We start from the raw sequence: 57671 nt of genomic DNA on the forward strand, positions 1-57671 counted from the left end.
TTCGATCGGGTTGCGGCAGCGGCGGCCTCGCGCGGTCATGGCCACGCATTGCTGCACATCCACCACACCGCCGGCACCGAGCAGGCGTCCATCGGCCACGATTACCGTGGCGGGCTTGGACTGTGACGTCGACGGGCTGTGGGCTTCGTTGTTCCGGTCACGGGCGGCGCGAGAGTATTTGACGCCCTGTTTTGCCATCCGAGCGCGGATTCGGGCCTTCCTATTCGACTTACGCGTCTTCTCGATCCGATTCCGGGCAGAGTCCCGCGGCGTCCACGTTCTCGTCGAGGTGTGGATATCGACACGATCCTCCTGCAGGGGCGGACCTTGTCCTCACCGCCGCTGAAGCACGCGGGGCTGTATCGGCTCGGAGTCGGGCCGGGTGCCTACCGATACACGAGAACTAGCACCAGGGATCGCTTCGACGAATCCGCAGCGGCCGCGCTGAATTGCGCCACGGACGGACGGTAGCCCCTCGGTCGACGGGGAGGAGATCGGACCGCCTGTTTCGGCGCAGTGGGCGACGCGGGGGCAGGCAGCGGCGTAAACTGCCGTGTGGCACGGCTACGCGTGCCCGCTCCGAGTCGTGATGGCCCACGTCCGCCACGGCAGCGAAGACAAGGTTCCCACCCGAATCGCGTAGCAGCCGTTCGCCAGGTCGTTCATGTACCCATGGCGGGACTGGACGTGGGACTTCCCGCGAGACGGAGCACATGATGACTCGCAACCGCCGCCGCAAGGCCGCGATCCGCTCCCATCGAACCGAGGCCGGTATCCCTTACATGGTTGCCCGCCGACAACTCGGCGAGCCCAATCCTCCCGTCGCGGCCAACACCGACAAGGTTCCCGCCGGAGTAGAGATCCTTCCCCCTTTCGCCAGCTGGGCCCGTCCGCATTCTTGCCAGTGGTGGGCGGAAACGACAACCCAGCACGGACCATTGATCGCGTTGACCATCAGCCGCGGCCCCGGGTGGTGGAAGTTGGACGATCTGGCCCGCGAGGTCGCTGGAGCGCTGCAGGACCGCCCCACGGAGCAACGAGGTCTGTGGATCTGGATCGACGGTGGCCGGTACGTCGTGACCAAGCGCGAACACCTGGCCGGTATCGCCGCTGCCCTCGACGCCGCCGGCGCGCTGTCGCGGTTGACGGTGCGCGCGGCGCCCGACGGGGCCCACTGCGAACACGCCAGTTGCCGCCGACGCCGGGGCGAACCCCCGATCAAAAGAACGGCAACTCCCGCGACGCCTGCGGCGCGACCCTTAGTGATGTTCGGGCCGATGCTCAGCTTGGCTGAGGTGATGGAGCAGCACCCGCAGCTCGGCTCTTTCGGGATCGGTGTCTACAAGCAGCCCGGGCAGACACCCGCGCAGCGGCAAGCCGAACTCACCGACGAGCGCAAAACGCTTGCTGAGCAGGAGGTCTGGGTGGTCGAAATCGCGACCTGGCTGCGGGCGAACCTCACACCGATCAAGACGCCAACCGTCGGCAGCTACGACATGAAACACATGGTGGAAAAGGCGATCGGCACATACGTGACCAACGGCGAACTCATCGCCGCGGCCCTCATCGCTGGCTACCCCCACCGGTACACAGACGGCCCGAACCTCCAACTCGGAATGCGCTCGCGGGACATGAAACGGATCAGGACAAAGTCGTCACCGAGTCCGGGCCGCGATGTCCTCAAAAACAGCGTGTCGCGCAACCCACAGGGCCGGTAGCCGAGGGCATTTCTGCGCACCTCGCCAGCGCCAGCGCAGACAAGAAGTCCTTCGATCATGGCCCGGGCGACCGCATCCGGCCACGATTCGCTCCACACCACGCGACAGTCCTGCCGCTTCCCCGATTCAGGCGCGTGCAGCTGCTGCACTCGCCAGAGCGGCCGGGATTCGCTGCGGCGGCGACTCGCGGTTGAATCAGAGGATGGTGGATTCTGCGGTCGTAGCCGTTCTCGCACCGTTCCAGCGTTCTGGGCGGATCGACTTCGCGGCGTTGACCGACTACTTGGAATTGCTCGCTTCCGCAGGGGTCGGAACGATCTTGGTGAACGGGACGAGTGGGGAGTTCGCCGGCCTCACCGCCGGTGAGCGGCGTTCGGTCGTCGAGCACTGCCGCGGCGAGTGGGCGGGCACGGTGATCGCGCATGCCGGGGCCGCGGTGGTAGAGGATGTTCGCGCGGCGGCGCGGCATGCCCAGGAGCACGCCGACGCGGGGCGGCCGGTCGCCAACTGTGGCTGTCGAACCCACTGCTGGGGCGTCCGATGATCCGGCGGCCCGAAGGGTAGTTGGCGCCGATGCCGCCACCGGTTGCAGGGTGATTGCCCGCTACGGACCCGCGGCAGCGCCCCACAGCCGAGGCGGTGTATAGATCGCCGGACACGTCCGGGCAGAACCACTCGACTGAGGTTGGTGTGGCGTAGTGTTCCGCGCGACTACCGAGCATCCCAGGAGTTGCATGCGATGGCAGACCGCCACTTGATCGATGTCCATGTCTTGCTTGTCGAGGACAATCGCTTACTGCTGACGCAGCGTGCCGGCAGTGACGTGTTCGCGGGCCGTTGGCATTTGCCGTCGGGCAAGCTCGACGGGGGAGAGCCGATCACGGCGGCTGCAGCGCGTGAGGCCTTCGAAGAAGTCGGTGTGACGATCGACCCGGCGGATCTATGTCCGGTTCACATTGTGCATGTGGCTGGTTCGGGCCCGGAGCCGAGGTTGGGTGTGTTCTTGCGCGCGGAGCGGTGGTCGGGGCAGCCGGTGAACCGGGAGCCGGAGAAGTGTTCGGCGGTGGCCTGGTTCCGGCTCGATGACCTGCCTGATGACATCATCGAGTACCCCGAGATCGGGATTCGGGCATTTCTCGACGGTGCGAGGGCGTCGTTCAGTGAGCACGGGTGGCCAGTCCTGACCACCGTGTAGCTCATCAGTGGGTGCGTGTGTATTGTGCGCGGCTGAGTTCGGTGAGTTTGTCACGCACGTAATCGATCGGTGCTTCCGATAGCTGGATTCCGACGGAGAAGTTGAACTCGTCGCGCCCGTACATGGTTTCGTCGACGCCGCCCGCGGTGAGGTCGACGGGGGTGTAGTCGAGGAGTTGCTCAGGGGCGTAGCGGCCGGTCGCCATGAGCCGGGACCATTCCGGGGTGCCGGGGTAGGGCCGGAACTCGAACACACTGGCTCGAAACGATCCGGGTAGCTGGTCGGTGGCGTTCCACAATTGGTGGATCAGGGCTTCGGTGTCGTTGATCTCCTGTGTCGTCTCGCCGGGGAAGCCGAGGATGAAGTAGCCCTTGACGTTGATGCCGCGCTCGAGCAGCCGCCGCACGACGCGGGAGGCCATGGCGGGTGTGATGCGTTTGTCGATGTAGTTCAGCACGCGTTCGTTGCCGCTTTCGATGCCGAGCGCGACTTCTCGTAGCCCGTTGGCCGCCAACACGTCGAGCATCGCGTCGGTGGTGTGGTCGAGGACGTTGATGCGGCCGGTGGCGTCCCAGCATGCCCAGTCCCCGACCCGTTCGCGGGTGAAGGCGTCCATCATTGTTTTGATGACCTTTTTCCAGCCGAGGAACAGGTCGTCGACGAACCGGAACGCCCGCACGTCGAGCTGGTCACGCAGCAGGGTCATTTCCTCGATGATGTCGTGGGGTTGGCGGACTCGGATGGTGGTGTCGGGGTTGGCGCTGACCGCGGCGCCGCAGAACGAGCAGTTGTAGGGGCAGCCGCGGGCGCCGACCATGTTGGCCTCCCAGCGCCCGGTCTCGAAGTGCGGGTCCTGGCACAGGTAGGTTCGGTCGACGAACGGCAGCGTGTCGATATCCGGCGCGAGGTGGTGGTGCTCGCCCGGGATGCCGCCGGTGACCGGTGTTTTCAGGATCGGGTCCAGCCACATCACCCCGGGCAGCCGTGCTCGGTTGCGGTGATCGTCGAGCAGTTCGACTACGCGCGTTTCGGCTTCCCCGATCACCAGGGCGGCGCAGCGGCGCATCCGGGGGTCGGTGAGTATCGGTGTCGGCATCGCCTTGGCTTGGTGACCGCCGAGCATGAGAAGTATGTCGGGATCCAGGCCTGCGGCGATGGTCGCGGAGATCGTGTAGGTCGGCGCGAGCAAGTTGAAGCCGGCCCAGCGCGGTCGTGCGGTGTTGACTAGCGCGATCGTGTTCTCGATGCCGAGGCCGTGGGCTTCGGCATCGAGAACTCCGACGTTGTAGCCGTGCTGGGCGGCGTAGGTGGCGATGTAGCCCATGCCGAGCACGGGCAGGGTGAAGTCGTTGACTCGGGGCCGCATCGCGTAGTCGCGCAGGGGCGCGTTCACCAGCAGCAGATCGATCCGGTGTCGCGGGTCGTAGCCGGCGATCAGGTCAGCAGACGCCTGCGCGTTGGAGTGTTTTTCCATTGTTGATCCCCCATGCCAGTGTGAGAAGAGTCCACGCGGACAGCTGATCTCCGGCCAGCTCCTCCCACGCGGCCTTGAAGGCCCGCGCCCCTTGTGGCCATTGCCGGTCGGGATTGAGCCGCCGGGCGGCGGGCTGAACGGCGATGTCGGAGTAGTCGTAGAAGGAGAAGTCGTTGGTGTAGTCCGCGACCGCGGTCCGCGCAGTCCATCCACCGACGCGGTCTATGGTTTGCAGCGTGGTGACCAGCTCAGCGGGCGGCAGCTTCTCCCACCGCGATCCCTGGGCCAGAAACGCGCGGGCGGCCGCGCGCAGAGCACACTTGGGGAACGCGGCGCCGACCTGCCGGAATTGTTCATCGGACAGGTCGAGGATGCGCTCGGGTGAGGGGAACAGCGACGCTGTGAGTCCGTCCCGGCTGACTGGCTCGCCGTAGGCGGTGCAGAACCGTATGTACCGTGTGCGGGCATGACCGGCTTGGATCACCTGCCGCATGAGCGCCGCTGACAGCGCGTCCCACAGCGACGGATTGGCCACCCGCGCCACGGGGCCAGCGGCTTTGAGCGGCTCGACGAGGTCGGCGGGCCCGGCCAAGCACAGGGAAGGAACGACAGTGTCCATGCGGTATTCCCCGCCGCCCATACTGATCATGTAGTCGCCGGTGTCATCGCAGGCGACAGTGATCAACGCAGCCGATCCTCGGGCGGCGAGGGCCCGGTAGGCGATCCCGTCGTCGGTTCGCAGCCATCCGGGATGGTCGGTCATGATCATGCAGTTGTCCCTTCGTTCGTCTGCTCGTCCAGCAGGGCCACGACCAGGTCGGCGACGATAGCCGCGATCTGGTGCGGCCTGAGGTCGGTGCAGTCGATGACATGCACCGGCCATCCACGTGCGCGTAAGTTCCGCGCGAGGTCATCGAACATCTTCACCTGCTCGGCGGTGCTGCGCACTGGATCGCGTTCGAACCGGTCGTGCGCGCCGCGCGCAGTCAGACGGCTGGAGATGGTAGCGGGGTCGGCGCGCAGGAACACCGCCACATCCGGCACCCGCACACCTTCATTGAGCTGCCACACCTTTTCAGCGGGCACACCGTCGAGGACTTGCAGCACCAGACTCGAGGGCAGATGCCGGTCGCACACCACGACCTTGCCCGCTGCTAGTTGAGGGTCGATCTCTGTGGCCTGTTGGTGATGCCGGTCCGCGGCGACCAGGCAGGCGAGCGTCATTCCGGTGTAGGTGTCGGCGTGAGCGCGAACGTAGGAGCCGAGCGCGGTGGTGCTCGGCTGGCGCGCGGAGTAGACCGAGATACCCGAGCTTTGCAGGTGATCGACGGTGGCGTTGGCCGTGGTGGACTTGCCGACTCCGCCGGCTCCGTCGAAGGTCACCAACCGTCCCGCCATCCGCTGCTCCTTCATCGCCGCACCGCACCCGGGCGCTGGCGCGGATATGGCTTGCCTCCGGCGTTCCCCGGGTGCTCGGGCAAGTCGTTCACCTTCGCCGGGACTGCGTCATTCCGCCCGGGAACGCGGCATCGGAACCGGCGAAGGGGAGTAGTTGTTCGTAACCTGCTGTCAGGGAGGGCCTGTCCACCGGTCATGGCCGCGACCTTTCACGTGGAATGGGCAAGCGCGCCAACTGCTTTCCCAACCACAGATCTACGTCGTTCACTTGCATTGTGATCCATCGCCGATGGCCGTTGGCGGGATCGATGTTGATCTGCCCGGAATCGTTGACGACCACCTGTCGTCGCGTGAACTCGGCTGACGGCATCAGTAATCCTGCGGCGGTCGTCGCGACCGGCAGTGCGGAGCAGACCGGGTTGGCAGGCCAGCGGTCGAGATACGCTTCGAGTTCCGAGGCGACCGGTGCGCAGCAGGCGGCCGCCCAAAGCTTCTGGTGCACGGTGATCGTCGCGTCGGTTACCGTCTCCGAGCGCACCAGCAGCAGATCCTCCACGGTCTCGATGACCTTCGCGGCGCCGACAGGGTCGCGAGCAAATCCGTTGTCGGACTGCGTGACAGCGAGACGTTCGCGGACCTGCATGTCTTCGTTCAGCACGTGAGCGAGCGTGGTGGGGCAGCCTGTGCCGATCCAGCGAACAGCGGCAGATGTGCTCGCGCACATCTTTCGAACCGCGGCGAGCACATCAGCGCTCGGGCCCTCGATGGGCGGGGCTGGCCTGCCGTCATTATCGAACGCGCGGTGTAGTTTTCGTCGCTGGGCCTGCGCGACGACGGGCACGTCGTCGCGCCCGGCCAGGTCCAGGACGTAGCGGGCGTATCGCGTGGCGTGGTCGTCGGCGTCGTTGGTCACGACCAGTGCCAAATCATCCGAAGCAGCGGCGCACAGCAGCGCGAGCAAGTGGCCGGGGTCACTGGCGAACGGCGTCTCGAGGATGACCGGGGTCTTCGCGAGTGTGCGCGGCGGGGGTCCGGCAGCGCGTAGCTTCGCGGCGATCCCATCCCAACGATAGGTCTCGGCGCGGTCGAGCTGTTCGCGGTACTGCGCGTCGGTCTCGTCGCAATCGTCATCGTCGATCTCACCCACCGTCGAGGTCCTTCACATCCGGCCGGCGCGAAGGGGGCGTCGGTGCGGTGCTGGGTCACCGACCGCCGCCACGGTGTTTGGGGCTCCGGCGATGGACCACAGTCCTGTCTCCAACGGGGGCGATGGGGGGAAGGTGACCGGCAGTGCGGCCAGGGCCCGGTGAAACGGGCCGGTTCGCCAGCGCAGTTCGTTGGCAGCGACAGCCAGTCGCATCTCGGGCAGTGCGTCAAGCAGCTGATCGATGCTGTGCTGTACGACGAGATACGCCACGGACTTCGCGGGGCAGATGTGTGGTCCAGCGCCCCACGCCAGATGGGAGCGATTGCCGGTGCGGTCACCGCCGCGTGTCGCCAGGTCGTCGTTGCAGCCGGCGAGGCTGATGATGACCGGTTGGTGGGCGGGCAGCCACGTGCCATCGAGCATCATCGGCTGCAGCGGGTACCGGATGGCGAAGTTGGCCATCGGCGGGTCGGCGAACAAGACCTCGTCCAAGGCGTCTCGTGTCGACAAGCTCCCGTCGTGGAGGCCGCCATGGAACCGCTCGTCGGTGAGCGCCAGCAGCACGGTGTTCGCGATCAGGTTTCGTTGCGGTTCGAATCCGGCGCCGTAGAGGCTCATCAGCTGGGCGAACATCTCCTCGTCGTCGAGCCCGGCTGGGTGGCTGGCCAGCCGTGAGGTGATGTCATCGCCCGGGGCGGCGCGCTTGAGCCGGATCAGCGTCATCAGCGCTTCGCGCAGCATCGCCATGCCGCGGGCGGCGTCGCCGCCGGAATCGAAGCGCAGCGCCATCCCGGTCGCGACACAGTCACCGATGTGTGGTGGGCAGCCGATCAGCTGGTTGAGGGCCTCGAGCACAAGCTTGGAGGCGTACTGCTCGAGCAGGTCAGCGTGGCCGTGCTCGCAGAAGGAGTTGATCAGCGGAACAGCGATCTGTTCGACAGAAGCGGGAATGTCGAACAGATCGATCCCGGCAAGAACGTCGGCTGAGGCCTTCCGAAGGCGCTTGTGGGCGTCTGCGTCGTTGAACCTGGCGGCGTCCTGATACCGCATCATGGCCAGCACCGGCGAGTCCGCGGGCACGCTCTGCTGCCAGATGCTCGGATTGGATCCGAAGTGGGCAGTGTCATGAAGGATCGAAACCCCGGTCTCGTGGCGTAGGACGAGCGTGGCGGGAACCCCTGCAGCCAGCTCGACCGGCGCCAGCGCCCCGAACCTCTCGCGCAGGTCGCGATAGAAGCGGTGCGGATCGGCTGCGTAGTCCGGGCCGTACAGCGGAATGCGCGGGTCACTGGTAGGGAAAGGGGATCCGTGCGAGACCGGGCACATCCCCGTGGTCGTGGAAGGCGAGCTCGCTGGTGTGGGTGGGGTGGTCATCGTTGCGACTCCGAATGAGAGGTTGAGCAGGACAAGCAGGTCCGATAGAGGCGGGTCGGACACGGGCGTGCGGCGAAGCAGGGTGACGATTTCGGTAGTGCCGAGCGCTCGAATCAGGTCCGAGGGCCGCGAAACGGCTCGCCTAGAGTTCGGTGCACCGGCACCGCGCACTTTGGGTGGTCGGGATCAGGTCAAGACAGTGCCGAGCTGGTTGAGTAGTGCGTCGTGCTCGATGTGTAGGCATCGCGTGTCGACATGGCGGTCGGAGCGCAGCAGGCACAGGGAGTTGCGGCCGCGGACACCGTAGACCTCGTGGAAGTCTGTTGATTCGGCCATGAGGGCGTTGACTGGTGCGAGAGTGTGGACGCCCGGCGGAGTGACCAGCGTGAACCGCACCCGTTGTCCGAAACGGCTTTCGACCTTGCGCGCGAGCGTTGTCCACGCCGCGGCCGAGTCGGGTTCGTTCTGGACACCGAGCAAGGTGTAGTAGTGGTCTGTCTGATCATGCACGCGCTGATTGCGTGTGATGGCTATGTTGGGGGCGCGGTCACCGGCGGCCAGGCCGTCCAGTGCCGTGAGCCCGGGGATCCGCCCCGCGGTGCCTCGATAGTTGAGGCGATGTCCTGAGATCAGCCCCACTGCGTCGTCGTTCAGTTCGGCTGCTGTGGCGACCCGCTGCTCGAGCGGTGTGCGAGGGTCCATGATCACGCCATGGATGCGGCGGGCGATGTCGCCGGCCTGGACCGCGGCCTGGCGGCGTTCCGGCTCGTAGGAATGAAGGAGCGAGGGATTGGCGAGTCCTTGCACGACCATTGCCAGTTTCGCTGCGAGGTTGATCGCGTCCTGGAGGGCCAGATTCAATCCCATCCCGCCAGCGATGGTTTGGGTATGAGCAGAATCACCGCACAGGATGACGTGGCCGCCAGGATGGACGAAACGAGTTGCCAGGCGCTGCCCGAGTGTGAATTGTGTTGGCGTCGACTTCGGTTCGCCGACGATGACCGCACCGCCGAAGTGCACGTCGAGTGCCGTCTGAAACAGCGCATGCGGGTTATTGGTTCGGGGACCGCCGCTGCCGAGCTCGCCAACGATGACGCGGAAGAGCGGAGCCTTCGGATCACTGGGCAGGGCGGCGAGGAATATCAGACGTTGATCGCAGATCAAGTAGTGCAGACGGTCGCGGGGGAGGGGAAGCCCCCAAACCACGGTGTCGGTCATGCACAGATCGTTGTCGTAGGACGTGCCGACGAACTCGATGCCCAATTGGCTGCGCACGGTGCTGTATACGCCATCGCAGCCCACCAGCCACTCAGGACGGATTACCTCCACCTCACCGCAAGGCTTGACCAACGTCGCGGTTACGCGGCCGTATTCATCGCAGGTGAGTTTCCGCAGTTCGGTTCCCCAGAGAATCTCGCAGCCGAGTGATTCGAGGCGCTCGCGAAGGATGCGTTCGGTTTCGCGCTGGGGGATGTTGAGGATTTCGGAGTAGTTGGTCGGGTATGTGGGTGGTTTCAACCGCGTGAAGTCCAGCCGCGGACCGGCTTGCCCGCCATCGACAGCCTTCGCCTGCTTGAAGTGGTAGTCCATCGAGTAGCTGGGGATGCCGGCCGCATCGACGTCACTGGCAAGCCCGACCGCTTCGAGGTCTTCACGTGTAGAGGAATGCAGCGTGATGGCAGCCGAATTCGATGCCGGGCCGCGCCGCTTGTCGATCACCAGACAAGGGACGCCCCACCGCCACAGCTCCAAGGCGGTCATCAATCCGGCAGCGCCAGCGCCCACAACGACAACTCGATGGTCCGACGCAGAAATGACAGACATGAATAACTCCTGATCCAGCCTTAACGACCACCGAATAGGCCTCGATTCGGCGTAGTCCAGCAACAGCACGAATAGGCACATGACTGCGCAACTCCGGTGCGCAACAGAAACTCTGGGGTAGGCGCCCAGCAGTGCGGGGTAAGGTGTCAGCGCCTGAACCGCCGGATGAGCTGGCGGTCTGACACCCTACTTTCCGGACCGCATCAACGACCGCGAGCAAAGTATCCGGCGCGTCTCTTTTCGTAGCGTTCGCTCACGGTCACAGCTGTGGTTCGAATGACTCGACTCGACCATAATGGTGATCACGCCTTTCTATAACTATTCGCACGCTATCTACGACGCTCGCGAAAGTCTTGAAGTCTTTGGCGGTCGTCCATCGCTCTACGGTTTGCGCGCTACTGCGCCGTAAGCGGAGATCGGCCGGACCTCACCGACCTCGGTGTCGCCTGCACGCCACTGCGTGATCGACACGAAACCCGGTTCCACCATCTGCAGGCCGTCGAAGGCGCTGCGGAGCTGAGCCTGGGGCCTGGGGAAGTAGGGCACACCGCCGGTGCCGGTGTAGTTCTCGCACAGGGTGACATAGGACTTGCTGTCGTCGGTGCCGTCCCACATCACCAGGTAGCTGCCCGACGGCACCGCATCCAGCACTGTGTGCACGATGCGCAGCAGATCGTCGTAGGTCTTGGCATGGCCGAGCACGCCCATGAACATCACGGCGACGGGCTCGTTGAAGTTGAGGACGTTCTTGGCGTCGGCGATGATCCGCTCGGGGTCGTGGTAGTCGGCGTCGATGTAGGTGGTGACGCCTTCGGGTGTGGTGGAGGTGTGCAGCGCCCGCGCGTGCGTGAGCACAAGGGGGTCGTTGTCCACGTAGACGATCCGGGACTCGGGCGCGACGGTCTGGGCGACCTCGTGGGTGTTCTGCATGGTGGGCAGGCCGGTGCCGATATCGAGGAACTGGCGGATGCCCACCTCGCCGGCGAGGTAACGCACGGCGCGGATGAGGAACTGGCGCGACTGCACCGCCATGGTGGTGATGTCCGGATCGACCTCGATGCCGGCGTCGCCTGCGATGCGGTCGATCTCGTAGTAGTCCTTACCGCCCATCCAGTAGTTCCAGATCCGCGCGGAGTGGGGGATGTCGGTCCGGATGAGGGGGCTGTGGTCTTCGGGCATAGAGGTGGGCTCCTGAACAGACGTTGTGGTAAGGGGATCCCGCTGGCGGCAGTGCCTCGTAGCAGGGGAGTCAGCGACGTAGAAGGTGTGTCACGTTGCCGTTTCGGAAAGGCTTGCGGCCGACGCCGCCAAGCAGTAGACGTTCCTCGGTCAGCCGCGGGCGTATCGCGGGGCCCATCGGCCACCAGTCGTCGAGTTCGACCAAGCCGGGCTCGATCAGTTCCAGATCACCGAAGTACGAGGCGATCTGCCCGCGGGTGCGGTACCAGCCGGAGCCCAGACCCATTTCGATGAAACGCCGTTCCAGCTCACGCGCCATCTCGTGTGCTTCATCGCAGTCATCGGGGTCGTAGAAGTGTGTAATGGCGACGTAGGAGCCTGCGGGCAGCGCGTCGATGTACTGACGCATGATCCCGGCCGGATCGAGATCGTCGTCGACGTGATGCAGGATGCCGCACAGGATCAGCGCCAGCGGCCTGGTGAGATCGAGATGCTGGACGATCTCGTCGTGCGACAGCAAGGTCTTCGGCATGGTGAGATCCGCGGGGCACGAAGCGGGTGTGTTCATTACGCTCGAGCAGTACACGGCCGTGGACGTGACACACCGGGTCGTTGTCGACGTAAACGACGCGCGCGGTGGGATTCTGCTGTTGGGCGATCTCATGGGTATTGCCGACGGTCGGCAGCCCCGCGCCGATGTCGAGGAACTGGTCGATGCCGGCGGTCCCGGCCAGATAGCGCACCACGCGGTGCAGCCAGCGGCGATTCATGCGGGCCACATCGCTCTGCCGCGGCGCGACTTCGGCGACTTTGTCGCGCACGTAGCGGTCGACTTCGTAGTTGTCCTTGCCACCGAGGGTGGCGTCGTAGACGCGGGCGATGCTCGCGCGTGTCGTGTCCACGCCTACCGGCACGCGCACACCGGTTTGAGGAGGCGAATCGATCGTCAAAGCTGCTCCTGAACGGGGATCGCGAGCAGTGCGACGGCTAATCGGCGGCATCGCGAAATGAGTGGGACGACAACGTGCCGAGTGGGCGCGTCTCGCGGTGCGCCGCACGGCCTCGCGTAGTGGGGGTAGGGCTCTCGGCGAGCCGGTGGCTGCGTGGGGTGACGAGCGAGTTCGGTAGATGTGCGAGGCTGTTGTGGCGTAGCACCGTGCCTTGCCATCTCTGCAATCCGGGCTTGGAGTCGCTGTGTGGTGTCAGCATCCACTCGGTAATGCCGGTGTTTGCAGTCCGCCGTGTCTGTGCAATGGAAGGCGAGTCGCCGTAGTAGAGCTGGAAGCTCGCCGAGATTGTGTCCTCGTCGCAGACGACAAGCACAGTGTCGCCGACGTGTCGGCCCAGGATGTCGCCGAGTTCGCGGCCCACGGTGGCGGTCAGCGTCGTCCACGAGTCCGCTCCTGGGGCAAGGGGGCGGTCGGGCGTCTGTTCGAGGGGTGGATCGAATGCCGCGAGAACGTCGTCGACCAGAGCACCGTCGGCAGCTCCATAGTTGCGGCATCGGAGGGCGGGCGTTGTCGGTGGCCGCCCGAGGCGCGCCGACACTATGTTGGCTGTGTCTTCGGCTCGAGCGACATCGGTGTGGTAGATCGCCGCAGGAATGAGCTGCTCGTGTGCGAGTCGGTCACCGAGCAATCGGGTCTGCTGATGGCCCGTACTGTCGAGACCGCGGCATCGCTGAGGGCCCATGTACTCGTTGCGGTCGTCGGCAGGTGAATGGCCGGCGCGAACGAGGAGCATTCGCACGGTGAGCGTGCGTGTGCCGTTGGGTGCCAACGTGACTCACTTCCTTCTACCTGTCGCGGTTCTGGGTGTCTCGACGGTATGGGGCGTGGGTGAGCGGCCACCATGAAAGTGCCAGAAAGTGCCAGACTGGTTGACCTGCAACTTGTTGGGCTGCAACGATTCGACCGTTCCCACACTCAACTGCAAAGGTGGTGTACTGCATGAAAGTACGGTTTATCGGTGGCGAGTCCGGTGGCGACGGCTCGCCTCGGCTGTATGCCAGCGACCGGGAAACCCTGGTGGTGCAAGGATGGAGGACCGACAGCGATGATCGAATCGAGATCCCTCATCGCCTGCTCGCCTACAGCGAGCCAGGCACCTGTCTGGTCGGACTGACCGACACTGGGCATGGAACCTTCATCCTGTCCGGCGAGCCGGTCGTCGACCCCGAGGCATTGGAGCAGATGAAAATTCCCGCTCACGAGACCGCAGTAGAGATTCCCATCGGACAGGAGGTGCGCCCGGATGCGGCTACTGCTGGGTGCTGAACCATTCCGCGCGGTCCTGGCGACGGCAAAGCAACGCGCGTTCCATCTGGAAACCAGGGACGACTACCTGACAGAGAACGAGGAACCGTCCCTGGCGGCGTTCCGTGAAGACGAGACGACCGACCCGGGCGGCGAGTGGTTCACCGGATGGCAAGAGCAGGTCACCGCCGCGGTCGCACGTGGTGTGGTGATGCAACGAGCCCGAATCGTGTCCGAACCACACACCCTTTACACGAGGTATCTGCTGGCGCTGACGCGCCACAATGTCGCGGCAGGCGAAGACGTACGGTACTTGCCGCGGCGCGACGCAGATCCTGCCGACGCCGCGGCCGACGACTTCTGGCTCATCGATGACGACCTCGTCGCCTACAGCCTGTTCGACGAACGCGGCTACTGGGTTGGTGCCGCCTCGACCGACGATCCCGTCATCGTCTCCTACGCCGCCGAGGTTCGAGACCGCGTGTGGTCGGCCTCCACTCCCTACGCTGAGTACCTGCAACGCCGGTGAACGACGTCGCCCGTGGCAGGCAGGCGCTCGGAGCGCGACTGCGTGAGCTTCGCAAGGACGCAGGCCTGAACGGGCGGCAACTCAGCGCGGCCGCGGGTTGGCACTGGTCGAAGGTCTCTCGGTACGAGACAGGTGAACGGACTCCCAGCGAGTCCGACCTCGCGGACTGGTGCCGGATCTGCGGCGCAGAATATGCACTCCCAGACCTCGTGGCGTCACTGCGCAATCTTCGGGCGCAGTGGTTGGAATGGAAGCGCGTGACCGCCGGCGGACATGCCCGTCGACAACGTCGCGGCGTGAAACTGGACACTGATGCGCATGCGGTGCGCATCTATTCCGCGGTGCTGGTGTCGGGTTTACTGCAGACCGAGGCATACGCACGCGCGGTTCTATCCACTTGTATCGGGTTTCTGGGCACGTTCGACGATCTGGAGGCGGCCGTCGCCGCACGGATGGAGCGAGGCAGAGCACTGCGCCGGGGTCGCACGAAGTTCTCGGTCTTGCTTCACGAACCGGTTCTCTACACCCAAGTTGGTGACGAGGAGACCCGCGACGGGCAACTGCGGCACCTGCTCGAGATCGGATTCGGCAACCCGCGCCTCGTGGTTGGCGTCGTTCCCACCGATTACCGATTCGTCTACACCACGACAAGTTTCGCGCTATACGATGCTCGATTGGCGCTTGTGGAGACATTGAGCGCCGAGCTTTCGGTGACTACCCCCTCTGAGCTCGTATTGTACGAGAAGGCTTGGGACGGTCTTCGCCACCAAGCCGCATATGGAGACGACGCGCGGGAGCTCATCAGCCGAGCACGGCGGCGCGGAATGACTCAATGATGAGCGAGTGCGCCGACCAGCTGACGCAGAGTGCGCCACCGACACAGCCGACCTCGGCCGAGGAGTACTTGCGAGTTAGAAGTCGAGGGACACGACGTCTCACTTACCCGAGCACCAGCGGGCTCGTCCCGCCGAGTCATGGTTCGGCGGCTACCGCTGGAGGAGGCGGTGGGACACCTACCCGATGATCATGAAGACGACTCGGTCGTCGTGGACGAGTTGCTGCCATTCTCGTGTTGGGCTGGGGGAGCGGCCGAGGATGTCGAGTCCGTCTATTCCGGCGTTGAGGACTCGATGCATCGTCTCCTCGGCCGTGAAGTAGTTGCCTTGCATGGTGCGGCAGTGTGTGCAGTGGATGGCGATGGTGGTTGCTTGCAGGGTTCGGCTGTAGGCGGGGCGGATGGTGGCGGTGATGTCGCGACGACCGATGGTGGCGAGCAGGCGGGCTGCGACGGTCATCGCTGTCCCCGCTTCGTCCTCGGTGGTGATCAGCTTTCGGTAGCCGATGCCGGGCCGGTAGGGAAACAGCCCGGCGACGCAGGTAACTTCGGCGCCGCAGCGCCAGCATTCGCGGGGGAAGCCGAGGACGGCGATTGTGATGACCTGCGCCGCAAAAGGGGTCGAGGGACGAATTTCGGCGTGCGGGTTGTGGTTTAGGGCCAGGCAGGTCATGCACCAGAGGATGGGGCCGTCGAGCGGGTCGTTGCGGAGGATGCCGCCGTCGGGAAGTACGAGCACGGAACATTGTGAGCATTCGGCGGCGTAGCGGTTGCGTGCCGCGAACCGGCCGGCCATCGCGTGTTGTTCACTCATCGCTGCGGACTCCTCCCTGCGTTGCCCCTGCACATCCACAGATGCCCCGTGCGCGCTGCGAGTCGGTCACGATCGGCCATCTCTGCCGGCGGCGTGGTCCGGCCGGGCGTCTGCTGTCGCGGTCCGGTCTCTTGTCGATGGCGCAACTGGTGCAGCGGGAGGCGAGCCGTGAGGTCGGCGTCGCGGATCCCACGACATCGCCGCGGCGGCGCCCGCCAGAAGAGCGAGCATGATGACGACGATCACGCACCCAATCAGCATGGTTCGCTGCACTCCCCCTTGCGTTGGCCCACCCCTGACGTCGTCTCTGACATCCGCAGGGAGACAGCCGTTTTCGAGTCATGGGAATCGTAGGCTTTGGATGGCCGCCAGCGCGATACCGCCACGCCGCTACCGGAGGGGTCCCGCGAGGCGGCTCCGTGAGAGATTCGTGGCCGCGGAGCCGATGGTGTGGTTCGAGTCAGTTGCTTGCAGGTGAGCTGAGCTACTCGGGGAACGGAGCAGTGCGAACCATCAGATCGAATCCGAACCTGTTGAGCAGAGCGGTTCGCCCGTCGGGGACAGCGGCGACCTCGCGGGCGACGGCGTCGATGACGACGCGCTTGAAGTCCAACCGCGGATGACGTGTGATGACCTCTGCGACCCACTGTGGGTCGAGTTCTTGCAACCGATTACCGAACAGATCGACACCGGCGCCGGCGGACAGGGCCCCGGCCAGGTCGGAGAGTTCGGAGTCGACTCCCAGGGTCATGTGTCCGGCGATGCCGTCGCGGACGAGGGCGAGGCGATCGTCCGGCATGCCGAGTTCGGCGAGGAGTCGGGCGGCGTGCTCGGCGCCGCGGATCGCGAAGCAGCGGTTCGGGTGTGGATGTTCCAGCTCGATGTCGTGCAGCATCGAAGCGGTGAAGAACAGTTCGTCGTCGAGTTCAGCGTGGTGTGCCTGCGCCAGCGTCTTGCCGAATGCCCAGACACGGTAGGAATGTTCGAGCATGCTGGGGCTGAGCACGCTACGGGCCTCTCGCTCGGCCGCCACCGCCACGGAGGTGTCGGGCGGCCGCAGCGCCGCCTCATCGAGCCGCGTCGCGGGTACTCGGACCCCGAAGAACGACGCGACGCGGCCACCCAGCAGTGTCGGCATCGTGAACAGCAGAATTCCGATCAATTGATTCATCTGCCGCCGGGTCAAATTTCCTCCACTGGTGACAGCCCAGTTCCAATCGAATCCCTCTGGGGGTGCCATCGCACACCTCGATTTCGTGATAGCAACGGAATATGGGCGTGCTCGAAAACGGCGCTCGACCGGTCCGCTGAATGTGATATGCCTCCATAACAGAATTGATATCGACGGCGTCCCGCGTCAAGAGAAGAAGCCGCCCCACTTTGTACGAACGCGACCACGCAGATACCCATAGTGGGTGCAAGACAGGCGATGGCTGCGAGACCGTCCTCGTGGATGACTGCTGCTGTTCGATAGGGACTCTGCGCAACGGCGTCGTCGGCGCCCTGGCCGGTCCCGCCAGTGCGCGGCTGGTTCTGCCTTTGCGATTAAACGGTGCTCGCGAAGAGGGTGAAACTCCGATCGTGCTCGGTTCGGAGTCGAACAGTCATGCGCCGATTGGGTCACTCACGGGGACGCCCAAGAATTCCTGGCGCATTGCTTGATCCGGACCTGCGCCTTCGCGGCGCGGATTACAATTCTATCCACGATTAGTGCCCATCGGGTGCGCCCGGTTGGGCACTAATCGTTTTCAGTGGCGCATTGTCGGTGGCGGGTGGGATCCTCGACAGGCAGATCGTGCCGGGAGGTGAGTATGGGAAACGCCGTCACCGCGGTGGCAAAGAAGGCGTCGACGAGGAAGTCCGCGCCGCGGTCGCTGTGGGCGCGTGAACAGTTGGATCGGTTCGAGACGTATCTGGCAAGTCGAGACGATCTGTCACAGCGGACTCGGGAGACTTACTGTGAACGAGTCACGGACCTGTTGAGATGGCTGGAGACCCGGGCGGATCGTCAAGAAGCGCTCGATAATCCGGCTGCCCGGGATAGAGTCGCGCTGGCGTACCACGATCATCTGATCACCGAGCGGCGGGTGCTGCCATCGACGGTCAACCTCGCCCGGGCGGCGATCAACACCTTCTATCAGTGGCGCGGCGTGGGGCCGACCACACTCGCGCGGATCAAACACCCACCACGCACAACACGCACACTCGCCGCTGACCAGCAGAGTGCATTACTGCGTGCCGCCGCGGCACGCAGTCACCGCGACCACGCGATCATCGGCCTGCTACTCAACAACGGCCTGTCGCTGTCGGAAGTCCGTCTTGTAGACGTGGACGGGCTGGCACTTCGCGCCGAGTCGGGTCATCTCGAGGTATGTGGGCTCTCCGGCACCACTCGGACGGTTGTCCTGGCGGCGAGCACCCGACGCCTGCTGGAGCTGTGGCTGGCCGAACGTCGCACCATGCTCGGCGCGCTGCGGCCGCGCGCATTGTTCATCTCCGAGCGCCGGCGACGCATCTCCTCAAGCTCGATCGACCGCATCGTGCGCTCCATCGGACGCGAAGCCGGTCTCGAACTCTCACCCGGCACCCTGCGCTACACCTTCGACACCCGCATGCTGGAATCCGGCATCGAACCGTGGATCGTCGCGCAAACCATGGGACTGACCCGCCCGAACCCGCAGCGCCTGCACACACTGCAGCTGCCCCTCGAACCCCGCCTCGCCCGCAAGATCGCCGAAGCAATGGCCGTATCAGACACCGCCCCGCCCGGTCGCAACCAGCATCCAGCGGACACAGCCCCCACGAACGACCAGTTGGCCTTCGACCTGTGATGCTGACCTACCGGATCGTAAGAACGAGCGGCCCCGCGCCGGGTCGCGTGCGAATCTGCACCGCGTCCATCACAGTTACCGATAGCCGAGATGACTGTGGTTTGTGGCTGGCGATGCGATCGATCTCCAGCTGTTCCTGCGGACCGTGGCGGCAGTGATCAGTGATGCCCGACTCGCCGAGGATGTTGCAGCCCGAAACGCATGTCCTGACGCCAGCGGCGGCATTGGTCAGCAGCTGGACAGATTCTTCGGCGTGTCGGCGCGACTGGCCGTGGCGGCTTCAAGAATTCACACTCGCGCTACGAAGCATGTGGCATGACGCTGTTGTGGGTTGGTGAGGGTCGGCCGTCGGTGGCAGGCCCGCTTGCGTGGTGTTCTGCGTTTGTACCGGTGTCGCGGCCCCTATCGCAGCTACGGCAGCCCCGGCGGCTGCTGGCCACTGTCAGGGCCGCGCGTAACGCGTCCGCCGCCAGCGTCCGCCGCCGCACTGACAGCACCAGGTCAGGGCCGAGCCTTCCCGAAGGCGTCGCACAGCTCACGCGATCGGAGTACTCGGTTCTGATCGGCGGGGAGTTGTCGGCACGATGACAGATCAGCAGCATCCGGCCGGTCCGCAACGCCGGTTCAACAACCTGTTTCGCTCTCACGCTCCGGCGGTGTTCCGGCTCGCGATCAAAGCATTCGGGGGTGATCGTGACCGGGCCAACGACATCGTGCAGGAAGTGTTCCTCGCCGTGTGGGAGCAATACGACCGCGACTTTCTCAACGCCGAAGCGCCCGAGGCGGCTGCATTGATCATGACCATCGCCAAACGCCGAGTGATCGACCTGTGGCGGCGCAGCGACGGCGTCGTGTCGGTGCCCGACTACACAGACACAGCAGTGCCGATGCTCGGGCTGTCGGTGGTGGCCAAGAACCCCGCCGACCGAGTCCTCGACGACGACACCGTCAAATGCGTATGGCAAGTGCTGCGGCAGAACCTGACCGCCACGGAATACCGGGTGGCGGTCATGGCGTGGGATCTGTGGCTGCCGGATGCGGAGATCGCGAAAGTGATCGGCGCGAGTGTGTCGACGGTGCATTCGCACAAGAGCCGAGCCCGCAGAAGAATTCGGGCGATCGAGAACAGCGGGAGCTACCGGATCGAGTTCGATCCTCATGGCCGCTTCCCGCGCACCCCGCGCACCGGGGCCGATAACGGAGGTGAAGTGACAGCATGACCAAGGACACCGAAAGGGACACCACCACTCCGACAGTCAGCATCTACGAGGTATTCACCGAACTCGACGGCTATCTGGCATCCGACGACGACTACCGCTATGACGTCGATACAGGTCTGCAACAGCTGCAACGCACCATCGACCAGCTCACCTCAGCCGAAACCGAACAAGCCCAGCGGCGGGCGCGCCTTCGCGATGACGACGCCGCCGCGGTCGGGAACATGGTGGCCGGCGCATCAGCGACGAACGCGGCGCCGCTGAGGGAGATCGTGGCCGCGCGGATGAACGATCTGATCATCGGGCCCTTGCGGATCGCCAGTGCTATCTCTCCGGAGGTCGCGATCCGCATGGCCGACGGGATCCGTGGACAGCGGTGGGCGTTGAGTTGGCTGCCCGGACGGGTCCTGACTCGACAACAAGCCTTCAGCGGCATGGTGCTCGATGAAATCCTGACCGACCCGCACGAACTCGACAGCGCTACCATGATGCTGGTCATGGCCCACCTCGCCGCCGAGCTGTCGATGTCGCTGGAACAGGCCCTGTTGCGGCTGTCCTACATCAAAAAGGACGACCACTATCCCCACTACCGGTGGAGCCGATGCGCACCGCAACCCGGATACCGCGGTATCGACACCGAATTGCCGAGAATGCGGAAAGCGGAATAGATCTGCCCAGTCACGATTCTGACTGGCTGGACGCCAAGGATCCTGAGGACGAAGCCGGTGCGATTTGGAGAAAGCTAAAGCGCGAAGGTACATTTGCTTCCGTCAAGCTACCGAGCGATCGGTGGATAGGCGCGAATACCCCCGAACGAGCCCCGTACCGACGCACCGGTCCGGGGCTCGATTGGTTAGCAGAACAGAAGCGTGATCCATGAAGGCGTCGCTGCGGTCGGTCGATGGAGCTGGTCGCGTGGCCGTTGAAAGGCTGGACACGGTAGAGCTATTTCCGGTTCTGGGCAGAGACGGCTGCCAACCACGGACCGTTGATGACGGTGGCCATCAGCTCGGGGCACTTCTGGTGGGAGTTCGATGATCTGGCCCGCGACGCCGCCGGGCAGAACCGGCCCACCGGGCAGCGAGATTTGTGGATCAGCCTCGGCGACCAGCCGCTGGCCTGCTCGAGAAGACCGGAATCGGTCTGTTGCCGCGGCCGCCAGTTCAATCGCCTGGTCTCACCACGGTCGGATTCGTTTCGACCACCGCAGGAAACACCTGAAGGCGCACGGCACTCGGGCTATGTCGACCGTGTTCGCGAATCGCGTTGTGCGGTTGCGCTTCAGGGATTCACATACTGTCACCAGGGGGTCTGCGCGAGTCGTTGCGCAGAGGCTGTTCCGGAGACTCCTCGATGTCTCATGAGACATACGGGTTCTGGAAAACACGACAGATGAGAACTGGCACTGACCTGGACGGTGGTTCGGCGACGACCGCAGCGCGAGGCCGGTGTCGCATCCGTCCAGCGTAGCGGCAAGTGGTGACAGGAAGCGTACCCGAGACGGCATTTCCCCTCATCGGAAAGTAGTGGCTACCTGTAGGTTCGGCCCGTTGACGTTCGACAAATGTTCTTATCGAACGTAATCACAAAAAGATGCGGTGCGCCTGTGCACCCGGGGCGGAATTCGGGCGGGATAGGGAGTTTCGTGAGAGGCGACACCAGAATGTCAGTGCGCCCTGACCTGGGGGTACGACACTCGTGTCAGTAGCAGGCGACACGAGATGTCAGTGGTGCGGGTGACTTGCGATGGCCGTGACCTGGGCGAATGCACGCAGGCCGATCGCGAGGAAGATGTCGCCGAAGACCTTCCCGAGATGTCGCCGGACTGAGGTGGCATTGACGATGACCTGCGCATTCGACTCTGGCCGCCGATAACGCAACGTTCTCGGCGCTTACCGGGTGCCAGCACATTATCCCCGCGAAAGCGCGAGTCGCTAGGCGGACGGGGCCGTGAGGTGTTCGTTCGCGTGAGTATGGCAGGGCCAGCGGTGTGCGGCGTCGATTCGGTGGGCGGTGGCGTTGGCGATCCAGGTGCTGGACCAGCCATGGCGGGCAGGCATCCGGATTCCGCAGGTGTCGGCCGAGCGACGCACCTGCTGGCCGTGTTTGCCGAGGCCGTCGGTGAACAGGATGATGCCCTCGACGCTGTGGATGGTCAGGTAGATGATGCTCGCGCGCAGGATGGGCTGTGCCAGTGTCGGCACCGCGAGCACTGCTGACATGTCGAGGCTGCGGATGGTGGTGGCGTCGGGGGCGAGGTCGACACGCAGCAGTCGGGCGAGTTCGGATTCACCAGCCCGCTGAACAGGGCGGTGGCCGGTGCGGCGGCGCGCGCGGGGTTGGCGATCCCGGCGCGGATCCGGGCGGCGACGTCGGGGGTGAACGGCGTGCTGGTCAGCGCGGGTCCGACCGAGAACGGCAGGTTGGGCAGGTCCAGGTGCCAGCCGTGGTGAAGAATATGTCCCCCTATGCTCGGGCTGCTGGTCGGATCGTGAATCGATGCGCGACTCCGACTTTGCTGCACCACCCAGGTGAGTACGAAGCAATGGTGACCTGCCCTCTCGAATCGGGCCAGCTGCATTGGCTCACATAGCGCAAAGATGCCCCCGACGGCCGTAGGGTCTACATATGAAGGACGCCCGGCACCTGCGCCGCCGACGCTGTGGCCAGGTCGTCGCTACCAAGTCGAGAGGATGCGATGGCACTGCGGTCGGGACGAGGCGCGTCCATCTCCCTGGAGATGCTCGACCTATATGCGCGGCACGGAAACTTGGACGGAAAAGAGTTTGCCGACGTAGTGGCGCGGCGTGCAGCGTTCGATAGCCAGATCACCGAGGCGTTGGACGAGTCGCTAGCAAATCCGAGTCGGATGCACGGGTGGCGAGTACAGGCGCTGTTCGAGGCCATGGTCATCGCTCTGGGGACAGTACGGCTGATCAAGCAGGAAGACGTTGGCACCTACTTCTTCGATGACGCGAGCGGTGCGGTGAAACCCCCGGACTTCCGGATCGTGACCGAGGACGGTGAGCAGCTTCTAGTCGAGGTGAAAGGGGTGTCGCCCCGCGATCAGACCAAGTCCCGAAAGCTGCGAGGCAGAGATGTGGAGGAACTGCGCCGCTATGCCGAAATGACCGGTGCCCGATTGGTTTACGCACACTATTGGTCCGCGCTCAACCTGTGGACACTGGTCAGTGTGGACAACCTCACCCTCGATGAATCGAACTACGTGCTGTCGTTCGAAGCTGCGATGCTGGCGAACGAAATGGTCGCCGTCGGGGATGCGTGGATCGCGACCGTGTCGCCGCTAACCCTGACGATTGTCGGAACGCCGGGGTCGGGGAACTCCATGACTGTGGACGGCGAACTGCAGCAAATCGAACTACAGATCGCCGAGGTGAAGATTGCGGCGGCTGACCGGGAGGTCATCGATCCGGTCGAGCGCCGACTTGCTATGTTCTTCGTCCTCTATGGCAGCTGGGAGGAAGAGCTTCTCCCAGTGGAGGCGGAAGACCGGACACTGCCACAAGTGACGTTTTCCTACACCCCCGCAGTGCCTGATGGCGTGGACGCCGAACCGCCCCCGTCCATCATCGGTCAGCTGAGTGCGATGTACTCGCAGCTGTACAACGCCGCTACCCTAGGTCCTGACAACAGTGTCGAAACGCTGCATCATGACCCCGAGCCGGGGATGCTGCAAGATCTGCTTCCCCCCGATTACTGGCACCGCGTCGACGGAGCTCTGCCGATCTGGAAACTGAATGTGTCTCCCGCTTCCAGCGAGGTAGACGCGGGTGGCTGCGATTCCGACGGCGCTGAAGAACGCGGCTAACTTCAACCCAGGAAAGCCAACTGCCATTCTGATGTCGCACGCCCACTGACACTTTCGTGTCGCCTCTCAGTTCCCACGAGATTGTCAGTGAGCTGAGCGTCGAATCGGTGGGTGGATGCGCCGGCGATCCAGGTGGTGGGCCAGCGGTAGCGGGCCGCATCGGGAGCCTGCAGGCGTCGGCGGAGCGCCGCAGATGCTGACCGTGTACGCCGATACCGCCGGTAAATAGGATGAACCCGTCGACAGCGTGGATGGTGAGGTAGGTCTTGGTCGCGCGCAGCATCGGCTGCGCCAGGCTCAGCACGGCCAGCATTGCGGTGATACCGACCGCGATCACAGCGGGGAGGCGGATAGCATCGGCGGGCAGCCGCAACCGGAAGGTGTGCCCGAGAGTGCCTTCGCCGGTGGTGAAGTCGACCGTGACGTGGCCGAACCATTTCGGGCTTGCCCGGGGTGTAGTGCAACCGCGCCACGCAATCCTGGTGAGCAGAGATCCAGGCGGGTCCGCGGCGCAGCTCGAACGACTGCCCCGCCCCCGGTGCCCGCCCAGGGGCCGGGCTGCGTGACGTGTGACCCAGGCCTGCCGCGGGTCGATCAGCACCGCATGGGGTGCGGACTGGTGTCTTTACCCGTTCCACCCGTTCCCCGGTGGTAGCTTTCGGTCATCTGCAGCCCTCGTCCGGGAGTGAGATCGTCATGCCCATCGACACTGCCATCCACGACGATTGGACACGGAAGCACGACGACCCGCGGGAGCCCCTTCTCGCGTCGGTGGCACGCACGATGTACCCGAAGTCGCTCGAAGAGCTCATCGCGATCTGCCGGGACGAGAGCCTCGGCGCGCTCAAGGCTGCGGGCAGTCACTGGGCGTTGTCGCACGGAGCCATCAGCGACAAGACCTTCATCGAGACGCACGATCCTCACAACATTCGTCGCGCCATGGGCCGAACGCTGAAGGAGGTCGTGCCTCATTGCCTGCATCCGGAACTGCTCCAGCGCATGGCCGATGCAGACCACACCGGGGCGCCCATGCACGTCGAAGCGGGTAAGCGCGTGTACCAGCTCTACGCAGAACTCGATCAGGTCGACCCGCTCGACGTCTCCCCCACCGACGGGGTGCTCACACTCGGCGCATACATGCTCAAGCATCACAACACCACGGCGTTCAAAGGACCGTGGGGAATGGTGACCGCCGGGAACGCTGGCGGTCAGACGATCGTCGGTGCCTTCTCGACGGGGACCCACGGCGGTGACTTCACGGTCGGGCCGATCACCGACTCCGTGCTCGCAATCCACCTCGTCGCGGACGGTGGGAAGCACTACTGGATCGAGAAGGTCGACGAGCGCTACTGGCCGCAGCTCACGGACGATGACCTGCTGAGGGCGCTGTACGGCCCAGTCGCGGGTCGTGAGAATTTCGAGATCATCCGCGAGCCCGACAACGCGATGTTCAATGCTGCGGTCGTCTCGGTCGGGCGGTTCGGCATCATCTACTCGGTCGTGCTGCATGTGGTGCCGCAGTATGCACGGTACGAGCGTCGGCGGCTGCATGTCTGGCAGGACTTCAAGCATCAGATTCTCGATCGCCGGAGCCCGCTATATCGCGACACTGCCCTCGTCCCGGGTGGGTACGTTCCCTCGACCGATGTCGTCGGTCGGCAGCGCTTCCTGCAGATCGCAGTCTCCCTCACGCCGCACGCCAACTTCAAACGAAACCTCGCCGGCGTCACGAAGCAGTGGGAGACGAAGCTGCAGGACGATCCGCCTGGGCGCGCGGAGCGCGTCGGCGAGGTCCTCACGCCCTTCGACACTCGTATCCAGGGCCCACGGTTCTCGAACGCCGGCCGCGCGCACAGCTATCGGCACGATCCCGACGATCCGCTGAATGCCGAGGACGACACCGACCCGATCGCGCTCGCCTGCTCGAACGGCAGCTTCCTCGCGGGGGTCATCGAGGCCGCAATAGCTGAGCTCGAGGAGTTCGTCGAAACCAACGGCGCGGTCGTGGGCGCCGGCATCGCCGGTGTGGTAGCGCTCGGCGGCGCAGGTCTGCTAACGCTCATCCCGGCTCTCCTGGTGGTCCTGCTGATTTTGAAGGGCCTGCTTGAAGCATTCGACGCCGACGACCGCTTCGGCGAGCACATGGAGAGGATCAAGAACGCGCTGCTTGATCCGAACGAGCCGGATCCGCTGAAGCGCGCAGCAGGCCTGTTCACGTGGCAACTGATCGTCCTGCTCGCCTTCCGCGGTCAGCAGGGCGACCGTGACTACGAGGCGATCAACTACGCCGTGCTCGACCAGAAGGACTACCGCAACATCAGCTGCGAGGTAAATGTCGACTCCGTCGAGGTATTCTTCAACGCCGTCGACCACCGCCTACTTACGTTCGTAGACGCGCTGATCGCCTTCGAAATCATGCAGGAGTTCCAGGGCAAGGCCTGCGTCGGCTATGCCTCGCTGCGGTTCATGGGGTCGACCGAGGCGAAGATCGGGATGCAGCGGCACGGCCTGACGTGCGCGGTCGAAGTGGCGTGCCTGAAGGATGTTTCCGGCGGGCAGGAGATGGTTGACTACGCAGCCCGTCTCGCGCTCAATCCGAATATCGGGGGCATTCTGCACTGGGGGCAGCGCAACGATGCCACGGCCGCCGACATCCAGCGTCTCTTCGGTGATGCCTCCGATCCTTCGAACGGCGACCTAGGGGCTTGGCGTCGAGCGTTGGATGTCGTCACTGCGTCGGGAACGCACAACCGCTTCAGCAGCGAATTCACGCGACGCACCGGTCTGGAGCTGTGATGGCCGAGACGTTCTACGGGCCGTGGCGCATCACCCTGCTGAACGCGAACTCACACTTCGCGCAGCAGATGGTGATCGAGGGCTCTGACAACGCCGACGGCGGATACGACATCGCCTTTGGCGAGGCTTTGGACGTCTCGGTCACCGGTGCCGAGTGGCGGCTGCGGACCGAGTACTTTCCGTTCGGAGGGCCAGCGTGGCTCGAGGGTGATATGCGCGCATTGAGCCGGTTCGAGCCGGGAGCCGGACTGCTCGTGCAGATCGATGGGGCGTCGCGGCCGCCCGGAAGCGGCGCACCGCTCACGAACCTGCGGCTGCTGTGCATTTGCCTCGACCCCGAGACGAACCCGATCCCGGCGCCCAACCCTTTCGACTTCACGATTCCCGACTAAAGCGCCGACGCGGCCGCACTTCCCCGAACCTCCGCTCCGCCACCGCATCCCCGCCGAAGTCCGCGGCGGTGGTGCGTCCGTTTCTTCAGCCCCGACGAGACGACCAGGCCGCCCGCCGCGCAGCCAAGGGGCCGTGCGGCGGGCGGCCACCGGCACTCGACCCACCGCGTACCGGCGGCAGCTGCCTATCGCCAGAGGAAGCTGGCTGACATCAAGATGTCGCCTGCGAGTGACACTTTCGTGTCACCTCTCAGACACGACTGCAGTTCAGTCGTTTTCCGCTCATGTCATTGCTGTGGCTGTCACTCACCCCGAGAGCCTGCGCGGTCACCGCGACGTGATCAGTGCCCCAATGCGCCTGCGGCATCGAGCTGGGCCAGCCGGTGCATGCGGCTTGCCTCAGTGCCCGCACACTCGCCTCGACCACCGCCCGGCCCTTCCAGCTTCCCGGGCCGTGCGCCACCTTTGACGGACCTCGCGATGTAGTCGATCACGCACTCGCCGGTAGGTCGACCACCTCGAGTCCAGAACAGTCACGGGAGCGGCCTGTTGGCTCAGGCGACATGGATGGCTTTAGTCGCCAGGGGGGTGCCAGTACATGCGGAGGGCGCTGCCACGCCTGGAACATCCGTGCCGCGGTGCCCTCGTCCCACCGCTCCTGCGCGAACTTTCCGCCCGCCCGCTTCAACCGCTCGACATCGGACCACCCGTTGTCGCCGAGTTCGATCTGGGGAGGGAACGATCGGGGCGCCGAGAGCCCTCGCACCAGCGTCGGTATCACCTCATCCGCCACGTGCCGGTGCAGATGCGTCAACTCCGTCGCGGGCCCCACCAGTACTGAACTGTCGGGCCGTTCTATCAGCAACGCCGATTGCAGTTCCAGGGCGACCGGATCACCCGGTGTCGTCTCCGAAAGAACCAACCCGACTTCCATTCGACGAAAGGCGAGGACGCTATCGGCCATTGCGACCTTCGAGGTGGTCGCGATCGTCCCGGTAGCACAGAAGCGCAAGCTACGGTGCTTGTCGAGATTCGAGTAGCGCTGGATCAGCCGCATCGGATGCTCGTTCTCCACTCGGACACCCATCATCGCGGCCAGTCGCGGCGAGATCGACGGCACCTGCGAGACGGTGTCAACGTAGGGTTGGAGGGCCTCCACTCGTTTCGCCAGTTTGGTTCCCGCACCCAGCTCTGGAATGCGGCGGGCAACCTTGTTCTGCCACTCCCCGAACTTCGTTTCATCGTCCAAGACGGGCATCTCAACGGCCCTGGCGTCCCGTTCGGTCAGCGCGGTGCCGCGTTCGTTCTCCACGAGATGGAACAGGGTGTTCTCGATCGCTGCCCGCAGATGATGGATCGCTTCGCTGAACACAACGGCTGCCAGGGGCGGCACCGGACGAATGCCGACGACACTGGTCACCCACTGCCGGCCCGATTCGGTCTGGGTGAGTTCGATGGGTTGGCTGTCCGACCAGTGCGCGGCGAGCGCCCCGACGGCTTCCACGGCCTCATCGACTCGGCCCAGCCGGAACGCGGTAGCTGCCAGGCGGTCGGGCAGCCAGCCGAGGGACCCTGTGCTGGACGAATTCGTCATGGCTTGATCTTTGCTGACGGGCCCGCACGAGCGACAGCCGATTTTTTGAACGACACCACCGACAGCACTTCTGGTGAGGAGCTGCCTGCGGCGCGCTTCGGATCGAGTTCAATAGCTCGCATCGATTCCGGACTGTCGCTCGAGGACATGAGCTCCGACGATGCCCCGATCATCAACTCGTGGTTCCGCCACGACGAAGCAAGTGCCAGCACCTCGTGGTTTCCGCCCGGGTTCCGGGTGGACGACGAACTATCACAACCTGGTCCGGTCAAGTCACTGAAACGAGCAGACCGACGGGACCAGACTGTCGAGCTGATCAACGCTTACGCGTGGGTAGTCCGCCGCCCAGGCACGCAAGCGCCGATGGGGTGGGCTTCGGGGCAGGTGTGGCCTTGTCATGACTTCGACAGTCAGATCGTCGAGGGCCGGATACCCGACGACGCCGACGATCTGCCCTGCGCGACATTCCAACTGGCGGTGGCCCCCTCCTACCGTGGGCGCGGGTACGGCACCGCGATCCTCGCCACCATCGTGGCCGACCCCCGTCTCAGGAGTACGCAGATCTGGCTGGGTATCGATGTCAAGAATGGTGCCAGCCGCACAGCCGCCGTCCGCGCGGGATTCGAGCACGAGTTCACGACCGCGCATTATCAATTTGATCGTGGTGAAGGCTACCGCCGAGATCTTCTCAACCACATGATGCACTTCCGACGTGCCACGGCGGTGTAGCGGTCGAGAGCGACGGCTCATGGGCACGGTCACATGGTCGTTCAGAACGGCTGCGAAACCACGTCGACCACGTCGGGGTCGAAGTCCGGCGCGACCAGGTGATCGCTCCACCCACGACTCGAACCTCACCCGGCGCCCGGTCGTGGATGACCAATACCAGCCCGGATAGTTCCGCTGCCCCCGGGGAGGACCGGAACACCCGCACGGGGCCGCTGATCTGGCGGACCACCGCGGGTAGCCCATCCCATCGGATATGGCGCTCGACTTGCTGCTCGGTCATGAACACCGCCTCGAAGGCGTTCGTCTCCGGCGGGTGGCCCAGCCAGGCCACATGGCTGTCACCGGCATTCAGCACCGAAACATCCGCGCCGCCGCACGCCCGAGTTCGCCACGCCTTCGCCGCATCACCTGAGAACCGACACGGATGCCCGTATTCTTGAGAAGCGTAAGAACGGACGGTTTCGATTCGCTGAGCAGTCTCAGATAGAGACCATTCCACTGTTTTCGCGGACTGGGAGATTGAATTGGGGTTGTGGGAAGAGGCCGAGGCTGCTAGCGCTAAAAACAAAGCCGCAGCGCAACAGTGGCAGGCCAGGCAGCAGGAAATTCAGAGAGCGGCGGCGAGTAACGTACAAGAGTTCATCACCGCAATGTACCGCCTGAGAATCCCACCTGCAGTACATGAGGTGACCTACAAGGGCACATCGTTTTGGAAGGGTGCAGAGGTACCCAAACCAACGGGTCGGAAGATTACCGGCTGGGATGTCGAAGCGCCGAGAAGTTCTGGAGGTTTGGCACCTTTAACGACAGGGTATCGCGCTGCCCGCGTGGTCGTCACCCCGGAAGGTGAAGTCTATCAAATGAACACAAGAACGAAGAGAGCTCGTCTGGAGCCGAAAGACCCGTGGGATGTATCCATCGGAGGCTCACATGGCGACGATATTCGGATCCCCCTCAATGAAGTCTTGCGTGGGACGCTTACTCGGCTTATCGGTGAGGCACGAGGCTGACGAGCAGTCCATTACTTCGGCTCTGAGTTACTGATCGGCGCTATCGCGTGTTGTAGCAGGTTCATTGGATCTCGGTGGGTCGGCGCAGGGCTTGCGATCGTCGGGGAGTCGGTGTCGCGTGCCGCTATGGCACTGGTCGATCGTGTGGAGATCGACCGCAACCCCGCCAGTTGGTCGACGTCGGGAGGTTGGCCGATTCCGTGGATCATCCCGGTCACCGCTGAGCGGTCCAGCGCGGCGGGCTGCGACCGCACTGGCGGATGATCCATCGCAGCCGTTTGGTCGCTGGGCGTGGTTCTACCAGTACTGCGCGACCGCCGACCCAGGGGCCGCGGTGGTTGTTCGTCGACGATGCCACATGCCCGTGCCTGACCCCCGCCCGCTGCATCCCGACTGGGCCGAGATCTCGCCTGAACAGCACCCCTGCCTCGGCTGGGCACTGGTCAGCGCCGCCGCCACCGGGCGCTACCAGCACTGGTCGTCGCGGGCCATCCGGTGCGTCGAGAAGCTCGGCTGCGGCCGCACGGCGGGAGCGAGTCGAGCAGTGTCTTCGACACCTCACTTCCTCCGTTCGCCACACTTCCGCCACATCACCTGAGAATCCGCCAACTCACTTGAGAGCCGACAGGGTCCAGGGTCCCCCTGACATGGTGGCGGAGCAGCGGATTCGTCCCAGCGTAGCGGTGGCCGCCGACGTATCCGGCCGATCACCAGGTGAATCGTAACGAAAAAATAGGTGTGAGCAGGGCATTTGCGCAATTGACGTCCGTTAATCCGCATCGTCGTGCCACACGGGGCAACCGAGCGTCGGCCGAGTTGGAGCGCATTTGCCGTAAGCCGCCTGGTCGGGCTGGGTTCTGTGCTCTACGCGCTTGTCAGTTTTGGGCTGTTGGTTCAGGCGGTCGCGGTAGGTCTGGTAGGGCCTGTGGTCGGCGGTCGCGGCGCTGTGTCCGAGGGGTTCGGCCGCGGCCACCAGCGCCTGGTCTATGTGTGGTGATGCGGTGACGTGCAGGCTGTAGCCCTGACCCGCCGCACTTGTCGGCCCTGTCGTAGGGTGTCGCGTTCGGCTTCACCGAGGTTCGGTCGGTGAGGTGGCGGGCGACTCTATCCGGCATCTCGATCCGAATCGGTCGCGGTTCATCGACATCGGCGGGTGCGGGTTGTTCAGGGCGGCCGGGCAGCAGGTCGGCGAGTGCAGTGCGGATCGCGACGCGGCTGACTCGGTGTTGTCGAGCGAGGGCGGCGATGCTGGTGCCTTCGCGGTACTGCTGGCGGACTTACTCCATGCCGCCGTTTGTGGCGACTTTGGGGCGGCGCCCTGAAGTGGCGCCTCGCCGACATCGCGCCGAATCGCCGACGCCGTCAGTGGAATAATCAGAAGGATGAACAGCTTCGATGACGCTGTTGCGCGGCATCTTCGGTCCCAGCAGCAGTCATCCGATGACGAAACCGCTCGGCGCGCAGCGAAGTCGCGAGCCTGTGCCTCAGCTGCGGCGGAGATGTCGCGCCTACTCGCGCAACTCGCCGACTACCTCAACCAACATTCGCAACCGCGAGCGATCGAAATCGGTCCACGAGCGAAGTGGTATAAGCGGCCCACGATGTCACCGCAAGGGCATGTGCTCAGCGACTACCGAGGAGGCTACCACCGGAGCATCGTAATGCTGCTACCCGACGGTCAACTGTGGAAATACCTTTCGGGCGAGCCTGCTGTTGTGCTCGATCTTCGCGCGGAGTTCGACCTTCCGTATACGTCGCACACTGGCGATGTGGGCATCGGCAAATTTCTGTTCTCCGCCGACATATCGTCAGGAGCGCTCTGTGCTAGTACGAAAACCCACGACGGTGAAACGTGGCGCAGGGTGGACCCTTCCGAGGCACTGGCGGAGATCGCGGCCAACTTCTGCACCAGCTGAGCCCACCACGGTGTTCACGGACTGCACCCGGCACACCATGTCGGCGCCTTGCGGCGTGAACATGCCTCCCACGAGCACGTCAGCGGCAACGAGACCGGCGCGCGGGTCGTGCGATCGTGGATCCTGGCCGGCGGCGTCCAGTACCTGATCGTGCTGCGCGCGCACCTGCTGACCGGCCGCCCGCTCGCACGGCCCTGGCTGGGGCAGGGATGTTGTGACGAAGCAGCCTATCTGTTACTTCGGCATCATTTCTGTCACCGGATTTGCGGCGGCGCCAGGGGCGGGGACGACCTTCGGCGTAGGAAGTGATGGCGCTCGCCGGTTGTTCATGCGCGTTCAGCCACATCGCCGGATTCTCTGGCAGACCATAGCGGCTGGTCAGATGATCGCCCTCGGTCGTGACGGTCGCCAGTTGCGCGGTGGCAGCACAATCGCCCCTGCTAGTCAGTCTCTACCGCCTGCAAGTATCGTCCGCAGAGCCTCCCGGAGCATGTCCGAAAGCCTTTCTGGGAATTCTTCGCCGTTATATGAGCTCCTGTCGATGTACGGCAGCAGGAACGGTTGTGTTCGCGCCGAGCGCTTCTGAACTCTGGTCTGACGAACCTCTCCACCTGGTGTAACCACCCAGTAATCGGGGTAGCCGTCCTGCGGGCGGCCACGCTTAGCCGGACGCTGGCCCGCTACTTCGCTTTTGGTCCAAGGTCCAATATGCCAACCTGTAACCGTCTCGCTGGTCGTCTTTGTGAGCCACTCGAAGTTTGGGCCATTCATGAAGTAGCTCTGGCGCTGGTACGTACACGTATAGGCGACCGGCGGTATCCCAAGTTCCTTCATCGCCTCGATGAACTCGCCGATCTCACGGGTCTGGCGCTGCGCTAACCGTTGCAAACCATCTGAAGCGCTGACCCTCGCCGCCATAGCTTGCTGTTGACTCCGACGGGCATCATCGAGCAATCCCATCTGCGCAACAGTACTCGCTGCCAATTTGGCGGGTGAGTTGTTTGGACAGGGTGGTGTGCCCGGGTATGGCGAATTGGACTTCCGACTGTTCTCGGCAGGCGTGCACGCTAGTCATGGATTCCGACGGCGCAGACGGTCGGTGCCGGGCGTGAGGGATGATCACAGCCAATCGAGCGTGACGGCAGAGAGACTGGCAGCAATCGCTTCCGCAGCGGCGAGTGAGGACATGACCGCTTGTGAGCGCGCGAGGGCTAATTTTGGTGTCGAGAGCAGTACGTCGAGAATGGCTTCGGCGACGGCGATCCTGGTCGAGCTGTCAGAGCTGGCCGAACGGAGCCCCAGCCACACCGCCAGCTGACGCCACAGGGTGTCAGTCCACCCGGGCGACGATGTCAGCCATGAGCGTCCGATGCAGCGCCATCACATTCCCGCGCCCATACATCAGCCAACTCCCGTTCGGTGGCGGTTCGCGGTCACGGCCGGTCGGGGACCCACTGACATCGAAGTGAAAATCATTCACTGACATCTTGGTGGGAAGTCGCAGCTTTCCGGCTGCGTGCGTGTGTTTCCCTGTCAGATGTCAGTAGATGCACCGGTCGGCGGGGACGCTGCTCTCGGAACTCGGCACGGAGCTGCGGGGCCGCGTGACTCCGTTCGGGTGGGGCCGGTCACTCATTGAATGATGGGTGAAGTTTCCACAGCGCCAGAAGGGTCTTGCTTAGGTCCGGAGGCAGGGTGACATCGGTGCCGGCGGCGAGTGCGCGGTTGAAGCTGTGTGTCTGGCCCGGGGACAGGTGCGCGCGGATCGCGGTTGTTTTGCGGCTGCGGTGGCCGCGTTGTTCCCTGATGAGCTGGTAGGTGCCGGTGCCGCGGGTCGGTATGGGAGACACTGCCGGTGAGCAGGTGACCGCCGGGCGCAGGATGGTGTGACGGGTGTCGTGGTAGCGCAGCAGTACGGTGTGGATCGGGTAGCCGGTGTCGCCGTCCGGGAGTTGGAATGCCTCCACCGGGAATTCGGGTATGTCTTCGATTGTCTCCGCGATCGCGGCTCGTTCGCTGGTGTTGAGGTCGTCGTATTCGGTGGGGACCAGCATGACGGCGGCGACGCGACGGGGAAGCAACCCGGTTTCGGCGGAGACTGCGTTGACGCCGGGGACCGGAGTGGCACGTGGCGCCTGGTCCCACACCTGCTGCAGATACTGCAGGTATTCCTCGGTGATCAGTGTCGCGTCTACGGCGATGGCGTGGATGTAATTGCGGGTGTCGCGCACGAGGGATTTCACGTCGGTGATCACGACTGCTTCGTCGCTGGCCTGCGAATGTGCTGAGGCGTTGGCTGATCCGATGACCGCGTGATCGGCGGTTGCGGCGACTTTGGCGTGCAGCCGTGCCGACGTTTTCACGGTGACACCGCGAGCCATCAGCGTGGCGATGGCCGCCGGTGAGGTGGCGTGTGAGGCGACTGCTTCCTTGCTTGCATTGACCACCAGAAGATCTCCGCGCCGCAATCCCCGCAGCAGCCGAGGACCGTCGATACCGAGATAGGCGATGGCAGCGGCCCGGGGGCCGGTGCTGGCCAGTGCGGCGCTGATGCGTTTCCACGGTGTCGTTCCGACGAACTCGGTACCCATAGGCCGATCATGGCATCACAGATCGTGGCGCACCCGGCAGTCACCGCGCATAGTGGGCGGCTGCCAGCACCCGATGCGGACAGCGATGTGGATGGTTCATGCTCGATGCCGTGACCGCCGATGTGTTGCTCGATGCGCCCGCCGGGTTGAAGCAGTGGTTGTCCGGCGCCGATGCCCAGGAGGTGATCTTCGCCCACCGCATCGAGATAGTCCCGCAATGGTGGGCGCACAATTTGGCCGCTTACGGCTTCGACAATCCGGTGGTGGACACCAGCGTGAGCCGCGGGCAGTTGTTCGCCATGGCCGATGCCGCGGTCGTGTCGGGCGAGGGAGCGTTGGCGTTGCTGTGGAACAGCCTCGCATGGGGTGTGGGTCGCCGAGCCCGCAACAATCGGCAGCGGATCGCGTCGATGGCGGCCGGCCGCGACAACCACGCCGCGCTGCTGGTCGAGGCCGCCCGCGCGAGCCGCAGTGACCCGGTGGCGGCCTACGCCCTGCTGCGGCCTTCGCCGTATCGGAATGCGGTGCGATGGTTGGGGCCTGCGTTCTTCACCAAATTCCTCTACTTCGCCGGCGGTGGCCGCGCCGATCACCCCTGCTGCATCATCGACAACCGCGTCGCCGCCGCGTTGCGAGCAGCCGGCTGGGCAGGGTTGGCTGGCAGCGGATGGAGTCCCGATGTCTACGGCCGGTATCTGCGTTTGTTGCATAGGTGGCAAAACGAGTGTGATTGCACCCGCCCCGATCTGATCGAGCGGTGGCTTTTCGACACCGGCTCCCTCGCTACCTGACAGCCACGAGCGGACGAGACGAGCTGCCGGGAGTAGTGCTGGGTATTTGGTCGGATCCGCCTGCTGAGGGCTGGGGTGGCCTGGAGTTGCAGCCGCCGTGCATCCCGGCACTCTCGGCCTGAGCAGATCGGATGCTTGGGCGGTCTGAATGTGCGGGAGTTTGCCCAGCCGCCCTCCAGCGGCTCTCGCTATTCGCGTACCTCGACGTCCAAGACGTACTCAAGGTCTCTGATCTGGCCGGCCACCTCTTCGGGACAGGAGATCACGAGTCGGTCGGCGCCGCAGAGTTGGACGACCTCGGCATCGGTGGTGGCGAGCCAGTCGAAGAACTGTGTCCGCACCCCGCGCGGCGTCGCACTCTCGCCTCGAAGGCATGGATCGAGGCGGACGAGGTAGGTGCGGGGGGACGTGACGCTCTCCTTTGCTGTGGCGGCCCGGTGGCCCTGGCGGGGTCGCGGGCGAGCTGCCGCCTGGCGGGAGGGCGGCCGGGGTCCTTGCCCTATCCGGCGGCGGACCTGTTGCTCCAGTGTCGTTCACAGGTCGGGTTCTCGAGCGTGTCCGGTCGGGAATGGAATCGGAATGCGATCACCGGGCCGGTCGGCTTCGATCGCTCCGAGACGAGCGGTGAGCCCGGCCAGCGTGGTGATGCGGCTTCGGCCGCGCGGTTCGCCAACGAGCAAGACTTCGACCGCGCAGCCGTGCACGGTATCCTCCGCGACGGAACGGTCCAGGACGGTCACGATCGTGGTGAAGGGTTCGCGGCCGCGGTCGAGGTAGCCCGCTCCGGCATCGGAGGGCCGTAGCTCCACGAATCCGCCGAAGACGGCTCTTCTGAGATGAAGCGTGTTACCGACTGGTAGGTGTGGGTAGTCGCGGGAGTGGTGCATCGTTGCGCCGACCCGATGCTGTCACACACCGGAGGGACGCGATTCGCATGAGCACACCTGACACCTCTACTTTGCTGGCGCAGTTGCGCGCGGTGCTGTCGTTGACCAACACCGAGATCCAGATCGCCGCGACCCGCATCGCCCAAGCCCGCACCGAAGCGGTGCGGCGGGAACTGTCGGAGAACGCCGACAACGCCCGCGCCCGCGCGCAAGCCATCGAGGCCGCCATCCGCGACCTGGGCGGTGTCCCGGAGTTGGTCGGCCCGTTCCTGGGTCAGGCCGCCGCGGCGGTCAAGGCGATGGTCGAGCAAGCGCTGCCGTTCGATGAGGCCCTGCTCGGTGACCTGACACTCGAACACCAACTGGTCGACCGCGCCCGCTACATCAAGGCCCTCGCGACCACCGCCCAGCTACCCGAGGTGGTGGCCTTGGCGGAGCGGTTGATCACCGCGCATTCGGCGACGGTGGACTGGCTGACCACCGTCCTGGCCGAGGACGCCCTCGGCGGCCCGGCCGCGCTGCGCCGCACCCCCTTGCAGGCGGCCGCCGGAACCGCGGTGAAACTGTTCAACCTCCCGGTCACCTGGTCTGCTCGGGGCCTGGACCGGGCCTTGGACACCGTGCGAGCCGCCCCACCCGCGCTGGGTGGATTACTGGCCCAAGGCGCGCGGGCGGGTGATGTCGCCGTCAAAACCCTCTCCGCGTCTCGTGACGCCGCGCTGGAGACCGCCGAGCAGGTCACTCGCCGCGAAGGCGCCGACGCCGCTGCCGATGCCCTGCGGTCGATCCGCACCAGCGGGGTCCCCGAGCCCCGCGAGTTGCCGATCGGTGACTACGACGAGCTCAACGTCTCCCAAGCCGTCGCCGCGGTGAAGGAACTCACCGACCCCGCCGACATCCGCGCGATCGTCGCCTACGAGGAGGCCCACAAGAACCGCCACGGCGTCGTCTCCGCCGCACAAACCCGACTCGCCGCCATCGCCCAAGAAGTCGCCGGCCTCATCTGACCATCATCGCTTCAGGGACCGCAGCGCGGTTGGGTCCACTCCCAGGCCGCCCTGCTCTGCGACAGCTCGCCACCGGGCGAGCGGAGTACGTGGGTGGCCGACCCGCTTCACCGCTCGCGGCTGGGGGCGACGACGGCCTGCACCCACGCCTGCTGGCCGTTGTCGATCGCCAGAGCTGTGTCGCAGACCTGCGGACCCCTGTGTGACCACGACGTTGGTGCTGCGCTGGTGAGGGTGCCTCACGGCGAGAGCCGTAGTGGTGTCGGCGAGACCTGCGTAACCATTACCGCGGTAGGGAGACTGCTCGATGATCTGCGGTAGACAGGGGTAGAGAGAGGGAGACTCCATCCTGCAAGGAGTGGATGTGGACATGGCAGCGCTAAACGATCTCTGAGCCGCGCCCGCCGGCGGCATCTTTGGCGAAGACGTCGCGCGGGTCGTCGACGGGGTGCGGCGGTGAGCACCACACCCGATCCGAACAGCTTGCTGGCGCAGTGGGGTCCGCGAACGACACGGATCTCTGCTGGCGCACGTCGACGGAGCGCGGGCAGCGGTCGCTTCGGTAGCGGAAACTGCCCGGCGCCGCGGGCGAACCGGTCGTGGTCTGCACCGACCGGGGGCTGAATGCGCTCCCGCCACGTACGCCCGGGGTGCCCGCACCCTATGCGGTGGTGGGCGACGGTGACCGCTGTCTGGTGTACGTCAGGGCACCGACGGGAGAGTGGACTTATGTCCTTGTCCCGGACCATGACATCGATCCGGGACTCCTGCCACGCACGGACCTCTGCGGCTGGACGCTGTGGCGGCTCGACGACCCTGCGACCCAGCTGCGGGAGGTTGACGGGCCGCCCTCGCGGCGATGACCACGACTACGGGCCGCCTGGCGAGGCCCGGGTTGGGTGTGGGTGGTGTTTCGGGTCGGTGACCGAGATGGTGGCGCAGCAGTCATGCGCGGTGAGGCGGATAACGCTGCACGGTGGCGTACGCGTTGACCGGTGCGAATAAGAGGATCCCGGCGCCGGGGTGGCGGTGATCCGGTCGCGGGGCGGCGCTGCGGGCTGGTGCGGGTACTCGATGCGACCCGGGTGCGGGCCCGGCTGGGTTTACTCGATCCCCACGGCGGCGCCGTCGGATCCAGGGATTGCCGCCGGGGGTGCTCGCACCGCTCGACCTTCAACCACTTCAAGGGATTCCTCCGGTGTGTTGGCGGATAGCCTCGGCCGCGGCCGGCGGGGCCGTGGTTGCGGCAGGATGTATGAGCATGGCGAGTTCCAGTAAGCGACAGCGCAGGTTAGCTCTCGACGTCTTCGCGGACCTGACCTGGGAGTGGGTGCCGGACTATCAGCAGTGGAAGTACGAGCGCTGGCTGCTGGATTTCGACACGACCGGCCTGCTGGACTACCCGGAGGATGATTCGTTCGGCTACCTCTACGTCCTGCGGTTGAGCGAGGGCTGGATCAAGGTCGGGCGCACCGGGAGATGGGGCACGCGCCGCCACACCTTGCGCAGGCAGCTGCGCGCGCGGCACACACTGGGCGTCGAGCAGGAGTGGAAGAGCGCGGCCATACCGTCGAGTGAGCTGGGCCGTGCCGAATCGCTGGTGAAGGCCTACGCCAGACGGATCGCGGACCACTCCCGCCTGTCCTATGCCCGGGATCGCCGCGGCGTGACCGGCCGCAGCGAGGAAACCGAGATGTTCCACGGCGCCGATTTCGGCATGGTGCGTGCCTACGCCGACGTGATCGGACGCTGCGAAGCAGCCTGGTGAAGGTGCTGGCTGGTGTCCGAAAGGGCATGAGCGGCAACTCGGAGGCCCGGTCGTTCAATACCCTTGTGGGAAGGGGATGCACCGCGTTTGTTCGGCCGCCGGTGGTGCGCTGTTGCCCAGGCGTCGATCGAGCGGTGCGGTTCCAGTCGATACGGCCGGCAGCCGGACATGCCGACGGCTCGACCGGCGGCAGACCCGCTGCGTCACGGCCAGCGTCATCCATTCCGCAGGCCGAGCAGCTAACCAGGTCACGATCGAGCGTCATGCGAGACCTCGTGCGGGAACTCACCTCACGGCGGTGTGCACCGCGGGCATATCGTTTCGACCACCCGGTGAGCATGGGTTCCGGCGAACAGCGATGCGTCTCTGCCGAACTGGCGCCGCGCCTACCAATGTGGCATGGCGACGGCACGGGGAAAGAACGAGGCATGGTCGACAGGGGAAGCTTCGGCGAGGTCGTGCGGAGACACCTCGATCGGTGCGATCCAGGCGATTGGCAGTGCTGTGCTGAACTGCCGCGCTGCGCCATCAAGAACCAAGTCTCCCACACCACGTGTTGACAGACCCGACGATGGCGCGGCTGCTGGATCCGTCTTCGAGCTGAGCGCGGGGCACGCCTGTAGTCAGGCGTGCAAGCACTGGGGTGCGTTCACGGCTGAATGTCGTTGCTCCATATCAAGGAGCGTTGGGGTCAGGCGCATGCTGAGCGAGCACCTGGCCGACGGCACGAACCCTGTTTTCATAAGACAGGTCTCTGAGGTCGATGGGAGTTGAAGTATCGATCCCTGGGGGTGGCGCGGGCCATAGTTCCGTCGGGAGCAACTCATTCAAGTCATCAAGATAGAACCTGCCGATCACCTGAACATTATTCGCGTTGAGCGACGGTTCGCCCAGAAAACACATTCCAACAGAGACAAAATCATCCCAAGTGGCCACGGCGGCACGGGCATGCTCGCTCAGGCGATCTTTAGTCGCGCCATCCATCATGTTCCAATGGAAAAGGATGCCCCCACTGTCCGGACGATCCTCCTCTGCCAGGTCCTTGAGACAAGATTCGAACTGACGGCTTCTGTGATTCTGTAGTGCTGCCTTGAAGCGCTCGGGAGTAAAAGCAATCTCGCTGTTCCGCTCAATCGAGCCGATTACCATCGTGGTCAACCGCAGCCCGTAGCGCTGATGGTATGCGTCGACAGCTTCGAGTGCTTCATTGTCTTCCGTAGCACGGCTAATGGAGATGGCGAGAAGGTCTGCCACCAAGCGTGCTTCCATCGACCAAATCGGCTGCGGATCTCGATCGAGCCCAAACTTACTCGTGAGGAACTCGGCACCCTTCAGGGCGGTCTGGCAGCTGAAGTGGACTTGGGGGATCAGGTTCCGCGATTTGTTTATGGCGATGCGGCGACGAGCGTCATTGAAAGCCGCGGCCAACTGCGTGTCGTCTGCAAGTGCACCCTCTACTCCAATCGAAGTCAGACCCGCAACCACTGCAGCGTCGCTGATGTCGCTGACCGGAACGGTGAAGTTGAAGTAGCGGTCAAAATAGTCTTGTTCGCAGACGTGACGATAGTCCGAATCGCTTCTCGAGAACCCTGGCCTCCCGTCGGCGTCGAGTACTGCGGGGAAGAGGAAGCGCACGAGGCCGTACAGCTTCTCTCGCACCATCGAATCGCTCACATCTTTGAGAGCGGTCATCACTCGCTCGCCCCAGTTGATGTTCTTCTCGGTGCGGGAGTTCATGAAGACAAGATGATGTTTCGGCTTCGTTATGTCTGCCTTCCACCTCTTGATGTTCTCGTAAAGAGTGGGGTACTCCATCCGCAAGAAGGTCAGCAGGAGAAGGTCGAGAAAGTTGACTTCGTTCGGGCCGATCGTGGTCAGGACGACGTCGAACTGGTTTATGAGTCGATGGATCGAACGCAGGGTGACCAGGTCTGTGTCGGGTATTTGGTTGAGAAAAAACCACACAGGCGATGTTCGACCTGGCGACGACGGTTCAATGTTGATGCCATCGCGTTCGGCTATCGCTTTCAGCAGCTCTTCAATCTCGCGGTCGCGGTGGACAGCTTGGAGCGGCGGGACCTCGAACGGGTACTGGACGATCTTCTCCAGGTATTCCAGCGCGCGTTGCGGTTTGTTCTTCGCTACAGCCGTCTGCGATAACACATCGCATATCGTGTCTTGATCGTAGGAAAGGAGGTAGTGGATCCCAGGGAAGCTGCCGAGAAGTCGGACCGTCTTCAGAACTGCCAGAAGCTCATTCGCATCCAGTCGATCCAAGTCGTCCACAATGACGAGGATCTTGATACCCCCATCTTGTAGATCTTTGGACAGCTCGACGAATTGCTCGTCGAAGGGTTTCACCTTGTCCAGATAGTCCGCGGCGCTCTTGAGTGCGCCGGACGCTGCATTCCCCACCGTTGGAATTAACGTGGCGCCCTGCGCCCCTACCGCCAGAAACGATGCAAGCGCCTTCTTGGCCTTCCTGCGTGTCTTCTCCGGAAGGGCCGCGTTGATCGTCGCGTAAAACTCCGCGACCAGGGTTGCTGTGTCCGAAGCCGCCCAGGGGGTGAACCGCTGTACCTTCCAGCCAGGCGCCGTGGACTCAACGCCCAGTTGAATCATGTTCAGCACCGAGGACTTGCCTCCGCCCCAGGGGCCAGCGAGGCCGAAGACGACGCTGGGGCCGCCGCTCGCTGCCTCGATCCTGCGGGCCACGTGAGCCGCGAACTCGGCGCGGTCTAGCCGATCATCCTCAGGGCGACTGATAGGTACGTCCGTGTAGGTCGAGAGGTCGCGCCGCACGCTCATGCAAGCACCTCAGCACACACCCCCGACAGTCACCAAACCGTGCGCACCCTGTGCCCCCACCCGTTTCTGGTTCTATCGGCGATCTGTGACGTCACACATCGGTGGATGTTGATGTCGGGCTGGTTCGGAAGATATTCGTATCGGTGTGAGGTTGCGGCTGATCTATCCGATTAGGTGCTTGCTCTCTGGTCTGGGTAGCTGTCTGCAGTGTGCCGCAGCGAGCGCCGATCGGCAGGAACCAGAACCGCGTATTGCGAGGTCGGCCGCATGTTGCATGTCGGGGTCGATGGACCTACCTCATTCGGCCTTGCCGAGCCCACCGTAGGATTGGGCACTCGACGAGCGCGCGCCCTGGCGGCCGCGTTGCGGCCTCCAGGGCCTGACATTTCGCCATGAACTCAGCTTGCTTTCGCGCTGCATACGCCGGGTCACGGCGCTTTGTCGATCACCGACCCCCGAGCAGGAACCGGAACAAGCGCGATGAGGGCAGCGAGCACCTCGATCGCTGTAACCGGGTCGGTCAGGCTGGTCAGCACCCATCCGCCCAGGGCACCGAATGTCAAGGTGCACGCTCGACACCGTTGCTGCTCTTCACGTTGCGCTGCCCGGTCTCCGGGGGAATCGGCGGGTGGGGTAGAAAGCATCGCTCACCTCTCGTCCATCTCGCATCAGATACATCGGGTCATAGGAGCGAAAGCCGCCGACCCCCCGGTGCAATAGAGCCGATCCGGATCGGGGTGAATTAGGCAGTGGCCCGGGGGGTTCCGGCACCTGCGCCCTATAAGAGTGGAGACCGGGCGGGCAGATCCGCAGCCGGTCGGCACCGAGTCGAGGGCCGGTGTGCGTAGGTGTACAGAGGAGGAACTTGATGGTTACATCGGACATCGACGCTGTCCCACCCGACAGGCGAACGTCGTCCGATACCGAGCCTGTGGAGTTCCGTGTCCCGCGCGATGGTCAACTCTTCCTGGACGCAGTGACCCATATGGCGTCACCGCCCACGCCTTGCAGCGACCTCGCCGACACGACGGTCACATTGGCAGGTGCCCAGGCGTCGCCCACTGCGTCGACCTGCGATCCGGTGGACGCGCCAGCGCGACTGCAGGCCGACCGCGAATTGCTCGAACTTCTTATCGCCCACGCCGCCCGTGGCCTTGTCTGGGAGAAGGTGGTCGAAGACCTGTCTGCGTATGCGGCGCAGGTCTTGGACAGCTGGATCAGAAGCGGGATGGTCTTCACCCAGCTGGCCCGAAAGCTCATCGGGGTGAACTCCTGGCCCGCCGGCCGTGAGCGGCTGGCCAGCGACAAGTACTATCGCGAGGACGTAGTTGCGCACTGTATCGTCCGCGCATTGGACAAGCTCCAGCACAAGCTGCGAACCGGTCAAGGATGGGACCCCCGCAAGGGCTCTAGTCTTGCTACCTACTTCATCACCGGCTGTCTGAACGAGTTCGTCTACGTGTTCGAGAAGGAACGACAGTGGTGGACCACGACCCACCAGCCGGGAAATCTCGATGCGCGCGAAACGTCCGAGCTCCTCGATGCAGGGGCCCGTGTGCTATGGAGCTCAGCCCAAACCCACACCGACATCGCCGAAATGGTGACAGACCGCATCTTCGTGCTCGAACACCTGGCTACCTTGACCGACACCGAGCGCACAATCCTGTGGGCCGTCGCCGACGGATACACCCACGCCGAGATCGCACACCTGCTCCATGTCACCACGAAAGCGGTCGAACGGCGTCTGTCCCGAATGAGGACGCGTGCCCGCATGTCTGTGAGGAATCGAGGATGAATCGATACGAGAATACCGAACACGCCCCCGAGCTAGTTTCGCAGTTGCAGTCGCTGATCGAACGATCCTCACTCGGCGCGACCGCACCACGCCTGCTGCGGGAACGGGCATCCACCGAACAACTCGACCGCATTCGCAGACTTCGACGCCAACGCAACGACGTTGCCCCCGGACCATCCGAGGCCTCCGCGCGCCGCCTGCTGGCCGAAGCCATGGGACACCTGCCCCAACGCACACCAGATCCCGACGGCGTAACCATCGCTTCGACCTATCCCAGCGGCGTCTACAAGATCCGGTATCCCGACGACGACGAAGGCAGCGGCACCTACCGGAACGACTCCGACACGATGACCCGAGTCGTACGGGGGCTGCGCGGATCAGCGTCCTGCACGACGTAGCAGATATTGCCGGTTCTGGGCCGAGACGGCTGCCGAGCACGGGCCGTTGATAACGGTGGCCGTCAGCTCGGGGCCCTGCTGGTGGGAACTCGATGATCTGGTCCGCGGCGCCGCCGGGCGGAACCGGCTCGCGGGGCAGCGGGATCTGTGGATCAGTTTCGGCAACCGATTCTTCGTGACCAAGCGCGAGCACCTGCCTGCGATCACTGCCGCACTGGCTGCCGAGGCACCCTGTCGCGTTTGGTTGTTCGCGCGGTGCCCGATGCGGCACACAGCGATCACGCCACCTGCCGCCGCTAGCGCGGCGAGCCGCTGTGTTTGCTGGGAGCCGCAGGGTCTGATTTGGCGGCTCATTCCACCCGCTGGGGTTGCGGTGGCATGTGCAGGTTGATCTTGAACAGTCGGGCGAGTTCCTCGACAGTGGTTTCTGGGTTGACTGCGTGGACGGTGCCCATTCCCATGTGCTGTGCTGGGGCTAGATAATGTGCGACATCGTCGACGAAGACGCAGTGGAGGGGGTTCACACCGAGGCGGTCGGCGGTCAGCTCGAAGATGGCCGGTTCGGGCTTTCGGAGTCCGACCTCGTGGGAGAGCACCACCACGTCGAATCGGTTTGCGAGATCGTAGGGCTGGTATGGGTCGTACGGTCCGGCGCCCCAGGAATTGGATAGGACAGCGGCGCGAATTCCGTTGCGCCGCAGTAGTTCGATCGCATCGGCCACGACATGTTCGAGGTCGAGGTCGGTGAGGATTCGTTCGAGCAGGTGGCTGGGATCGACTCCGAGCAGTGGCGCGAGATGGTTCACGAACTGCTGTTGGGTCACCGCACCGCGTTCGAGGTCGGTAAGCAGTCCTTTTGCCCCGCCGTCCAGGGAGAAGACGCGTTCGAGCGCGTCGGCGGCGAGGCCTTCCCGGACGCAGAAGCCGCGTAGCGCGTCGTGGAACGAGGTCGTGACCACGCCACCGAAATCGGTGATCAGGGCGCGGTAGCGGGTCGGTGAGGTGGTCATCTCGGCTTTGTGACTGCTGTTTTGGTGGCTAGGGCTTCGTTCCACAGGTCGCGTGCCTCTCGTGCTTGGGTATGGCGGACCGATCGTGCGAGGGCAACTGCCCGCTCCAGCGTGCCGGTGTGCCCGGTTGCGGTGACGAGGACAAGCGCGGCGCGGGTGTCGGCGCAGGCGGCGTCGATGCGGTGCGCGTCGCGGTGGGCTTCGGCGCGGTCGATCAGGGCTGTGGCGCGGTGGCGGTGCAGGCTCGGGTCCAGTTGCGCCAAAGCGGCATCCAGGAAGTTGATCGCCTTGTTGAATTCGCCCATTCGTCGGTAGTTGCTGCCCTCGTAGGCGGTGAGTTTGGCGGTGTCGAACGCCCCGATTCCGGAATAGCGGGTGGCTTCGACCGGTCCGGTGTCGAGGGCGATACGTGCGTGGTCGAGCAGGGACAAGCTGGCCTTGCTGTCGCGGAGGTCGGCGTGTCGTTCGGAGGCGACCGCGGCGACCCAGCCTCGGGTGATCGGTGATGCGTCCTGGGCGGCAGCGGCTTGAGCGGCTTCGGCATAGTTGAGTCCGAGTTGCAGGTCAGGCTCGGTGTTGTAGGCGGCTTGAAAGGCGTGACATGCCATAACAACCGCTTGGAGTTCGGTGTTGCCGCTCTCGCGCGCCGAGTGTTGCGCGAGGTGTAGGTAGGGGGCGCTGTTTCGCCATTCGCCGAGGTCGAGTCCCAGGATTATTCCGGCCAACGCCGCCATTTCCCCGACGGTGGTGAGTAGATTGCTGCGGACGGATTCGGGTTGATCGCCGGGGCGCAGCGCCAGCGCCAGTTGGATGGGACAACTACTTCCGTTTCATCGCTCAGCTCGCCAACTCCAGACACCCCATCAAGCGCTTGGTCGCCGAGGACTACAACGCCATCGCCGCTGAATTCATCGCGGCCTTGCGGTCGCTGTTTCCGGACGCCAACGACGCAGCGATCCACGACGCCTACCTGCACCTGGTCGCGGCGGCCTTGCACACCTACTCCAACAACCTGCGCCTCGACAGCCTCACCGCGGGTCACATGCACGCCCACGACACCAACGAACGCCACGACGCGCTCATACGCTTCGCCGAAGGCGGGATCATCGCACTCGCCGAACAAACAGCATCCTGACGACACATCTACGGCACTGGAGTTGGCGTCGCGTGCCCAGTCTCGGTGTACGGCTGCACCGATCGAGAAGCTTCACGCCTCGATTCGATGGATCCGGCGATAGATGTGCAGATCGGGCACACCTACGTGGTCCTGGTTCCCCGCCGTCTGCCGATCGCCCGCTATCCCGACCGCGAGCTACCGGGCACACCGATGTGGGTGGCCAAACTGTCGGCCGGCGCCCGGTTCCAGCTCACCGTCACCAGCGTTAATCCCGGCGCCGACCAGGTGACCGTGGAAGGGCTGCGGCTGATCGAACGCGCCTACACCGATATCGCGCTCACCGACACCCAGGCCACCGACCTCGGACTGCCGGGCGGACGGGGCTATCGCGTCGTGGGAATTCTGGTCGACCACACCGGCCTGCCGAGCGCGGCGGTGTCTTCGTCGGCAGCGGCATGCGGGTGATCTCCGAGCGACCGGACGCCCGCTCCAGTCCACCGCCGGAGCCGAGGGTCGAGGCGGAAATTGTCCGGGGCGTTACGGATTGATGCCCACGGCGGCAACTGATTTCGCAAGTACATGGGTAACTCCATGTACTCACATCGCGCTAGCTTGCGATTGGCATCGTTGTCAAGAGCAGACCGCGTTGAAGTCAGTTGGCTGCATTGGGCCGCTGAGCTGCGGATACTTCCAATACCCACCCACCCCGCTGTAGCATGGATTGCTGGCGTTGGCGGGTGCGAGTCTCGTTGGTTGACGTCAGTCATTAAATGGCGATTTTGATGACAAGTAGCGATGGTTGACCAGCAACCACGCCGGGCACGAGCGAATCACGCATGGTGCAACGTTGGATCCCGCTGGACTCCTACAGCGGACCATCCCCGCGTGCGCGAGGCCGACTGGATCTCGATACCGGTTGCCCGGTTGGAGTCCGGACCATCCCCGCGTGCGCGGGGCAGACGCCGCCCTCGGCCGGGCGCCAGCCGCTCACCACGGACCATCCCCGCGTGCACGGGGCCGACCGATCCACCGTGCGCTCCAGATCCGCGATTCGCGGACCATCCCCGCGTGTGCGGGGCCGACGAGCCGTGGGCATCCCGAAGCGGCGGGCCGGGGACCATCTCCGCGTGCGCGGGGCCGACGCCAGTCGTAGCACGCGCATTGCGCTGTCTCCTGGACCATCCCCGCGGGCGCGGGGCCGACGATTCACGAATTCGAGCACGTAAAACGGATCGTGGACCATCCCCGCGTGCGCGGGGCCGACGGCACCACCCAGACCGCGGTAGCCAAGGCCCAGGGACCATCCCCGCGTGCGCGGGGCCGACCTTCTGACGGGCCGCGCGGATGGCGGCAATCTCCGGACCATCCCCGCGTGCGCGGGGCCGACACCCACGCCGCGAACCCGAAATTGTCGGTGCTCGGACCATCCCCGCGTGCGCGGGGCCGACCGAGCGGCTCGGTATCGGAGATCCGGAGACGGAGGACCATCCCCGCGTGCGCGGGGCCGACGCCGCCCTGCACGCCGAATTCGTCGGCCTCTACGGACCATCCCCGCGTGCGCGGGGCCGACTCGCCACCAGCCCGCCGACCGCAGCGTCGGGGCGGACCATCCCCGCGTGCGCGGGGCCGACGCGGGTGATGCGCTTGACCGCGACCTGAGCGAAGGACCATCCCCGCGTGCGCGGGGCCGACACTTGTTGAGCTGCGGATTTATCTGACATTACCCCGTTTTTCGTTCACTTCGTTCGGGATCGGTTGGTCGCTTCGTGGTGGTGCGAATGTGAGGACCATCCCACCGGCGCTGGGCCAACGCGCTTGCGGATGCTGGCCTTTGGCCGGAGTTCCTCAGTCCGGGCCGCATCCGACATGCGGGAACGACTGAGACGAGCACGGACTGTGGTGTCGTCCGGGCTCATTATGTCGCGGCTGCGCTTACCGGTCGGCGCGCTCCGCGACTTGGCGTAGGTATTCGCGGATCAACTCGGCCAGCCGTCGGTAATTCGTCCAGTGCGCGCGCGGGCCGATGCACGCCCGGCGTTGCTGCGCTGTATTCGGTGCCAAGGGCCAGTGGGTCGTGCATCCAGGAGCCGTCCTTGACAGCGAACCAGCGGTGGAAATGCGTGGACAGCCATCGCGCCCACTCCGGGGCGGAATCGGCATTCAGGGCATCGAGCAGCGCCCAGTCCTCGGCCACCCGGATCGCGGGTGTGCTCGGAGAGCACCAACCTGGGGCGGGGCAGTTTCCGCAGGGCGAGGTCGGCTGAACTCATGTCAGTGCGGATGTTATGGGAAGCGCGTTCGAAGTCGCGGTAGTGGTCGAGCCATCCACCCATCTGGGTGACGACCACTTGCTCGGCGTACTCCGGTGCGGCGGTGAGCACAGCGGCCAGCTCGGCCATCGGACCGCACCCCACCCACCGCACCGGGCCTACGGGATCGAACCAGCCTGTCTCCTTGGCCATCTCCTCGGTGACCGCGATGGTGCGTGCGGCGATTGGCAAGCTCAACAAGATTCGCCGCTCGGACGCCCCGCGGCGGTGCTGTTTGGTCAGCGCCGATAGTTCGGGAGAGGCCAGGGTGGAGATGCTGGCCGCAGCAATGAGGTCGGCGATCCGCTGCAGATATGGCGGCGGCCACTGAGTTCGCCCTGCGTCGCTTTGATGATGCAAGGCGAATCGGATCTCGTTCAGCAGGCGAGTGGGCAGGCTGGCGAGTGTGAGCCGACCATTGGTATCAGCAGTTGAGACCGAATCGAGTGCGGCTTGATCGGTGAGCCATCCGGGCCATGACCGATCGATTCGGTTGGACTGCTTCCAACCCCTCTCAGCGAATCGGACCACGCCGGGAGACACAGGTCCATGCCGATGACTGTCGAAGCAGCGTCAGGGGAACGGTGGAGGCAACTTGTGCACCGGTGGGGCGCTCGTAGATGACGCTCGAGTCGTCCGCGATCAGCCAGCGCCCGCCAGCAGTTGGGGTGTCGGATGACTCCACGTAGATCTCGACTACGTCGGTCCGGTAAGCGTCAGCGGGCGTCGTGCGCACGTCTTCACCGGGGATGCTGGCCGATAAGCGCGCCTGCTGAGCTGACCGCTCGATGCTTCCGCCGTGCTGACGCTTCCCAGATTCGGGCGCGGCGCGCACATCGCGCGCAGCCCTGCCCGGTGTTGCAGGCGGAAGTAGCGCGGCAGCAGGGGAGTGGGTAACGAAGGAACATCCGCCCAGGCGGAGGATCCTCGGTCGAGGATTCGTGGCCTCGGTGCTGGTGCTGGTGCTGGTGAAGGGGTTGGGGTCGCTTCCTTTTCCGGCTCGCTGGTACGGAGGTGCTGCGCCGACCTGACGTGGCCGAACAGGAGCGGTGTGAATCTCTCCAACCCGCGGGGGAACTGACTCCTCGCGGTGAATGAGCCAGTGCTTCCACGTTGCCCGGTGTCGCTGGTGACGAGCGAGTCGGTGGCTGCGCAGCTGCTGAAGGCCGTGCGCGTGAGCGACGTCATCGAGGCTTGTCGGTCCGGGCTGTAGATGCCCGAGGATGTGGTTGATCAATCCGGCGGTGGTGAGGACGGCCAACGCGTTGTATCCGGCGCTGGAACTGATGCAGGCTGCGGCGAAAACGTCGCTGGCAGAGGTCAGCCCACTGTGGGTGATGAGATCGTGCAGGTAGCGGCAGTGCAGGCCTAGGACGGTCCAGGCTGGATGAACGGGTTCGACCCGCGCGCGGTCGATCTGGGTTCGGTCGGGGCAGATGGGACGGTGCCCTTGATGGGGCGTGACCAGGGCGTAGCGGTCGGCAGCGAGTCCGCGGCCGGTGCGGGTACGCAGGATCGGTGCGCCGGGCATATCGCGTAGTTCCCGCAGGACGCCCCACACGGTGGATTCGGGAAGGTCACCAGCGGCAAGTGACAGTGACCGGCCGCCGAACTCGACGACGGGCACCCCGCGCGCGACCTGCCCTCCGACTGCGGAAGCCCACGCCAAGGCCTGCAACACCGCCAACACCGTCCACCGCCGCGGGGACCGAGGCCATTGGGCGTGCACCCACACCGTCGCGGCCGCCAGCCACCGCTGCTGCAGACGCGCCGATGAACGGAGCCAGGGTCTACCCCCTGTGTCTATTCGCTTGTGCGCCACGGACAGGAATTCGGGGACGATGCGGTCGGCCCACCGGCAGGCGGAGATCCAGTCGCGGTGCATCGCGGCGTCGGTGCCTCGACCGTAGCGTCGGTAGGCGTCGGCGAACCCGTGCCAGCTGCCGCCAGCAGCGGGGAGTTGCGCGCGCACGTCGAGGTAGCAGTAGCCGCGCACGACCGCGGCGGCGAGCACGGATTGGCGTGCCGCAGAGCGATCCAACCGGCCCGCGCGCGTCGTCCACCGGCTGTCGGAGGGGGTGGCGCCGTCGCGCGCGAAGTCTTCGATGGTGGGGGAGAGCGGGCTGCGGCGGCGGTATTGCGCGCGCAGCCGCGCACGCTCGCCCTCGCCTTCCCACAACTGCACTTCGCGCGTGATGTCGTCGGCCGCGCGCGGCGCGCGCGGGATCGCGCATGCCCCGCGCGCGGTGCTCGTCTCGTGCGCGGTCCCGGCCACCAGGTGTCGCAAGCGGGCGACGAACCCGGGTGCGGATCGGGTGGTGAGGGCGTCGATAGCGTCGTCGAGGCTGCCGTCGAGTCGGCGGTATCCGCCTTGTTTGCAGCGTGATCCGGGTGGAGTGATGCATCCGGTGGCGGGGTTGAGCATCGGTGTGATGTCCAGGCTGGGCAGCCGCGCGGCCAGTGCGCGCACAAGGGATTCGGCTTGTATGAGGTCGAGGGTGTCACCGAGGGGCAGCGGGATGAGGATGTGGCGTCCGCCGCTGGTGGAGTGGTCGGTGATCGCGCGGCCCCCGGCTTCGCGAACCCATCGCAGGCAACGCTCGACATCGCGAGCAACCGCCACGGTGCCGCCACGGGCGCTGTCGAAATCCAATGCGAGCAGACGGGTCCGGCCGTCCCGATAGATCGGCACCGCCGCGGGCTGGTCAGGCAGTTTACGGGTCAGTGTTCGGGCGCGGTCGTTGTACCCGTCAAGGCTCGAGTTCCACAAACGCATCGAGCGGCGGGCAGCCAGTAGGGGTGCGAGTCGAGCGAACGCTTCGTGCGCGGCCGCCGCCTCGTCGTCCGTCGTCGGCGCGGCGGTGTTTTCGGTAGTTGGGGGTAGCTGCGGGAGTGGCCGGTGGGCGATGGTCGCTGTGCCGTTGGCGGCATTTGATGCCGTGGCAGGGCGTGCGCTACCCTCGGAGGTGCCTTTCATGCGCAACCTTGGGGTTGTGTTTCAGAAGTGCCCTCAGTTGCAGCTGGGGGCCTTCGTCATATCTGGAGTTGTAGTGAGCTGAGGTTCACGAGAGCGCGGGGTACGCGGCTTAGCGTGCGACTAACGCGCGCACCCCGGCCGTCGCTTCAGACGGAGGTGACCGCAGGCCCCACCCCCTGCCTGGATCCGATGCGGAAGCCCATCGACTCCGCGCGACCCACGATGCGATCGGCCGTCGAGCGCGTCCATTTGACCTTCGTGATCTGACTCAGTTCGGTCGCGATTGCGTTGGCGTTCACCCCACGCTCAGCAAGCCGCAGGAGCTCCTCGAGCTCTGTCTCTGGCTTCTGAGTCAATCTGCCGCGCACCAGCTCCCGTGCGATGCGACAGCATTGGTCAGGCTCCGACACGTCGATCAGCACCCGTTCCGGAATCGCCACCCGCTGCTGCTGCAGCGCCTGGTGGTGAGGCGGCGCTTGGACCGAACCCGCGGAAGGTTCGATGGTCGACGCCACCAGTGCAGGAGATGCAGTGGTCTGCGCCATGACCGAAGCGGGGGAGTCGTCCACATGCAGAAGACCAATGGCCTGATCGGCGCCATGATCGCCGTCCGCGCGATCTGTGGAGCCCGACGTATCGTCGAGGACGCCGGTTGGGCTGACCATGTTGATGAGCCGCGCGTAGCGGGCAGCCAGCCAGGCATGCAACCACATCAGGACAACCACCATCACCGGTGCGACCGCATACTCGCCGCCGCGGCCGAAGTCTCCCGCCGCGAGATGAGGACCACTGTTGAGGCCGACTGTCGCGGTCAACAGGCAGGCCTCGAACAGCAGAATCCTGCGGCGCTCGGCCGTCACACCCAGCCGTGCAGCGGTCGCGGCCTGTGCCATCACTTCCAGGATCGGCACCGAGATCATCCCTCGATGCCGAACGGCAGCAGCCACCACGACGCGCCTGCTGGTCCGCCCTCGGGCGCGAGGTTGCGTCCGACGTTCACCGCCGACCACACCAGCCCGACCACGATGACCGCCGGCAGCCGCAACGACGACCACGTCGCGCGACGGTGCAGCATGCCCTCCAACGCATCCGGACTGGTGGCACGACGGCGCTCGGCTCGAGCACGCGCATGCCACCGCAGCTCCTGCTGCTCGCTGGCGCGGATCCGCTCTGCGGTGCGTCGCGAGCGATTCCTTGATGCACGCTCCCGGCGGACCTGGCTCTGGCGATCGCGCCGGTCCCGCGCCCGAATCCATCGGTGAAGTCTCTGCTCGGCGTCAAGTTCGCTCTTGTCGATCGCCTCGTACAGTGCCGGATCTCGCAGAGACGGCAGGCACGCGTTCGCCGCCGTAAGGTGCCGCGCAAGCTCATCCGGATCCAGCGCATCAGCGCGCCGCCCGCGCGGGCGCGGCAGCCACGAACCGCGCCGGCGCTTCCACGTCGGCGCGTCCGCTGACCTGATAGTCGGATCCGTTGGATCCGGAACGGGAGTCATCTCGGGAGGTCCTCCGTGGACGGGGGCAGGAGATTCGGGACCAGAGGGTGCGGCTCCCCGGTCAAGACCGACAGTGCATAGGCCACCTCTTCCCGGGTCGCGCGGGTGTAGATCGAGGTGGCACCGTTGCTGGCGGTATCGGTGTGCCCGGCATATGCCTTCGCGACAGCGTGCCCGAAATTGCGCTCCACCCATGTCAAGGTGGTGTGACGCAGCCAGTGGCACGTGATTCCTTGCTGTTTGACCCATGGAAGCTGCTCACCGATCTGACGCCACATGATGTGAAATCGTCTTTCGCTGATCGGATCGCCATTCTTGTACCGAAATAGTCTTTCGTCAGCTTTGTTGGTGATCAGTCTGCCATTTTGTGCTCGCCGGTTCCGGTCAGTCCGCAAGCGAGCGCGGGATGCGTAATGCTCCACTAGTGCTCGCATAAGGGTTGGTGACACAGGCTGCCAACGCTCGGTGTTACCTTTCTCGCGCAGCCGAACGAGGCATTGGTCCGGATCCAGATCTTGCGGCCGCAAGGCCAGGATGCCGCCCCGCCGGCAGGCGGTTTCGGTGCACATTCGGAGGATCAGTGTGGTGAGTTCAGGTTCATCGCCGTACTCGGCCACGACACGGTTGATCTCCGAGAGGCGGTCGGTCGATATGGCCCCCCGGCTCGAAGAGCGCATCCTTGGCTTGACCAATCGGGCTGCGGGATTGTCCGTAGAACGGATCAGATTGTCCTCGACTGCGTGTCGGTATAGGTAGCGGAGGGCGCTTATTGCCATTCTTGCGATGCCGTATCCGTCGCGATCGGTGCACCGGATGTTGCGTTGCGCCCGAAAGTCGCCGATGAGTTGTTTGAATTCTGTGACAGTTGGCTCATCGAGTCGGCGATCCGGCCATGCCTCGACGATTCTCTTCCAATAGGACATGTAGTTTTTGCGGGTCACGCCGGGTGGCATGGCCGCATAGACGACTGATACATACTCGGCAAAAGTCGGTATGGTTCGTTTCGGCTCAGCCGACATGAGGTCTTCGAGACTTACTCCCAGTCGTTCGAGGAGCAATTGGGCGGTCTGCACTTCGACGCTCGAGGCTGACGGTGTCATCGGCCGCCCCCCGCGGCAGGCGCTGTCTGCCGTTGCCGCGTGATCATCTGATCGACAGCGCCAGGGCCGAACATGAGGAGAATGCCTTCTGCGAGGTGCGCCGCCAAGAGGATCCGATCGGAGGTGTGGAAACCGGCCTTGCGACGGAATCGGGCTGGCATCCGGAGGTCGCCAGCGGCCGTAATCCACAGTTCGGGATCCCCGAAGCTCCCGACGATGACCATCGCGCCCTCGAGCTCATACCCGAGCCGCCTGCCGGGGCGCCAACCAAGAGCAGGTAGAAGTCTCTTCTCGATTACCCTGCCTCCGGCGTCCACACGGCGAACGCTGCAAAGCCACTGCGGCTCATGCCGAGACGGGTGCTGATAGATCGCCGTCAGCGGACGATCATTCCGGTAATTGATCAGTACGGGAGCTGCGTCAAGCCGCGGACTTCCACCGGGCAAGATCGGCGGCAGGATATCGCTCATGCCGACCACCTCCCACGAGCGGACCGCGGACCACAGGTGAACAGCCCTGGGTACAAGGTGTCAGATCCGTTGTAGAGCGCCTGCCAGGTTGCGAGTTCGCTACGGAAAGATGCCCTAACATGCGTTCGATGACACCCTGCGCCGATTCGCCGACCCGAGCGGTGAGCACCTCGTCGTAGGCCACGTCGCGCACCCGCGAGACGGTCAGATACGCCAGCTTCGCGCCGGATCCGACGAACTCCTCCACGAACGGCGTCGCCGGGTCGGTGAGGATCTCCTCCGGGCGTGCGTACTGCTCGACGTGACCTCCTTGGGAGAGGATGAGCACCTTGTCGCCGAGCTTGGTGGCTTCCTCGAAGTCGTGCGTGACGATCACGATGGTCTTGCCGAGTTCCTGCTGGATCGCGATCAGGCTGTCCTGCAGGCGGACCCGGGTGATCGGATCGACCGCACCGAAGGGCTCGTCCATGAGCAGGACCGGCGGGTCCGCCGCGAGCGCGCGGGCGACCCCGACCCGCTGCTGTTGCCCACCGGACATGTCCTTCGGCAGCCGGTCGGCGAAGGTGCCGGGGTCGAGACCGACCAGATCGAGCAGGTATTCGGTGCGTTCGGCGATCCGCTTCCTGTCCCATCCGAGCACCCGCGGGATGGCGCCGACGTTCTTGGCGACCGTCCAGTGGGGGAACAGGCCGCCGGACTGGATGACATACCCGATCGACTGCCGCAGCTTGTCGGGGTCCTCCCTGGTGACGTCGCGACCGCCGATGAGGATTCTGCCTTCGGTCGGCTCGATCAGCCGGTTGATCATCTTGAGGGTGGTCGTCTTGCCGCAGCCGGACGGGCCGACGAACGCGACGATGTCGCCTGCCTCGATGTCGAGGTCCAGGCGTTCGACCGCGGGCTTCTGCTGACCCTTGTAGCGCTTGACGACCGAGTCCAGCTCGATGGACGCACCGGTCACATTGCGCTCGGCGGTCGCCGTGGCGGGCTGACTGGTCACATCGTCGGTCATGAGAGTCCCTTTGCGATCGTGAGGCGTCCGAGCAGGACGAGGAGCGCGTCGAACACCAGCGCGATGATGACGATGAGGATGGTGCCCGTCAGAGCCATCTCGAGAGCGTTCGCGCCACCGAGCCGAGAGAGGCCGTTGAAGATCAGTGATCCGAGGCCCGGTCCCAGGACATACGCGACAATGGCGGCGACGCCGACGATCATCTGGGTGGACACCCTGATGCCGGTGAGGATGACCGGCCAGGCGATCGGCAATTCGACCGTCAGCAGAATCCGCCATCGCGAAAAGCCGATGCCTTGCGCGGATTCGACGACCGAGGCCGGTACCGATCGCAGACCCACGATCGCGTTGCCGATCACCGGCAGCGCCGCGAAGAACGCCAGCATGACGAACGACGGGACCACGCCCAGTCCGAACGGGACCAACAGAATCGCCAGCAGCGCCAGCGAAGGAATCGTCAGCGCCACACGGCTCGAGGTCAGGGATAACGCGGACAACAGCGGGAGACGATAAACCGCCACCGCGATGAGGACGGCGACGACGGTCCCGACCAGGACCGTCTGAAACGCCAGGGAGGCATGCTGATAGGTGAGGAACGCCAGAACCTCCCCCCGTCCCCGGATGTAACTCCACAAATTCACGGGATTCCCATCGTCGGCCGAAGACCAGTCGGTACCTGTCCGCGCGTTGTCATCGGACGCGCGAGCCGTAATAGAGTAATCTATGCTGCTCGTTCGGCTCCGGAGGGCGCGCGGTGTGCGATTCACCCGGCCGCCGAAATGGTGGCCCTTTCCGACCGCTACCGGCAGGGGAACAATGCGCGCGCTCACCCATATCTTCACTCATCAAGAGTTCGCGCCGATCGATCCGAATCGAAGGCATGCGATTTGCGCCATTCGGGCGAATCCGCCCTCGAGCATGTCGCGGATTCCGCCGAACCCTTTGTGCCGCGGCCATGTTTGTGAACTCGAATCATCCGCCCCGATGGTGGGTTATGCCGCGCGCGTCAGTGGGTTGGTGCCCGAGTAGTACTCGGCGTCGCCCGCGATCACGGTGCTCGGCGTGCCGTCGACGCCCACGGGGACCTCCCCGGCGAGCGTGATGCGGGTCAGCTTGCGGTGCTCGCTGCCGTCGTAGTCGTCGACGGCATAGTGCTGCGTGGCGCGGTTGTCCCAGATGGCGACGTCGCCCAGCGCCCAGTTCCAGCGGGTGGTGTGCTCCAGGCGGGTCACCCGGTCCTGGAACAGCCGGAACAGCGCCTGCGACTCATGGCTGGGCAGGCCGACGATCTGCTTCACGAAACACCCCAGCAGCAGCGCGCGTTCACCGGTCTCCGGGTGGATCTCCACCACGGGATGCTCGGTCTCGAAATAGGTGGACTCGAATTCGCGACGGTAGGCCCTGTCGTTCTCATCCGGGCTGTCCTCGACGGTGGCGGCATAGTCGTACTGGTTGCTGTGCCGCGCACGCAGACTCTCGGCCAGCCGTTTCAGCGGCTCCGGAAGCGAGTTGTACGCGGCGACGGTGGAAGCCCAGGTGGTCGAGCCGCCGTAGCTGGGCAGCGACACCGCGCGCAGGATCGATGCCTTCGGGACGCGATCGACGAAGGTGACGTCGGTATGCCACGTGTTGGAGCGCCCGTGGCGGGAATCGATGGCCAAACTCTTCACCCCGGCCGAGGTGATGGTCGGGTGCGGGGTGGTCGGCTGTCCGAGCAGTTGAGCGAACTCGTACTGCCCGTCCTCCGTCAAATGGTGCTGACCGCGAAAGAAGATCACCTTGTGCTCGGCGAGTGCGGAGCGAATGGTGGTGACGGTCGCCGTGTCCAGGTCACCACCGAGCCGGACTCCGTCGATCTGCGCGCCGATGTGGGTACCGAGCTTGACCACTCGCACGGCGATCGCGGAGTCAGCTATGTGATCGGCGGACATACCAGGGCCTTTCGCTCGAACCTGATGATCGAGTCAGAGGAAACCACCCGTGGCACGGCCGGGCCAGGATTACAGTCAGGCAGATCGAAACACGTGATCGCGGTGAGCCGACGGCCGCTCTCGCCGACGTTGAGCCGTGCCCGTGCCGA

General features: G+C 64.8%; 49 protein-coding genes, 1 pseudogene and 1 CRISPR repeat array. Of the genes and pseudogenes, 21 read left to right on the forward strand and 29 right to left on the reverse strand.

The window, feature by feature from the left end; translation table 11 throughout:
- Positions 1-980 precede the first annotated feature (980 nt).
- From IU450_RS33945 to IU450_RS33955, 3 genes are all read left to right on the forward strand, one after another.
- Complete coding sequence (locus IU450_RS33945; RefSeq protein ID WP_195153808.1) at positions 981-1718, forward strand: hypothetical protein; 738 nt, start codon at positions 981-983, stop codon at positions 1716-1718.
- A 202-nt stretch (positions 1719-1920) separates the two neighbouring features.
- The gene (locus IU450_RS33950; protein ID WP_195153809.1) at positions 1921-2262 is read left to right on the forward strand and encodes a dihydrodipicolinate synthase family protein; all 342 of its coding nucleotides are present in this window, start codon (positions 1921-1923) and stop codon (positions 2260-2262) included.
- 195 nt (positions 2263-2457) lie between these two features.
- Positions 2458-2913, forward strand: coding sequence for an NUDIX domain-containing protein (locus tag IU450_RS33955; protein ID WP_195153810.1), 456 nt, complete (start codon positions 2458-2460; stop codon positions 2911-2913).
- 4 nt (positions 2914-2917) lie between these two features.
- Here the strand turns inward: IU450_RS33955 and IU450_RS33960 are convergent, their stop codons facing one another.
- The 10 genes and pseudogenes from IU450_RS33960 to IU450_RS41465 form a co-directional block, all read right to left on the reverse strand.
- Entirely contained in the window at positions 2918-4387 is a 1470-nt protein-coding gene (locus IU450_RS33960) for a B12-binding domain-containing radical SAM protein (protein WP_195153811.1), read from the reverse strand.
- Positions 4353-5156 carry a hypothetical protein gene (locus IU450_RS33965; protein WP_195153812.1) on the reverse strand — a complete coding sequence of 268 codons (804 nt, stop codon included), beginning with the start codon at positions 5154-5156 and terminating at the stop codon, positions 4353-4355. The genes IU450_RS33960 and IU450_RS33965 overlap by 35 nt, the downstream gene beginning before the upstream one ends.
- On the reverse strand, positions 5153-5785 hold the full coding sequence (gene tmk, locus IU450_RS33970) for a dTMP kinase (protein WP_228835514.1): 633 nt from the start codon (positions 5783-5785) through the stop codon (positions 5153-5155). Before tmk ends, IU450_RS33965 begins: the two co-directional genes overlap by 4 nt.
- 193 nt (positions 5786-5978) lie before the next feature.
- The gene (locus IU450_RS33975; protein ID WP_195153814.1) at positions 5979-6932 is read right to left on the reverse strand and encodes a hypothetical protein; all 954 of its coding nucleotides are present in this window, start codon (positions 6930-6932) and stop codon (positions 5979-5981) included.
- A 12-nt stretch (positions 6933-6944) separates the two neighbouring features.
- Positions 6945-8306: a cytochrome P450 gene (locus IU450_RS33980; protein ID WP_228835515.1), complete on the reverse strand. Its 1362-nt coding sequence runs from the start codon at positions 8304-8306 to the stop codon at positions 6945-6947.
- Positions 8307-8492: 186 nt separating this feature from the next.
- A complete protein-coding gene (locus IU450_RS33985; RefSeq protein ID WP_195153815.1) occupies positions 8493-10130 on the reverse strand; it encodes an FAD-dependent monooxygenase in 1638 nt (545 codons plus the stop codon).
- Positions 10131-10511: 381 nt separating this feature from the next.
- Entirely contained in the window at positions 10512-11309 is a 798-nt protein-coding gene (locus IU450_RS33990) for an SAM-dependent methyltransferase (protein ID WP_195153816.1), read from the reverse strand.
- A gap of 70 nt (positions 11310-11379) precedes the next feature.
- Positions 11380-11841 carry an SAM-dependent methyltransferase gene (locus tag IU450_RS40290; RefSeq protein WP_228835516.1) on the reverse strand — a complete coding sequence of 154 codons (462 nt, stop codon included), beginning with the start codon at positions 11839-11841 and terminating at the stop codon, positions 11380-11382.
- Between the two features lie 70 nt (positions 11842-11911).
- Positions 11912-12310 (reverse strand): annotated as a pseudogene (locus IU450_RS40295) (SAM-dependent methyltransferase); the annotation flags it as partial.
- A complete protein-coding gene (locus tag IU450_RS41465) occupies positions 12297-13052 on the reverse strand; it encodes a histidine phosphatase family protein (protein WP_416382934.1) in 756 nt (251 codons plus the stop codon). The gene IU450_RS41465 and the pseudogene IU450_RS40295, both read right to left, overlap by 14 nt.
- 194 nt (positions 13053-13246) lie before the next feature.
- On the opposite strand from IU450_RS41465, the gene IU450_RS34005 reads away from it, so the two are divergent.
- Genes IU450_RS34005 through IU450_RS34015 form a run of 3 tightly spaced genes read left to right on the forward strand, consistent with a single transcriptional unit; the run spans position 13247 to position 14929 of the window.
- Positions 13247-13585 (forward strand): hypothetical protein, encoded by a 339-nt coding sequence (locus IU450_RS34005; protein ID WP_324197925.1) that lies wholly within the window; start codon positions 13247-13249, stop codon positions 13583-13585.
- Complete coding sequence (locus IU450_RS34010) at positions 13563-14093, forward strand: DUF6879 family protein (RefSeq protein ID WP_195153818.1); 531 nt, start codon at positions 13563-13565, stop codon at positions 14091-14093. Before IU450_RS34005 ends, IU450_RS34010 begins: the two co-directional genes overlap by 23 nt.
- Positions 14090-14929, forward strand: coding sequence for a helix-turn-helix domain-containing protein (locus IU450_RS34015; RefSeq protein WP_195153819.1), 840 nt, complete (start codon positions 14090-14092; stop codon positions 14927-14929). Before IU450_RS34010 ends, IU450_RS34015 begins: the two co-directional genes overlap by 4 nt.
- A gap of 177 nt (positions 14930-15106) precedes the next feature.
- Here IU450_RS34015 and IU450_RS34020 read toward each other — a convergent pair whose 3' ends face one another.
- Positions 15107-15742: a hypothetical protein gene (locus IU450_RS34020; RefSeq protein ID WP_195153820.1), complete on the reverse strand. Its 636-nt coding sequence runs from the start codon at positions 15740-15742 to the stop codon at positions 15107-15109.
- A gap of 484 nt (positions 15743-16226) precedes the next feature.
- The gene (locus IU450_RS34025) at positions 16227-16982 is read right to left on the reverse strand and encodes a phosphohydrolase (RefSeq protein ID WP_195153821.1); all 756 of its coding nucleotides are present in this window, start codon (positions 16980-16982) and stop codon (positions 16227-16229) included.
- 571 nt (positions 16983-17553) lie between these two features.
- Between IU450_RS34025 and IU450_RS34030 the strand changes: the two genes are divergently transcribed.
- The 3 genes from IU450_RS34030 (at position 17554) to IU450_RS34040 (ending at position 20458) form a co-directional block, all read left to right on the forward strand.
- Complete coding sequence (locus IU450_RS34030; protein WP_195153822.1) at positions 17554-18573, forward strand: tyrosine-type recombinase/integrase; 1020 nt, start codon at positions 17554-17556, stop codon at positions 18571-18573.
- Between the two features lie 584 nt (positions 18574-19157).
- Positions 19158-19793 (forward strand): RNA polymerase sigma factor, encoded by a 636-nt coding sequence (locus IU450_RS34035; RefSeq protein ID WP_195153823.1) that lies wholly within the window; start codon positions 19158-19160, stop codon positions 19791-19793.
- A complete protein-coding gene (locus IU450_RS34040; protein WP_195153824.1) occupies positions 19790-20458 on the forward strand; it encodes a hypothetical protein in 669 nt (222 codons plus the stop codon). The genes IU450_RS34035 and IU450_RS34040 overlap by 4 nt, the downstream gene beginning before the upstream one ends.
- A 1266-nt stretch (positions 20459-21724) precedes the next feature.
- Here the strand turns inward: IU450_RS34040 and IU450_RS34045 are convergent.
- Entirely contained in the window at positions 21725-22012 is a 288-nt protein-coding gene (locus IU450_RS34045; protein ID WP_195153825.1) for a hypothetical protein, read from the reverse strand.
- Positions 22013-22488: 476 nt separating this feature from the next.
- On the opposite strand from IU450_RS34045, the gene IU450_RS34050 reads away from it, so the two are divergent.
- The 3 genes from IU450_RS34050 to IU450_RS34060 all read left to right on the forward strand — a co-directional run bounded on the left by IU450_RS34050 (position 22489) and on the right by IU450_RS34060 (position 26807).
- A complete protein-coding gene (locus IU450_RS34050) occupies positions 22489-23619 on the forward strand; it encodes a hypothetical protein (protein ID WP_195153826.1) in 1131 nt (376 codons plus the stop codon).
- 696 nt (positions 23620-24315) lie between these two features.
- Positions 24316-26415 (forward strand): hypothetical protein, encoded by a 2100-nt coding sequence (locus tag IU450_RS34055; RefSeq protein WP_195153827.1) that lies wholly within the window; start codon positions 24316-24318, stop codon positions 26413-26415.
- Positions 26415-26807 carry a hypothetical protein gene (locus IU450_RS34060; protein ID WP_195153828.1) on the forward strand — a complete coding sequence of 131 codons (393 nt, stop codon included), beginning with the start codon at positions 26415-26417 and terminating at the stop codon, positions 26805-26807. The genes IU450_RS34055 and IU450_RS34060 overlap by 1 nt, the downstream gene beginning before the upstream one ends.
- Positions 26808-27297: 490 nt before the next feature.
- Here the strand turns inward: IU450_RS34060 and IU450_RS34065 are convergent, their stop codons facing one another.
- Positions 27298-28311 carry a hypothetical protein gene (locus IU450_RS34065; protein WP_195153829.1) on the reverse strand — a complete coding sequence of 338 codons (1014 nt, stop codon included), beginning with the start codon at positions 28309-28311 and terminating at the stop codon, positions 27298-27300.
- A 135-nt stretch (positions 28312-28446) separates the two neighbouring features.
- On the opposite strand from IU450_RS34065, the gene IU450_RS34070 reads away from it, so the two are divergent.
- Together IU450_RS34070 and IU450_RS34075 are read left to right on the forward strand one after the other, a co-directional pair.
- Positions 28447-29130, forward strand: a complete 684-nt coding sequence (locus IU450_RS34070) for a GNAT family N-acetyltransferase (RefSeq protein WP_195153830.1) — start codon at positions 28447-28449, stop codon at positions 29128-29130.
- A 2392-nt stretch (positions 29131-31522) separates the two neighbouring features.
- Positions 31523-32056, forward strand: a complete 534-nt coding sequence (locus IU450_RS34075) for a hypothetical protein (protein WP_195153831.1) — start codon at positions 31523-31525, stop codon at positions 32054-32056.
- Between the two features lie 444 nt (positions 32057-32500).
- Here IU450_RS34075 and IU450_RS34080 read toward each other — a convergent pair whose 3' ends face one another.
- A complete protein-coding gene (locus tag IU450_RS34080; protein ID WP_195153832.1) occupies positions 32501-33016 on the reverse strand; it encodes a hypothetical protein in 516 nt (171 codons plus the stop codon).
- A gap of 668 nt (positions 33017-33684) precedes the next feature.
- Positions 33685-34647: a phosphatidylserine/phosphatidylglycerophosphate/cardiolipin synthase family protein gene (locus tag IU450_RS34085; protein WP_195153833.1), complete on the reverse strand. Its 963-nt coding sequence runs from the start codon at positions 34645-34647 to the stop codon at positions 33685-33687.
- A 110-nt stretch (positions 34648-34757) separates the two neighbouring features.
- Between IU450_RS34085 and IU450_RS34090 the strand changes: the two genes are divergently transcribed.
- Positions 34758-35438 (forward strand): hypothetical protein, encoded by a 681-nt coding sequence (locus IU450_RS34090; protein WP_195153834.1) that lies wholly within the window; start codon positions 34758-34760, stop codon positions 35436-35438.
- Positions 35439-35626: 188 nt separating this feature from the next.
- Here the strand turns inward: IU450_RS34090 and IU450_RS34095 are convergent, their stop codons facing one another.
- Both IU450_RS34095 and IU450_RS34100 read right to left on the reverse strand, forming a co-directional pair.
- Positions 35627-35779, reverse strand: a complete 153-nt coding sequence (locus IU450_RS34095) for a hypothetical protein (protein WP_195153835.1) — start codon at positions 35777-35779, stop codon at positions 35627-35629.
- 192 nt (positions 35780-35971) lie between these two features.
- Positions 35972-36247, reverse strand: coding sequence for a hypothetical protein (locus IU450_RS34100; protein WP_195153836.1), 276 nt, complete (start codon positions 36245-36247; stop codon positions 35972-35974).
- A gap of 125 nt (positions 36248-36372) precedes the next feature.
- Here IU450_RS34100 and IU450_RS34105 point away from each other — a divergent pair, with 125 nt between their 5' ends.
- Positions 36373-37332 carry a ferritin-like domain-containing protein gene (locus tag IU450_RS34105; protein WP_195153837.1) on the forward strand — a complete coding sequence of 320 codons (960 nt, stop codon included), beginning with the start codon at positions 36373-36375 and terminating at the stop codon, positions 37330-37332.
- Positions 37333-38593: 1261 nt separating this feature from the next.
- Complete coding sequence (locus tag IU450_RS34110) at positions 38594-39100, forward strand: hypothetical protein (RefSeq protein WP_195153838.1); 507 nt, start codon at positions 38594-38596, stop codon at positions 39098-39100.
- A 675-nt stretch (positions 39101-39775) separates the two neighbouring features.
- On the opposite strand, the gene IU450_RS34115 is transcribed toward IU450_RS34110, so the two are convergent.
- Positions 39776-41908 carry a KAP family P-loop NTPase fold protein gene (locus IU450_RS34115; RefSeq protein WP_195153839.1) on the reverse strand — a complete coding sequence of 711 codons (2133 nt, stop codon included), beginning with the start codon at positions 41906-41908 and terminating at the stop codon, positions 39776-39778.
- Between the two features lie 868 nt (positions 41909-42776).
- On the opposite strand from IU450_RS34115, the gene IU450_RS34120 reads away from it, so the two are divergent.
- Together IU450_RS34120 and IU450_RS34125 are read left to right on the forward strand one after the other, a co-directional pair.
- Positions 42777-43703, forward strand: a complete 927-nt coding sequence (locus IU450_RS34120; protein WP_195153840.1) for a LuxR C-terminal-related transcriptional regulator — start codon at positions 42777-42779, stop codon at positions 43701-43703.
- Positions 43700-44101 carry a hypothetical protein gene (locus IU450_RS34125; protein WP_195153841.1) on the forward strand — a complete coding sequence of 134 codons (402 nt, stop codon included), beginning with the start codon at positions 43700-43702 and terminating at the stop codon, positions 44099-44101. Before IU450_RS34120 ends, IU450_RS34125 begins: the two co-directional genes overlap by 4 nt.
- Positions 44102-44451: 350 nt before the next feature.
- On the opposite strand, the gene IU450_RS34130 is transcribed toward IU450_RS34125, so the two are convergent.
- Together IU450_RS34130 and IU450_RS34135 are read right to left on the reverse strand one after the other, a co-directional pair.
- Positions 44452-45111 (reverse strand): HAD family hydrolase, encoded by a 660-nt coding sequence (locus IU450_RS34130; RefSeq protein ID WP_195153842.1) that lies wholly within the window; start codon positions 45109-45111, stop codon positions 44452-44454.
- The gene (locus IU450_RS34135) at positions 45108-45845 is read right to left on the reverse strand and encodes a hypothetical protein (protein WP_195153843.1); all 738 of its coding nucleotides are present in this window, start codon (positions 45843-45845) and stop codon (positions 45108-45110) included. The genes IU450_RS34130 and IU450_RS34135 overlap by 4 nt, the downstream gene beginning before the upstream one ends.
- 35 nt (positions 45846-45880) lie before the next feature.
- Here IU450_RS34135 and IU450_RS34140 point away from each other — a divergent pair, with 35 nt between their 5' ends.
- Together IU450_RS34140 and IU450_RS34145 are read left to right on the forward strand one after the other, a co-directional pair.
- Positions 45881-46246 carry a hypothetical protein gene (locus IU450_RS34140; RefSeq protein WP_195153918.1) on the forward strand — a complete coding sequence of 122 codons (366 nt, stop codon included), beginning with the start codon at positions 45881-45883 and terminating at the stop codon, positions 46244-46246.
- An 87-nt stretch (positions 46247-46333) separates the two neighbouring features.
- The gene (locus tag IU450_RS34145) at positions 46334-46693 is read left to right on the forward strand and encodes a hypothetical protein (RefSeq protein ID WP_195153844.1); all 360 of its coding nucleotides are present in this window, start codon (positions 46334-46336) and stop codon (positions 46691-46693) included.
- Positions 46694-47100: 407 nt separating this feature from the next.
- Positions 47101-47920: a CRISPR direct-repeat array (repeat unit 28 nt; unit sequence GGACCATCCCCGCGTGCGCGGGGCCGAC).
- 284 nt (positions 47921-48204) lie between these two features.
- On the opposite strand, the gene IU450_RS34150 is transcribed toward IU450_RS34145, so the two are convergent.
- The 8 genes from IU450_RS34150 to IU450_RS34185 form a co-directional block, all read right to left on the reverse strand.
- Positions 48205-49068: a hypothetical protein gene (locus IU450_RS34150; protein WP_195153845.1), complete on the reverse strand. Its 864-nt coding sequence runs from the start codon at positions 49066-49068 to the stop codon at positions 48205-48207.
- A complete protein-coding gene (locus tag IU450_RS34155) occupies positions 49052-51514 on the reverse strand; it encodes a hypothetical protein (protein ID WP_195153846.1) in 2463 nt (820 codons plus the stop codon). Before IU450_RS34155 ends, IU450_RS34150 begins: the two co-directional genes overlap by 17 nt.
- 146 nt (positions 51515-51660) lie before the next feature.
- Positions 51661-52425, reverse strand: a complete 765-nt coding sequence (locus IU450_RS34160) for a hypothetical protein (protein WP_195153847.1) — start codon at positions 52423-52425, stop codon at positions 51661-51663.
- A 5-nt stretch (positions 52426-52430) separates the two neighbouring features.
- Positions 52431-53009 carry a hypothetical protein gene (locus tag IU450_RS34165; RefSeq protein ID WP_195153848.1) on the reverse strand — a complete coding sequence of 193 codons (579 nt, stop codon included), beginning with the start codon at positions 53007-53009 and terminating at the stop codon, positions 52431-52433.
- Positions 53006-54109: a tyrosine-type recombinase/integrase gene (locus IU450_RS34170; protein WP_083880571.1), complete on the reverse strand. Its 1104-nt coding sequence runs from the start codon at positions 54107-54109 to the stop codon at positions 53006-53008. The genes IU450_RS34165 and IU450_RS34170 overlap by 4 nt, the downstream gene beginning before the upstream one ends.
- A 420-nt stretch (positions 54110-54529) precedes the next feature.
- Positions 54530-55591 (reverse strand): ABC transporter ATP-binding protein, encoded by a 1062-nt coding sequence (locus IU450_RS34175; protein WP_228835518.1) that lies wholly within the window; start codon positions 55589-55591, stop codon positions 54530-54532.
- Positions 55588-56232: an ABC transporter permease gene (locus IU450_RS34180; protein WP_195153919.1), complete on the reverse strand. Its 645-nt coding sequence runs from the start codon at positions 56230-56232 to the stop codon at positions 55588-55590. Before IU450_RS34180 ends, IU450_RS34175 begins: the two co-directional genes overlap by 4 nt.
- A 351-nt stretch (positions 56233-56583) precedes the next feature.
- Positions 56584-57522: a TauD/TfdA dioxygenase family protein gene (locus IU450_RS34185; protein WP_195153849.1), complete on the reverse strand. Its 939-nt coding sequence runs from the start codon at positions 57520-57522 to the stop codon at positions 56584-56586.
- Positions 57523-57671: the final 149 nt, after the last annotated feature.

Source organism: Nocardia abscessus, assembly GCF_015477775.1.
GTDB lineage: Bacteria > Actinomycetota > Actinomycetes > Mycobacteriales > Mycobacteriaceae > Nocardia > Nocardia abscessus_A.

What these genes read in the sequence shown, in the direction of transcription:
- IU450_RS33950 (WP_195153809.1), top strand. Translation starts at nt 1,921, where the DNA reads ATGGTGGATTCTGCGGTCGTAGCCGTTCTCGCACCGTTCCAGCGTTCT.
- IU450_RS33955 (WP_195153810.1), top strand. Translation starts at nt 2,458, where the DNA reads ATGGCAGACCGCCACTTGATCGATGTCCATGTCTTGCTTGTCGAGGAC.
- IU450_RS33960 (WP_195153811.1), bottom strand. Translation starts at nt 4,387, where the DNA reads ATGGAAAAACACTCCAACGCGCAGGCGTCTGCTGACCTGATCGCCGGC.
- IU450_RS33965 (WP_195153812.1), bottom strand. Translation starts at nt 5,156, where the DNA reads ATGATCATGACCGACCATCCCGGATGGCTGCGAACCGACGACGGGATC.
- tmk (WP_228835514.1), bottom strand. Translation starts at nt 5,785, where the DNA reads ATGGCGGGACGGTTGGTGACCTTCGACGGAGCCGGCGGAGTCGGCAAG.
- IU450_RS33980 (WP_228835515.1), bottom strand. Translation starts at nt 8,306, where the DNA reads ATGACCACCCCACCCACACCAGCGAGCTCGCCTTCCACGACCACGGGG.
- IU450_RS33985 (WP_195153815.1), bottom strand. Translation starts at nt 10,130, where the DNA reads ATGTCTGTCATTTCTGCGTCGGACCATCGAGTTGTCGTTGTGGGCGCT.
- IU450_RS33990 (WP_195153816.1), bottom strand. Translation starts at nt 11,309, where the DNA reads ATGCCCGAAGACCACAGCCCCCTCATCCGGACCGACATCCCCCACTCC.
- IU450_RS40290 (WP_228835516.1), bottom strand. Translation starts at nt 11,841, where the DNA reads ATGCCGAAGACCTTGCTGTCGCACGACGAGATCGTCCAGCATCTCGAT.
- IU450_RS41465 (WP_416382934.1), bottom strand. Translation starts at nt 13,052, where the DNA reads ATGCTCCTCGTTCGCGCCGGCCATTCACCTGCCGACGACCGCAACGAG.
- IU450_RS34010 (WP_195153818.1), top strand. Translation starts at nt 13,563, where the DNA reads ATGCGGCTACTGCTGGGTGCTGAACCATTCCGCGCGGTCCTGGCGACG.
- IU450_RS34020 (WP_195153820.1), bottom strand. Translation starts at nt 15,742, where the DNA reads ATGAGTGAACAACACGCGATGGCCGGCCGGTTCGCGGCACGCAACCGC.
- IU450_RS34025 (WP_195153821.1), bottom strand. Translation starts at nt 16,982, where the DNA reads ATGGCACCCCCAGAGGGATTCGATTGGAACTGGGCTGTCACCAGTGGA.
- IU450_RS34030 (WP_195153822.1), top strand. Translation starts at nt 17,554, where the DNA reads ATGGGAAACGCCGTCACCGCGGTGGCAAAGAAGGCGTCGACGAGGAAG.
- IU450_RS34035 (WP_195153823.1), top strand. Translation starts at nt 19,158, where the DNA reads ATGACAGATCAGCAGCATCCGGCCGGTCCGCAACGCCGGTTCAACAAC.
- IU450_RS34040 (WP_195153824.1), top strand. Translation starts at nt 19,790, where the DNA reads ATGACCAAGGACACCGAAAGGGACACCACCACTCCGACAGTCAGCATC.
- IU450_RS34045 (WP_195153825.1), bottom strand. Translation starts at nt 22,012, where the DNA reads ATGTCAGCAGTGCTCGCGGTGCCGACACTGGCACAGCCCATCCTGCGC.
- IU450_RS34050 (WP_195153826.1), top strand. Translation starts at nt 22,489, where the DNA reads ATGGCACTGCGGTCGGGACGAGGCGCGTCCATCTCCCTGGAGATGCTC.
- IU450_RS34055 (WP_195153827.1), top strand. Translation starts at nt 24,316, where the DNA reads ATGCCCATCGACACTGCCATCCACGACGATTGGACACGGAAGCACGAC.
- IU450_RS34060 (WP_195153828.1), top strand. Translation starts at nt 26,415, where the DNA reads ATGGCCGAGACGTTCTACGGGCCGTGGCGCATCACCCTGCTGAACGCG.
- IU450_RS34075 (WP_195153831.1), top strand. Translation starts at nt 31,523, where the DNA reads ATGAACAGCTTCGATGACGCTGTTGCGCGGCATCTTCGGTCCCAGCAG.
- IU450_RS34080 (WP_195153832.1), bottom strand. Translation starts at nt 33,016, where the DNA reads ATGGGATTGCTCGATGATGCCCGTCGGAGTCAACAGCAAGCTATGGCG.
- IU450_RS34085 (WP_195153833.1), bottom strand. Translation starts at nt 34,647, where the DNA reads ATGGGTACCGAGTTCGTCGGAACGACACCGTGGAAACGCATCAGCGCC.
- IU450_RS34105 (WP_195153837.1), top strand. Translation starts at nt 36,373, where the DNA reads ATGAGCACACCTGACACCTCTACTTTGCTGGCGCAGTTGCGCGCGGTG.
- IU450_RS34110 (WP_195153838.1), top strand. Translation starts at nt 38,594, where the DNA reads ATGGCGAGTTCCAGTAAGCGACAGCGCAGGTTAGCTCTCGACGTCTTC.
- IU450_RS34115 (WP_195153839.1), bottom strand. Translation starts at nt 41,908, where the DNA reads ATGAGCGTGCGGCGCGACCTCTCGACCTACACGGACGTACCTATCAGT.
- IU450_RS34120 (WP_195153840.1), top strand. Translation starts at nt 42,777, where the DNA reads ATGGTTACATCGGACATCGACGCTGTCCCACCCGACAGGCGAACGTCG.
- IU450_RS34125 (WP_195153841.1), top strand. Translation starts at nt 43,700, where the DNA reads ATGAATCGATACGAGAATACCGAACACGCCCCCGAGCTAGTTTCGCAG.
- IU450_RS34130 (WP_195153842.1), bottom strand. Translation starts at nt 45,111, where the DNA reads ATGACCACCTCACCGACCCGCTACCGCGCCCTGATCACCGATTTCGGT.
- IU450_RS34135 (WP_195153843.1), bottom strand. Translation starts at nt 45,845, where the DNA reads ATGGCGGCGTTGGCCGGAATAATCCTGGGACTCGACCTCGGCGAATGG.
- IU450_RS34145 (WP_195153844.1), top strand. Translation starts at nt 46,334, where the DNA reads ATGGATCCGGCGATAGATGTGCAGATCGGGCACACCTACGTGGTCCTG.
- IU450_RS34155 (WP_195153846.1), bottom strand. Translation starts at nt 51,514, where the DNA reads ATGAAAGGCACCTCCGAGGGTAGCGCACGCCCTGCCACGGCATCAAAT.
- IU450_RS34165 (WP_195153848.1), bottom strand. Translation starts at nt 53,009, where the DNA reads ATGACTCCCGTTCCGGATCCAACGGATCCGACTATCAGGTCAGCGGAC.
- IU450_RS34170 (WP_083880571.1), bottom strand. Translation starts at nt 54,109, where the DNA reads ATGACACCGTCAGCCTCGAGCGTCGAAGTGCAGACCGCCCAATTGCTC.
- IU450_RS34175 (WP_228835518.1), bottom strand. Translation starts at nt 55,591, where the DNA reads ATGACCGACGATGTGACCAGTCAGCCCGCCACGGCGACCGCCGAGCGC.
- IU450_RS34185 (WP_195153849.1), bottom strand. Translation starts at nt 57,522, where the DNA reads ATGTCCGCCGATCACATAGCTGACTCCGCGATCGCCGTGCGAGTGGTC.